General features: G+C 64.9%; 53 protein-coding genes (2 of these 53 only partly in view). 13 read left to right on the top strand and 40 right to left on the bottom strand.

Annotated elements, in window-relative coordinates:
• From QYS36_RS08635 to QYS36_RS08625, 3 genes are all read left to right on the top strand, one after another.
• Positions 1-434: the 3' end of a YeeE/YedE family protein gene (locus QYS36_RS08635; RefSeq protein WP_308839090.1), read on the top strand. Its footprint begins 781 nt before the window's first position; only the last 434 of its 1,215 coding nucleotides appear in the window; its start codon lies beyond the left edge, outside the window; the stop codon is at positions 432-434.
• Positions 428-1,276, top strand: coding sequence for an alpha/beta hydrolase (locus QYS36_RS08630; RefSeq protein ID WP_308839089.1), 849 nt, complete (start codon positions 428-430; stop codon positions 1,274-1,276). The genes QYS36_RS08635 and QYS36_RS08630 overlap by 7 nt, the downstream gene beginning before the upstream one ends.
• 277 nt (positions 1,277-1,553) lie before the next feature.
• Complete coding sequence (locus QYS36_RS08625; protein WP_308839088.1) at positions 1,554-2,927, top strand: sodium:alanine symporter family protein; 1,374 nt, start codon at positions 1,554-1,556, stop codon at positions 2,925-2,927.
• A gap of 217 nt (positions 2,928-3,144) precedes the next feature.
• On the opposite strand, the gene QYS36_RS08620 is transcribed toward QYS36_RS08625, so the two are convergent.
• The 8 genes from QYS36_RS08620 to QYS36_RS08585 all read right to left on the bottom strand — a co-directional run bounded on the left by QYS36_RS08620 (position 3,145) and on the right by QYS36_RS08585 (position 10,963).
• Positions 3,145-4,728 (bottom strand): gamma-glutamyltransferase, encoded by a 1,584-nt coding sequence (locus tag QYS36_RS08620; protein ID WP_308839087.1) that lies wholly within the window; start codon positions 4,726-4,728, stop codon positions 3,145-3,147.
• A 61-nt stretch (positions 4,729-4,789) separates the two neighbouring features.
• Complete coding sequence (locus QYS36_RS08615; protein WP_308839086.1) at positions 4,790-6,115, bottom strand: TRAP transporter large permease subunit; 1,326 nt, start codon at positions 6,113-6,115, stop codon at positions 4,790-4,792.
• A complete protein-coding gene (locus QYS36_RS08610; RefSeq protein ID WP_308839085.1) occupies positions 6,112-6,630 on the bottom strand; it encodes a TRAP transporter small permease subunit in 519 nt (172 codons plus the stop codon). The genes QYS36_RS08615 and QYS36_RS08610 overlap by 4 nt, the downstream gene beginning before the upstream one ends.
• Complete coding sequence (locus QYS36_RS08605; protein WP_308839084.1) at positions 6,627-7,736, bottom strand: TRAP transporter substrate-binding protein DctP; 1,110 nt, start codon at positions 7,734-7,736, stop codon at positions 6,627-6,629. Before QYS36_RS08605 ends, QYS36_RS08610 begins: the two co-directional genes overlap by 4 nt.
• A 507-nt stretch (positions 7,737-8,243) precedes the next feature.
• Positions 8,244-8,690: an Lrp/AsnC family transcriptional regulator gene (locus tag QYS36_RS08600; protein WP_308839083.1), complete on the bottom strand. Its 447-nt coding sequence runs from the start codon at positions 8,688-8,690 to the stop codon at positions 8,244-8,246.
• Positions 8,691-8,770: 80 nt separating this feature from the next.
• Positions 8,771-9,226, bottom strand: a complete 456-nt coding sequence (locus QYS36_RS08595) for a GNAT family N-acetyltransferase (protein ID WP_308839082.1) — start codon at positions 9,224-9,226, stop codon at positions 8,771-8,773.
• A gap of 82 nt (positions 9,227-9,308) precedes the next feature.
• Positions 9,309-10,145, bottom strand: coding sequence for an amino acid ABC transporter permease (locus QYS36_RS08590; protein ID WP_308839081.1), 837 nt, complete (start codon positions 10,143-10,145; stop codon positions 9,309-9,311).
• Complete coding sequence (locus QYS36_RS08585; protein ID WP_308839080.1) at positions 10,142-10,963, bottom strand: ABC transporter substrate-binding protein; 822 nt, start codon at positions 10,961-10,963, stop codon at positions 10,142-10,144. The genes QYS36_RS08590 and QYS36_RS08585 overlap by 4 nt, the downstream gene beginning before the upstream one ends.
• Before the next feature lie 111 nt (positions 10,964-11,074).
• Between QYS36_RS08585 and QYS36_RS08580 the strand changes: the two genes are divergently transcribed.
• Both QYS36_RS08580 and glsB read left to right on the top strand, forming a co-directional pair.
• Positions 11,075-11,971, top strand: coding sequence for a homocysteine S-methyltransferase family protein (locus QYS36_RS08580; protein WP_308839079.1), 897 nt, complete (start codon positions 11,075-11,077; stop codon positions 11,969-11,971).
• Between the two features lie 83 nt (positions 11,972-12,054).
• Complete coding sequence (gene glsB / locus QYS36_RS08575) at positions 12,055-12,963, top strand: glutaminase B (RefSeq protein ID WP_308839078.1); 909 nt, start codon at positions 12,055-12,057, stop codon at positions 12,961-12,963.
• 123 nt (positions 12,964-13,086) lie between these two features.
• On the opposite strand, the gene QYS36_RS08570 is transcribed toward glsB, so the two are convergent.
• The 5 genes from QYS36_RS08570 to QYS36_RS08550 all read right to left on the bottom strand — a co-directional run bounded on the left by QYS36_RS08570 (position 13,087) and on the right by QYS36_RS08550 (position 21,282).
• On the bottom strand, positions 13,087-13,485 hold the full coding sequence (locus tag QYS36_RS08570) for a hypothetical protein (protein WP_308839077.1): 399 nt from the start codon (positions 13,483-13,485) through the stop codon (positions 13,087-13,089).
• A 186-nt stretch (positions 13,486-13,671) separates the two neighbouring features.
• Positions 13,672-16,953, bottom strand: a complete 3,282-nt coding sequence (locus QYS36_RS08565) for an autotransporter domain-containing protein (RefSeq protein WP_308839076.1) — start codon at positions 16,951-16,953, stop codon at positions 13,672-13,674.
• Between the two features lie 71 nt (positions 16,954-17,024).
• Positions 17,025-18,014 carry an asparaginase gene (locus QYS36_RS08560; protein ID WP_308839075.1) on the bottom strand — a complete coding sequence of 330 codons (990 nt, stop codon included), beginning with the start codon at positions 18,012-18,014 and terminating at the stop codon, positions 17,025-17,027.
• Between the two features lie 122 nt (positions 18,015-18,136).
• A complete protein-coding gene (locus QYS36_RS08555; RefSeq protein WP_308839074.1) occupies positions 18,137-19,561 on the bottom strand; it encodes an alanine/glycine:cation symporter family protein in 1,425 nt (474 codons plus the stop codon).
• Positions 19,562-19,827: 266 nt separating this feature from the next.
• Positions 19,828-21,282 (bottom strand): alanine/glycine:cation symporter family protein, encoded by a 1,455-nt coding sequence (locus QYS36_RS08550; protein WP_308839073.1) that lies wholly within the window; start codon positions 21,280-21,282, stop codon positions 19,828-19,830.
• A gap of 166 nt (positions 21,283-21,448) precedes the next feature.
• Between QYS36_RS08550 and QYS36_RS08545 the strand changes: the two genes are divergently transcribed.
• On the top strand, positions 21,449-22,261 hold the full coding sequence (locus QYS36_RS08545) for a helix-turn-helix transcriptional regulator (protein ID WP_308839072.1): 813 nt from the start codon (positions 21,449-21,451) through the stop codon (positions 22,259-22,261).
• Positions 22,262-22,711: 450 nt separating this feature from the next.
• Here QYS36_RS08545 and QYS36_RS08540 read toward each other — a convergent pair whose 3' ends face one another.
• From QYS36_RS08540 to aspA, 4 genes are all read right to left on the bottom strand, one after another.
• Positions 22,712-23,479, bottom strand: coding sequence for an ABC transporter substrate-binding protein (locus QYS36_RS08540; RefSeq protein ID WP_308839071.1), 768 nt, complete (start codon positions 23,477-23,479; stop codon positions 22,712-22,714).
• Between the two features lie 147 nt (positions 23,480-23,626).
• Positions 23,627-24,394 (bottom strand): ABC transporter substrate-binding protein, encoded by a 768-nt coding sequence (locus tag QYS36_RS08535; protein WP_308839070.1) that lies wholly within the window; start codon positions 24,392-24,394, stop codon positions 23,627-23,629.
• Between the two features lie 206 nt (positions 24,395-24,600).
• Complete coding sequence (locus tag QYS36_RS08530; protein ID WP_308839069.1) at positions 24,601-25,854, bottom strand: dicarboxylate/amino acid:cation symporter; 1,254 nt, start codon at positions 25,852-25,854, stop codon at positions 24,601-24,603.
• 122 nt (positions 25,855-25,976) lie between these two features.
• Entirely contained in the window at positions 25,977-27,401 is a 1,425-nt protein-coding gene (aspA, locus tag QYS36_RS08525) for an aspartate ammonia-lyase (protein WP_308839068.1), read from the bottom strand.
• Between the two features lie 190 nt (positions 27,402-27,591).
• On the opposite strand from aspA, the gene QYS36_RS08520 reads away from it, so the two are divergent.
• The gene (locus QYS36_RS08520; protein WP_308839067.1) at positions 27,592-28,503 is read left to right on the top strand and encodes a LysR substrate-binding domain-containing protein; all 912 of its coding nucleotides are present in this window, start codon (positions 27,592-27,594) and stop codon (positions 28,501-28,503) included.
• 199 nt (positions 28,504-28,702) lie between these two features.
• Here the strand turns inward: QYS36_RS08520 and QYS36_RS08515 are convergent, their stop codons facing one another.
• The 9 genes from QYS36_RS08515 to adhP form a co-directional block, all read right to left on the bottom strand.
• Positions 28,703-30,025, bottom strand: coding sequence for a sigma-54 dependent transcriptional regulator (locus tag QYS36_RS08515; protein ID WP_308839066.1), 1,323 nt, complete (start codon positions 30,023-30,025; stop codon positions 28,703-28,705).
• On the bottom strand, positions 30,018-31,919 hold the full coding sequence (locus QYS36_RS08510) for an ATP-binding protein (protein ID WP_308839065.1): 1,902 nt from the start codon (positions 31,917-31,919) through the stop codon (positions 30,018-30,020). The genes QYS36_RS08515 and QYS36_RS08510 overlap by 8 nt, the downstream gene beginning before the upstream one ends.
• A 99-nt stretch (positions 31,920-32,018) precedes the next feature.
• Positions 32,019-33,692: a gamma-glutamyltransferase gene (ggt, locus tag QYS36_RS08505; protein ID WP_308839064.1), complete on the bottom strand. Its 1,674-nt coding sequence runs from the start codon at positions 33,690-33,692 to the stop codon at positions 32,019-32,021.
• A 74-nt stretch (positions 33,693-33,766) separates the two neighbouring features.
• Positions 33,767-34,501, bottom strand: coding sequence for an amino acid ABC transporter ATP-binding protein (locus tag QYS36_RS08500; RefSeq protein WP_308839063.1), 735 nt, complete (start codon positions 34,499-34,501; stop codon positions 33,767-33,769).
• The gene (locus QYS36_RS08495; RefSeq protein WP_208605740.1) at positions 34,498-35,166 is read right to left on the bottom strand and encodes an amino acid ABC transporter permease; all 669 of its coding nucleotides are present in this window, start codon (positions 35,164-35,166) and stop codon (positions 34,498-34,500) included. Before QYS36_RS08495 ends, QYS36_RS08500 begins: the two co-directional genes overlap by 4 nt.
• Complete coding sequence (locus tag QYS36_RS08490) at positions 35,163-35,909, bottom strand: amino acid ABC transporter permease (protein ID WP_308839062.1); 747 nt, start codon at positions 35,907-35,909, stop codon at positions 35,163-35,165. Before QYS36_RS08490 ends, QYS36_RS08495 begins: the two co-directional genes overlap by 4 nt.
• 169 nt (positions 35,910-36,078) lie before the next feature.
• The gene (locus tag QYS36_RS08485; RefSeq protein WP_308839061.1) at positions 36,079-36,987 is read right to left on the bottom strand and encodes a glutamate/aspartate ABC transporter substrate-binding protein; all 909 of its coding nucleotides are present in this window, start codon (positions 36,985-36,987) and stop codon (positions 36,079-36,081) included.
• A 280-nt stretch (positions 36,988-37,267) separates the two neighbouring features.
• On the bottom strand, positions 37,268-38,065 hold the full coding sequence (locus QYS36_RS08480) for a hypothetical protein (protein ID WP_308839060.1): 798 nt from the start codon (positions 38,063-38,065) through the stop codon (positions 37,268-37,270).
• A 91-nt stretch (positions 38,066-38,156) separates the two neighbouring features.
• Entirely contained in the window at positions 38,157-39,179 is a 1,023-nt protein-coding gene (adhP, locus tag QYS36_RS08475; RefSeq protein ID WP_308839059.1) for an alcohol dehydrogenase AdhP, read from the bottom strand.
• A 250-nt stretch (positions 39,180-39,429) separates the two neighbouring features.
• Between adhP and purE the strand changes: the two genes are divergently transcribed.
• From purE to QYS36_RS08455, 4 genes are all read left to right on the top strand, one after another.
• On the top strand, positions 39,430-39,921 hold the full coding sequence (gene purE, locus QYS36_RS08470; RefSeq protein WP_308839058.1) for a 5-(carboxyamino)imidazole ribonucleotide mutase: 492 nt from the start codon (positions 39,430-39,432) through the stop codon (positions 39,919-39,921).
• Positions 39,921-41,006 (top strand): 5-(carboxyamino)imidazole ribonucleotide synthase, encoded by a 1,086-nt coding sequence (locus tag QYS36_RS08465; RefSeq protein ID WP_308839057.1) that lies wholly within the window; start codon positions 39,921-39,923, stop codon positions 41,004-41,006. Before purE ends, QYS36_RS08465 begins: the two co-directional genes overlap by 1 nt.
• A gap of 99 nt (positions 41,007-41,105) precedes the next feature.
• Positions 41,106-41,354, top strand: coding sequence for a GlsB/YeaQ/YmgE family stress response membrane protein (locus QYS36_RS08460; protein ID WP_070884944.1), 249 nt, complete (start codon positions 41,106-41,108; stop codon positions 41,352-41,354).
• 66 nt (positions 41,355-41,420) lie between these two features.
• Positions 41,421-41,954 (top strand): DUF3299 domain-containing protein, encoded by a 534-nt coding sequence (locus tag QYS36_RS08455; protein ID WP_308839056.1) that lies wholly within the window; start codon positions 41,421-41,423, stop codon positions 41,952-41,954.
• A 36-nt stretch (positions 41,955-41,990) separates the two neighbouring features.
• Here the strand turns inward: QYS36_RS08455 and QYS36_RS08450 are convergent, their stop codons facing one another.
• The 10 genes from QYS36_RS08450 to QYS36_RS08405 form a co-directional block, all read right to left on the bottom strand.
• Positions 41,991-43,073 carry a lipase family protein gene (locus QYS36_RS08450; RefSeq protein ID WP_308839055.1) on the bottom strand — a complete coding sequence of 361 codons (1,083 nt, stop codon included), beginning with the start codon at positions 43,071-43,073 and terminating at the stop codon, positions 41,991-41,993.
• Positions 43,074-43,173: 100 nt separating this feature from the next.
• Complete coding sequence (locus QYS36_RS08445; RefSeq protein ID WP_111462856.1) at positions 43,174-43,644, bottom strand: DUF6795 domain-containing protein; 471 nt, start codon at positions 43,642-43,644, stop codon at positions 43,174-43,176.
• Positions 43,641-43,841: a hypothetical protein gene (locus QYS36_RS08440; protein ID WP_308839054.1), complete on the bottom strand. Its 201-nt coding sequence runs from the start codon at positions 43,839-43,841 to the stop codon at positions 43,641-43,643. The genes QYS36_RS08445 and QYS36_RS08440 overlap by 4 nt, the downstream gene beginning before the upstream one ends.
• A 35-nt stretch (positions 43,842-43,876) precedes the next feature.
• Complete coding sequence (locus QYS36_RS08435; RefSeq protein ID WP_308839053.1) at positions 43,877-45,112, bottom strand: TIGR02270 family protein; 1,236 nt, start codon at positions 45,110-45,112, stop codon at positions 43,877-43,879.
• Positions 45,112-46,011 carry a hypothetical protein gene (locus tag QYS36_RS08430; protein WP_308839052.1) on the bottom strand — a complete coding sequence of 300 codons (900 nt, stop codon included), beginning with the start codon at positions 46,009-46,011 and terminating at the stop codon, positions 45,112-45,114. Before QYS36_RS08430 ends, QYS36_RS08435 begins: the two co-directional genes overlap by 1 nt.
• A gap of 18 nt (positions 46,012-46,029) precedes the next feature.
• Complete coding sequence (locus tag QYS36_RS08425) at positions 46,030-47,217, bottom strand: PAAR-like domain-containing protein (protein WP_308839051.1); 1,188 nt, start codon at positions 47,215-47,217, stop codon at positions 46,030-46,032.
• Positions 47,217-48,254: a hypothetical protein gene (locus QYS36_RS08420; protein WP_308839050.1), complete on the bottom strand. Its 1,038-nt coding sequence runs from the start codon at positions 48,252-48,254 to the stop codon at positions 47,217-47,219. Before QYS36_RS08420 ends, QYS36_RS08425 begins: the two co-directional genes overlap by 1 nt.
• Positions 48,251-49,366 carry a DUF2169 domain-containing protein gene (locus QYS36_RS08415; protein ID WP_308839049.1) on the bottom strand — a complete coding sequence of 372 codons (1,116 nt, stop codon included), beginning with the start codon at positions 49,364-49,366 and terminating at the stop codon, positions 48,251-48,253. The genes QYS36_RS08420 and QYS36_RS08415 overlap by 4 nt, the downstream gene beginning before the upstream one ends.
• A 10-nt stretch (positions 49,367-49,376) precedes the next feature.
• Complete coding sequence (locus QYS36_RS08410) at positions 49,377-49,829, bottom strand: DUF6484 domain-containing protein (RefSeq protein ID WP_308839048.1); 453 nt, start codon at positions 49,827-49,829, stop codon at positions 49,377-49,379.
• Positions 49,830-49,855: 26 nt separating this feature from the next.
• Positions 49,856-52,081, bottom strand: a complete 2,226-nt coding sequence (locus QYS36_RS08405) for a type VI secretion system tip protein TssI/VgrG (RefSeq protein WP_308839047.1) — start codon at positions 52,079-52,081, stop codon at positions 49,856-49,858.
• 282 nt (positions 52,082-52,363) lie between these two features.
• On the opposite strand from QYS36_RS08405, the gene QYS36_RS08400 reads away from it, so the two are divergent.
• On the top strand, positions 52,364-53,023 hold the full coding sequence (locus QYS36_RS08400; RefSeq protein WP_308839262.1) for an HD domain-containing protein: 660 nt from the start codon (positions 52,364-52,366) through the stop codon (positions 53,021-53,023).
• A gap of 8 nt (positions 53,024-53,031) precedes the next feature.
• Positions 53,032-54,198: an N-methyl-L-tryptophan oxidase gene (solA, locus tag QYS36_RS08395; RefSeq protein WP_308839046.1), complete on the top strand. Its 1,167-nt coding sequence runs from the start codon at positions 53,032-53,034 to the stop codon at positions 54,196-54,198.
• A gap of 182 nt (positions 54,199-54,380) precedes the next feature.
• Here the strand turns inward: solA and QYS36_RS08390 are convergent, their stop codons facing one another.
• The 4 genes from QYS36_RS08390 to QYS36_RS08375 form a co-directional block, all read right to left on the bottom strand.
• Positions 54,381-54,878, bottom strand: a complete 498-nt coding sequence (locus QYS36_RS08390) for a GNAT family N-acetyltransferase (protein WP_308839045.1) — start codon at positions 54,876-54,878, stop codon at positions 54,381-54,383.
• 19 nt (positions 54,879-54,897) lie between these two features.
• Positions 54,898-55,359, bottom strand: a complete 462-nt coding sequence (locus tag QYS36_RS08385) for an RES family NAD+ phosphorylase (protein WP_308839044.1) — start codon at positions 55,357-55,359, stop codon at positions 54,898-54,900.
• Positions 55,359-55,829, bottom strand: a complete 471-nt coding sequence (locus QYS36_RS08380) for an antitoxin Xre/MbcA/ParS toxin-binding domain-containing protein (protein ID WP_308839043.1) — start codon at positions 55,827-55,829, stop codon at positions 55,359-55,361. Before QYS36_RS08380 ends, QYS36_RS08385 begins: the two co-directional genes overlap by 1 nt.
• Positions 55,830-55,933: 104 nt before the next feature.
• A protein-coding gene (locus tag QYS36_RS08375) for a hypothetical protein (protein WP_308839042.1) crosses the window boundary here: on the bottom strand, positions 55,934-56,057 show its 3' portion. It continues 308 nt past the right edge of the window; only the last 124 of its 432 coding nucleotides appear in the window; its start codon lies off the right edge, out of view — the gene reads right to left on this strand; its stop codon occupies positions 55,934-55,936.

Here is a 56,057-nt window from a genome sequence, read left to right as displayed (position 1 = left end):
CGGCATTCGCGCTGTGGGGCGCCAAGGTGCTGCAGGGCAGCGGCGTGGACGTTTCCGCCTGGGCGTTCTGGCAGCAGCCGGGCAATGCCCAGGCGCTGGCTGCGCCGCTGTGGGAAGACATCACCACGGTGATGGATATCGGCATCGTCATCGGTGCGCTGCTGGCCGCAGGCCTGGCCGGGCGCTTCGCGCCGAACCTGAACATCCCGCTGCGCTCGCTGATCGCCGCGGTGATCGGCGGCCTGCTGCTCGGCTACGGCTCGCGCCTGGCCTATGGCTGCAACATCGGCGCCTACTTCAGCGGCATTGCCTCCGGCAGCCTGCATGGCTGGTTGTGGCTGGTCGCTGCCTTCGTCGGTAACGGTGTGGGTGTGCGCCTGCGGCCGCTGTTCTTTCCCGGTGAACGCCGCGAGGCGAAGCTCACCGGATGCTGATCGCCCGCCTGGCAAGGCCGGCCGCGTTGCTTGTCGGCGCGCTGCTGGCCCTTGCCTTGGGCGGCTGCCAGTCATCGCAACAGCGGCTGGGTGAACTGGCTGGCCAGCATGACCAGCGATTACAGACCCTGGACAGCAAGCCCTTTCCCTTGCTGCTCGCTGCGCCGGCCCATGTACCGGCCGCAGCGCGTCTGCGGGTTTATCTGGAGGGCGACGGCCATGCCTGGGCGACGCCCTCGCAGCCCAGCCTGGATCCGACCCCGCGTGATCTGCTGGTGGCGCGCCTGGCGTTCAGCGACCCGACGCCGAGCCTGTACCTGGCGCGGCCCTGCCAGTTCGTCAGGGCTCCGGGCTGCACCACCCGGCTGTGGACCAATCAGCGTTTCGGCGCCGAGGTGCTGGGCAGCCTCGACCAGGGCCTGGACCTGATCAAGGCGCGCTACGGCAACCACGACTTCGAGCTGGTCGGCTATTCCGGCGGCGCCGCCCTGGCGCTGCTGCTGGCCGCCCGGCGTGATGATGTGGCCAGCGTACAGACCCTGGCCGGCAACCTGAGCCCCCGTTACTGGGTGCAGGTGAAACACTTGAGCCTCCTCGACGGCTCCCTCGAGCCCCTGGACGACCGCCAGCGCCTGGTGCAGATCCCGCAACGCCACCTGACGGGGGCCGCCGACACGCTGGTGCCGGCGGCTGTCATGCAGCATTACCTCGATGGCCTCGGCGCGGCGCGGTGCGTGGAAACTGCCAGCCTGCCTGGGGTAACCCACCATGCAGGCTGGGAAAGGGCCTGGGCGCAGTGGCGGCAATCGCCCCTGAAATGCGCCTTGAGCAGCCGGCCCTGATAGCCGGCAAACGAGCTTCGGGCATGGCTAATGCCTGTTTCCCCAGGGCCAGTTAGTGAATTCGCCTGTTTTTTTGCCGCCTCTTGGGGGCAAGTTGTTATAGCCTTGGCGCCTTGGCAACAATCGCTGTGCTTTGCAATTGATTGATCCGCCAGCCGTTTTCCAGAAATCGTGTTCATGACGATGGCCCGCTCGGCGGATACTTCGGCGTCACCGCGCCATGCCGATCCTGGCGGCCACAAGCCGACATGGACATAACAAAAAGGATAACTACCCCATGGATTCATTCCTCGCTTTACTGTCGAGCATCAACAGCTTCGTGTGGGGCCCGTTCCTGCTCATCCCGCTGCTGTTGCTGACGGGCCTGTACCTGACCATTCGCCTGCGCGGCCTGCAGTTTCGCGTGCTCGGCCATGCCTTCTGGCTGGCTTTCGTGAAACGCTCGGAAAAGGGCAACGTGCCGGGCGACGTGTCCCATTACCAGGCGCTGGCCACGGCGTTGGCGGCGACCGTCGGGGTGGGCAACATCGCCGGCGTGGCAACGGCCATCGGCATCGGCGGCCCGGGCGCGCTGTTCTGGATGTGGATGACCGGCCTGCTGGGCATGGCGACCAAGTATTCCGAGGCGCTGTTGGGCGTCAAATACCGGGTGACCGACGCCAAGGGCGAGCAGAGCGGCGGCCCGATGTACTACCTCACCAACGGCGTGGGTGGCTGGTTCGGCAAGACGCTGGGCATCGCCTTCGCGATCTTCGGCGTACTCGCCTCGTTCGGCATCGGCAACATGGTGCAGTCCAACACCGCGGCCCATCAGCTGTATGACACCTGGGGCGTATCGCCGGTGGTCAGCGGCCTGTGCCTGGCGCTGGTCACCGCGGTGGTGATCATCGGTGGCATCAAGAGCATCGGCCGCTTCGCCGCGGCGGTGGTGCCGCTGATGATCGTGCTGTACATCGCCTGCATCATCGTCGTGCTGGTGGCTTTCGCCGACCGTTTGCCGGCTGCCATCGCGCTGATCTTCACCGATGCCTTCAGCGGTTCGGCGGCGGCCGGCGGCTTCCTGGGGTCCAGCATCATCCTTGCCGTGCAGATGGGCGTGGCCCGTGGCATCTTCTCCAACGAATCGGGGCTGGGTACCGGTGCCATCGCAGCGGCAGCGGCGAAGACCGACAAGCCGGTGCGCCAGGCCATGGTCTCGATGACCCAGACCTTCCTCGACACCCTGGTGGTGGTGACCTTCACCGCCCTGGCGATCATCGTCACCGGCGCCTGGATGCAGGAAGGCCTCAAGGGCGCCCCGATGACCGCCTGGGCCCTGGAGCAGGGCATGGGGGGCGGCTGGGGCCTGTACACCGTGGCCATCAGCGTGATGGTCTATGCCTTCACCACCATCCTCGGCTGGTCGTATTACGGCGAGCGTTGCATGGAGCGCCTGGTGGGCCGGGTGGCGGTGATGCCGTACCGGCTGGTGTTCTCGGTGATGGTGTTCGTTGGCGCGGTGACCTCCCTGGAAGTGGTGTGGACCTTCTCCGACATCGCCAACGGCCTGATGGCCCTGCCCAACCTGATAGGCCTGCTGCTGCTCTCCGGCATCGTGGTCAAGGAAACCCGCGACTACATGAGCCGCAAGAACTGGAAGAGCGAGGACTGATTAATCGGCGCTCCCACAGCATGTAGGGTGGATCACGCTGCATCGATCCACCGTGTCGGTGGACGTGAAAAGCGACGTCCAACCTACATGCCGATTGGCGGGCACCAGCCAGCGATTGCGGCAGCTCTCGCTCAGAGCGTGAGCAACGGTCAGCCTGCAAGCTCAGCAACGAAATGGCCCCGCATGAGCGGGGCCATTTCGTTCTGTAGCCTGGGCGCTACAACCCGCAGACGCTGCCATCGCTGCGCGGGTCGGCGGCGCCTTCGAGCACGCCGTTGGGGTGGCGCAGCAGGGCGCCGGCATGGCCCATGGTGTCGCTGAAGGCCTCGTCCAGCTGCTCGACGATATGCCCCGCCTGGCGCAACTGCCCGACCAGTTCGGCGGGGAAGCGGCTTTCCAGCTTCAGGGTGGTGCTGATATCGCCCCAGGTGCGCCCGAGCAGCCAGCGCGGCGCGCTGACCGCCGCCTGCAGGTCGCTGCCCAGGCGATAACGGCTGAGAATCGCCGCCTGGGTCTGCGGCTGGCCTTCGCCGCCCATGGTGCCGTAGCTGAGGGTGCGGCCATCGTCGAACAGCGCCAGGGCCGGGTTGAGGGTATGGAAGGGTTTGCGCCCCGGCTCCAGGGTCTGCAGCGCCGTGGGATCGAGGGAGAAGCTGATGCCACGGTTCTGCCAGGCGACGCCGGTGGCCGGCAGCACCAGCCCCGAACCGAACTCCCAGTACACGCTCTGGATGAAGCTCACGGCGCGCCCCTGCGCGTCGATGCAGCCCATCCAGATGGTATCGCCGGGCTGCGCCGGCTGTGGCCAGGGCAATGCCTGGTGTGGATCGATGGCGGCAGCCAGGTGCTGCAGGTTGGCAGCGGCCAGCAGGCGCTGCGGGTCTTCCGGCACGCGCCCCGGATCGCTGACCACGCGGTCGCGAATCAGAAAGGCCTGCTTGGTCGCCTCCACCAGGCCGTGCACGTGGGCAAAGCCTTCGGCCTGGGTGACGCCGAGCTTGTCGAAGATGCCGAGGATCAACAGCGAGGCCAGGCCCTGGGTGGGTGGCGGCATGTTGTACAGGGTGGCATCGTTGAGGCGCACGCTCAGCGGTTCGACCACGCGAGCCCGATAGCCCTGCAGGTCGCTCAGGCGCAGCGGGCTGCCCAGGCGTTCGAGGTCGGCGGCCATGCGCACGGCCAGCTCACCCCGGTAGAAGTCGTCCAGGCCGGCATCGGCCAGGCGCTGCAGGGTGTCGGCCAGGGCGGGCTGGCGCAGCAGGTCGCCTTCGCGTGGCGGTTGCCCGTCATGCAGGTAGACCTCGGCGAAACCTGGCACATCGCGCAGCTCGGCCAGTTTGCTGCGAGTGAGCTGCGCCTGGCTGCGGCTGACCACCACGCCGCGCCGCCCATGGCCGATGGCGTCGGCCAGCAGCGCGGGTAACGCCAGCTGTGGCTGCCAGTGGCTGGTCCGGGCCAGGGCTTCGGCCCAGCCGCCGACGGTACCGGCCACGGTCAGCGCGGCCAGCGGCCCACGGCTGGGTATCTGCGCATGACCGGCATAGAAATCGCGGTCGGCCAGCGCCGCGGCGCCGCCGCAGGCATCGATGGCGATGGGCGGCTTGCCCGGTTCGTGGATCAGCCAGAAACCGTCGCCACCGATGGCGTTCATGTGCGGGTAGACCACGGCAATGGTGGCCGCTGCGGCGACCATCGCTTCCACGGCGCTGCCGCCGGCCTTGAGCACGTCGCGCCCGGCCTGGGCAGCCAGGTGGTGAGGCGCCACGAACAGGCCGCCGGTGGCATGGGTCGTCTTGAGCATGCTGGATCCTTTCTTGTTGGTTGGCCGGGCCGATCATCGCCGGCCCGGCTTGATTGCGCCATCACCAGCCAATGGCGGTGGGCAGCCAGGTCGCCAGTTGCGGGAAGCAGAACACCACGGCCACCGCCAACGCCTGCAGCGCCACGTAGGGCAAGGCGCCGAGGTAGATGTCACGGGTGCTGACGCCGGGCGGCGCCACGCCCTTGAGGAAGAACAGCGCCCAGCCGAACGGCGGGGTGAGGAACGACATCTGCAGGTTCAGCGCCACCAGGATGCCCAGCCACACCAGGTTGGTGTCGTAGGCGACGAACACCGGCAGGAACATCGGCAGGGCGATGTAGGAGATCTCGATCCACTCGAGGAAGAAGCCGAGCACGAACAGCACCGCCATCAGGAACAGGATCGCTCCCAGTTCGCCGCCGGGCAGCAGGTCGAACATCTCGTGCACCAGGGCTTCGCCACCGAGGCCGCGAAAGGCCAGGGAGAAGGGCTGCGAGCAGAGCAGGATCAGAAAGATCATCGCGCTGATGGTCAGGGTGCCGTGCAGGGTGGCCTTGAGGGTTTGCCAATCCAGGCGCCGTGCGCAGGCGGCGATGATCAACGCGCCCAGGGCACCCATGGAGGCCGCCTCGGTGGGCGCGGCGACGCCGCCGATGATCGAGCCGAGCACGGCCATCACCAGCAGCATCGGCGGCAGTACGCTGCGCGCCATGTCCTTGAGCAGTTGCTTGCGGCTGGTCAGGGCGCGCTCCTCGGCCGGGATCGCCGGCACCCAGTGCGGGCGCAGCCAGCCGAGCAGCAGCATGTAGGCCACGTAGATGAGCGCCAGCACCAGGCTGGGGATAAAGGCGGCGGCGAAGATCGAGCCCACCGACTGGCCGAGGATGTCGGCCAGCAGGATCAGCACCAGGCTCGGCGGGATCACCTGGCCCAGGGTGCCGGAGGCGCAGATGGTGCCGCAGGCCACGCTCTTGTTGTAGCCGCGACGCAGCAGGGTCGGCAGGGTCAGCAGGCCGATGGTCACCACGGTGGCGCCGACGATGCCGGTGGAGGCGCCGAGCAGCACGCCGACCAGGATGATCGCCAGGCCCATGCCGCCGTTCAGGCCGCCCATGGCGCGGCCGATGGTGTCGAGCATGTCCTCGGCGACCCGGGATTTCTCCAGCATCACGCCCATGAAGGTGAACAGCGGTATCGCCAACAGGGTGTAGTTGCTGACCACCCCGAACATGCGCGCCGGCAGCAGGGCGAAGAGCATCGGGCCGAAGCCGAGCATGCCGGCAACGAAGCCGGACACGGCCAGGGAAATGGCCACCGGCACGCCGACCATCATCATGGCGAAGAAGCCGATGACCATGGCGATGGCCAGCCATTCATTGGGGCTCATGCGCGTACCTCCCGAGCAGGGGCGGGCTGCAGCAGCAGGCAGAGCGCGCGCAGGCTATCGGCGACCCCCTGCAGGCCGAGCAGGCCGAAGCCCAGCGGCAGAAAGGCCTTGATCAGGAAGCGATAGGGCAGCCCGCCCGGGTCGGGCGAGCCCTCGCCAATGGCGTAGGACTGCAGCGTGTACTTGAACGCCAGGTGGGCGATGTAGAAGCCGATGGCCGCGGTGGCCAGGCCGCTGAACAGGTCGACCGCCGCCTTGGTCTTCAGCGCGAACTTCTCGTAGAGAAAATCCACCCGCACGTCCTGGCGGTGCTTGAGGGTATAGGCGATGCCGAGCAGGGCGATGGGCGAAATCAGATACCACTCCAGCTCCTGCAAGGCCACCGGGCTCAGGTCGAAGAGGTAGCGCATCAGCACGTCGAACGACACCAGCAGCACCAGCAGCAGCACGCAACCGCGGGCCAGTGCGCCGAGGGCCTCCACCAGCGCCTCGATGCGGCTGACGATGGCCATCATGACTCGCCCATCCCGATGTCCATGAACGCCTTCTCGCCCACCGAGGCCCAGGACAGATACTGCTTGCGGAAGGCGAAGAAGTGCTCGTAGATCTTCTTGGTCGGCGCATCGCCCGCTGCCATGCTCGACAGGGTGTCGCGGGTGACCTCATGCAGGCGCTTGATGATGTCGGCCGGCAGTGGCCGGGCGATCACGCCCTGGTTGTTCACCAGGTCCTGCATGGCCTCGGCGTTGACCGCATCGCACCACGACCAGCTGTCGACATTGCAGCCCTGGGCGCAGAACCGCACGATGGCCTGCAGGTCGGCCGGCAGGCTGTCCCAGGCCTGTTTGTTGATGATCAGCTCGGTGACGTTGGTCGGCTCGTGCCAGCCGGTGGTGTAGTAGTTCTTGGCCGCCTTGTGCAGGCCCATGCGCCGATCCTGATAGGGGCCGACGAATTCGGCGGCGTCGATCACCCCACGCTCCAGCGCCGGGAAGATCTCGCCACCGGGCAACAGGCGCACGGCCACGCCCAGCTCGCTGTAGACCCTGCCGGCCAGCCCGGCGATGCGCATCTTCAAGCCCTTGAGGCTGTCGACGTTTTCCAGCGGCTGGCGGAACCAGCCGGTCATCTGCGTGCCGGTATTGCCCATGGGCATCGGCACCAGGCCGTGGGGTTGGTAGAGTTCTTCCCAGAGTTGCAGGCCGCCGCCGTTGTACAGCCAGGCGTTCATGCCCTGGGTGTTCATGCCGAAGGGTACGGCGGTGAAGAATTGCGCGGCGGGGATCTTGCCGGCCCAGAAGAAGGCATTGGCGGCGTTCATCTCGACCATGCCGCTGGCCACCGCATCGAAGCCCTCCAGCGCCGGGATCAGCTCGCCGGCGGCGAAGTGCTGGATCTTCAGGCGCCCGCCGGACATCGCCTCGACGCGCTTGCAGAAGTCGGTCGGGCTGCCGGGGCCCTGCACGTAGAAAGGTGAGCCGGGCGCATAGGCGTTGGTCATCTTCCAGTTGAAGGTCTTGCTGCTGACCGCAGCGCTGGCCACGCCGCTGGCACCCAGCGCCAACCCCGCGCCAGCGGCTAGGGCGCCGGCACCGATAAAGTTGCGTCGATTGAGGCTCATGGAAGATCTCCTGTCAGTTGGCCACCGGCGTGCGGACGTGCCGGATGTAAAGTCGCTGCTGATTGCCATCAGCAACTGCCATGCCAGCAGAAGATTTTTATAAATTGTTGATTATTATCGGTTTTATTTTTCGCTCGAATGTTCGGCGAGGGTTCGCAGCGCACAAAAACCAAGCGCGATGGCAGCCCCAGCGCTGACGAAACGACAAGCAAAGCGGTGATTACTGAACATGTGGCAGGTCGCGGCGGTTACTCGGGTTCATACCGTCAAGCAGGGGCACGGTGAGCAGCCAAATGTCAGTTGTGCACCAAAACGCACCGCCGGCACGCTTTTAACGCAGCCTTGGCGGTGCGGCGGACGGCTGACAATGGTGACCGCCGATGCGGCGAAGGGCCCGGGGCCGTCTCTGCGCCGCTCTGCCGGGAGCGCGCCATGGGCGCGAAATCGCGGGCCTGAATCAGGCGCCCCGGCTGCTCCCCAGGGCCGCGCTGAACCGAGGCCGCCGGCTTACAGCCGCGCACCGCCGCGCCGGTGCTTGACCCGGGTCAGCAGCGCCTTGCAGTCCACGGTGAGAATTTCCGGGTGGTTGAAGATGTGCTGGCGCACGAAGGCATCGAAGGTTTCGTAGCTGTCGGTCAGGGTGTGGATATGCAGGCTTTTCAGGTCGCTCATGATGTACAGGCTGACCACTTCCATGGTCGCTGACAGCCGCTCGGCGACGGCCTCGATGGCGTGCGGCGCGACGGTCAGGTCGACGAAGGTGGAGATGCCCTTGCCGAGCTTTTCCGGGTTGACCACTGCGGTGAATTTCTCGATCACGCCATTCTCCACCAGCGCCTGCACCCGGGTGCGGGCGTGGGCACGGGAGATGTTCAACTGGCGGGCGATCTCGGCGAAGGAGGTGCGTGAATCCTTGATCAGGATATTCAGCAACGCATTGTCCAGTTTGTTCATGGTTCGCTCGGTCGGTAGATGAACCGACTGCGATGCGGGTTGCGTGCCAGGCCGGCTGCGACGTCGCCGTGTCGATGTCTCTAGAGCAGCTTGCGGTACTGCTCGAACCCCGCGCGCTCACCGATGCGCTCGTAGAGCAGCTTGGCCTTGGCGTTGCTCTCGTGGGTCAGCCAGTGCACGCGCGAGCAGCCGGCCTGCCGGGCCTGGGCGTAGACGTGTTCGATCAGCTGGCGGCCGATGCCGTTGCCGCGCACGTCCTTGCCGATGAACAGGTCCTGCAGGTAGCAGTAGTCACCCGTGGTCCAGCAGGAGCGGTGAAAGACCCAGTGCACCAGGCCGACGGGATTGCCGTCGTGCCAGGCCAGGGCGGCGAACATCGGCTCGGCGGGGTCGAGGAAGCGCTGCCAGGTCAGCTCGCTGGTCGCCGTGTCGATCTCGGTCATGTAGAAGCGCTGGTAGCCCTGCCACAGGGGCAGCCAGACAGCATGGTCGGCGGCGCTGACGGCGCGGATTTCCACGGGAATGCGAACGCTCATGGGCAGCTCTCCTGAAAGTCGGTCGAGGGTCATCCTGCGTCGCCGGGACCAGCATCGCAAGCATCCGTGCAGGTGAAGCGTCCTAGCGCCCGTTCAGGTAGGCCTTGCCGTAATGCCGCTCCAGGCGCGCCTGGATCAGCTCGAGGCCGATCGACAGCAACCAGTAGATCACCGCCGCAGTGGTCAGCATCTCGATGTAGCGGTACGACGAGCGGCCGTAGGACTGGGCCAGGAACATCACCTCCCAGACGCCCATCACTGAGATCAGCGACGAGTCCTTGAGCATCGAGATGAACTGGCTGGTGGTCGGCGGGATGATGGTGCGCATGGCCTGGGGCAGGGTCACCCGCCAGAAGATCACCGTCGGCTTGAGGCCCAGGGCCAGGGACGCTTCGCGCTGGCCGGGCGGCACGCCAAGCAGGCCGGCGCGGAAGATCTCGCTGAGATACGCACCGTAGTTCAGCGACAGGGCGATGATCCCGGCGGTGATTGCGCCCGGCACCAGGCCCAGTTGCGGCAGGCCCAGGTAGATCAGCAGGATCTGGATCAGCAGCGGCGTGCCGCGAAAGAACGAGGCGTAGAAGCTGGCGATGCCGAACGCCACGGCGCTGTTCGACAGGCGCGCCAGGGCGGTGACGAAGCCCAGCGCCAGGGATGCCCAGATCGAGCAGAAGCACAGGAACAGGGTCAGCGCCGCGCCCTGCAGAAAGCCGTTCGGCGCCAGGCTGGCGCCGAGCAGGTTGGGCAGCTTGTCGAGGATGATCGAGAACTTCAGGTCGAAGCTCAGGAAGAACGCCACGCACAGGGCGAACAGGGTCGCCCAAGTGAGGTACAGGCGGCTGCGAAAACCGAACAGGCGCTGCAGCAACGACTCGCCCGCCTGGGGCGGCGGGCGAGGGGTTTCAGGTGGAGGCGTCATTGGCTGATATCTGAACCGATCCACTTCTTGGAGATGGCCGCCAGGGTACCGTCCTGGCGCAGCTCTGCGAAGACGCTCTCGACCTTGGCGCGCCACTCGGCGTCGTTCTTCTCGATGGCCACGGCATTCGGCTCGGCGTACAGCGCATCGCCGGCCAGCTTGAAGCGCTTGTCCTGGTCGATGCGCGGCTGCGCGGTCACCAGGTTGGTGAGGATCGCATCCAGGCGCACGCCGGCACCCAGGGCCAGGTCGTGGAAGGCCACGGTGTCGTTGTCGTAGGGCGCGACCTGCACGGCCTCGAAGGGATACTCCAGCGGCTGGTCTTCGGCGCCCTCGATGACCAGGTCCTTGTTCAGGTAACTCTCGTAGGAGGCGGCGCTGGTGACGCCGACTTTCAGACCGGACAGGTCCTTGGCCGAGTGGATGCGATCATCCTTGGCGTTGACCACGATCACCGCTGGCGAGGCGTAGTAGGTCACCGGGAAGTCGAACACCTGGGCGCGGGCCTGGCTAGGCGTCATCGAGCAGATGCAGATGTCGTAGCGGCCGTTCCAGCGACCGGCGGCGATCACGTCCCAGGAGGGCGTTTCCAGGCGCAGCTTGACGCCCAGTTTGTCGGCCACCGCCTTGGCCACGTCGACGTCGAAGCCATCGAGCTGGTTCTGCTCGTTGAGGAAAGAGAACGGCGGATAGTTTTCCATCAGCACGTTGACCAGCTCGCCGTTCTTCTCGATGCGTTCGAGGGTGGCGCCGGCCAGGGCCAGGTTGCAGAGGGAGGCGAGAGTCAGGCCGAGGGCGGCGAGCAGAGTGGTTTTCACAGAGATCCTTGGGCGCGAAAAAGGTTGTGAGCAGCAATTTGTGTGTATTAAATAGTTATAAACAAGTGCATCCAAATGAATTGAATGCATATAGATATGACTGGAGCTTATATGCGCGAGCGATCTCTGACTTTGCTGGATGGTGGCATGGGCCGCGAGCTGCAGCGCCGTGGTGCGCCATTTCGCCAGCCGGAATGGTCGGCGCTGGCGCTGAGCGAGGCGCCCGAGCAGGTGGAGGCGGTGCACGCCTCCTATATCGCCAGCGGCAGCCAGGTGATCACCAGCAACAGCTACGCCGTGGTGCCCTTTCATATCGGTGAAGAGCGTTTCGCCGCCGAAGGCCGCGCCCTGGCCGAGCGTGCCGGCCAGTTGGCCCGCCGCGCGGCGGACAAGGCCGATGCAGCGGTGCGCGTCGCCGGCTCGCTGCCGCCGCTGTTCGGCTCCTACCGCCCGGACCTGTTCGAGCCCGCGCGTGTCAGCGAGGTGCTGACCCCGCTGCTCGATGGCCTGGCGCCCTATGTTGACCTGTGGCTGGCGGAAACCCAGAGCGCGATTGCCGAAGCGCGCGCCATTCACGGCCATCTGCCAAAGGACGGCAAGCCATTCTGGCTGTCGTTCACCCTGCGCGACGAAGACACCGACGAGGTGCCCCGCCTGCGCTCTGGCGAGCCGGTGGCCGATGCGGCTCGCGCGGCGGCGGAGCTGGGCGTCGAGGTATTGCTGTTCAACTGCAGCCAACCGGAAGTGATCGGCGACGCCATCGACGTAGCGCGTGACACCTTCGCCAGCCTCGGTGTGGATGTGGCCATTGGCGCCTACGCCAACGCCTTCCCGCCGCAGCCCGAAGAAGCCACCGCCAACGACGGCCTCGACCCGCTGCGCGAAGACCTCGACCCACCCGGCTACCTGCGCTGGGTCGCTGACTGGCGGGCGCGCGGCGCCAGCCACCTGGGCGGTTGCTGCGGCATCGGCCCGGAGCACATCGCGGTTTTGGCACAGCGCCTCTGAACGTCGCTGTGCTTTGCGGGTCAGTCGTGGCGTCTATGGCTGATTGAGCCCGGCAGCCGCCGGGCCGGATTGCGAGCGTGTGCATGCAAGCGTTGTTGAATGAAATCCTCGACCAGGTTCGCCCACTGATCGCTCAGGGCAAGGTCGCCACCTATATTCCCGCCCTGGCCGATGTGCCGGTCGACCAGCTGGGTATCGCCGTGTACGGCAACGACGGCGCACTGTTCACCGCTGGCGATGCGCACACGCCGTTCTCGATCCAGAGCATCTCCAAGGTGTTCAGCCTGGTGCAGGCCATCCAGCATTCCGGCGAGAGCATCTGGGAGCGCCTGGGCCACGAGCCGTCGGGCCAGCCGTTCAATTCCCTGGTGCAGCTGGAGCTGGAAAACGGCCGCCCGCGCAACCCGTTCATCAACGCCGGTGCGCTGGTGATCAGCGACATCAACCAGTCGCGCTTCGCCGCCCCGGCGCTGTCGATGCGCGACTTCGTGCGGCGCCTGTCGGGCAACCCCCACGTGGTGATCGACCGGCACATCGCCGACTCCGAATACCAGCACCGCGCCCGCAACGCGGCCATGGCCTACCTGATGCAGTCGTTCGGCAACTTCCACAACGATGTCGAGATGGTGCTGCGCAACTACTTCAGCTACTGCGCCCTGAGCATGAGCTGCGTGGACCTGGTCAAGGCCTTCTGCTTCCTGGCCCGCGACGGGTTCTGCAAGCACAGCGGCGAGCAGGTGCTCAGCGCCCGGCAGACCCAGCAGGTCAACTCGATCATGGCCACCAGCGGGCTGTACGACGAGGCGGGCAACTTCGCCTATCGCGTCGGCCTGCCGGGCAAGAGCGGCGTCGGTGGCGGGATCGTCGCCATCGTGCCGGGGCAGTACACGATTTGCGTGTGGTCACCCGGGCTCAACAAGGCGGGCAACTCCCTGGCGGGTATGGCCGCGCTGGAAGTGCTCAGTGAGCGGATCGGCTGGTCGGTGTTCTAGCGATCTGCTGCGCGTCGGCCCGGCGGCGTCGAAAGCAGGCGCTAGATGAGAGCGTTGTCTTTGTGGAATGACCGGCCTATAGCCGGTCATTTGAGCTGGGCTGCCTGAGCGGCAGCCGCGAGGTCATTGGGCGTCGCGGTAAGCCTTGCGTAGCATCTGCAGGTCCTGGTCGGTGCAGGTGCCGGCCACCGGGGCGGTCAGGTCATAGCACGGGTGACGGAAGCCCATCGGCCAGTAGATGATGCTGTACGGCGGCCAGAAGATCGATACCACGCGAAAACGCGTGCTCAGTCTGCCTGCCGAGATCGGCTGGCCAGTGGTGGTGCTGGTCAGCTTGTACGGCACGCCACCGGCGCGGTTCCAGAAGAACGGACGAATCTTGACCAGGCCCTGAGGGTGCTGCTCGGCACGCTCGTTGATGGAAACGGTGCTGTTTTCCGGCAGTTTGAAGAAGGCTTTGGTCGAGCAGCCGGTAATGGCCAGGGCGAGCAGCAGGAATACGCTGGAGCGAAGCAAAGGCATGGGACGTCCTTGTGGAGTAGGGCATGAAAAACGGCCGGTCGTCGGCCGGGGCGCGACTATACCGACTGCGTGCCCTTTGTTCCATGACGTGGGCCACACACACCAGGTGATTTGCCATTCCCGCCCAAGGCACGCGGGTCGGCCTGGAATGCGCCAGCGAGGCCTATTGGACCCGCTGCATGGCAATCAGAAGCGCAACTGCCATTGCGCGACCAGTGCGTGATTCTGGGTGCGGCTGCCGTACTCGCCGTTGTAACCCAGCCCCAGGCTCTGCGCGCTGCTGATACCCAGATCCAGGCCTGCATCGGCCAGCAGGGTATCGCGATCCAGCGTGGTGCCTTCGACACTGAAGGCGTTGCCGCCGCTGAGGAAGGACTGCCGCGCCTGGCTGCCGAGCTCGCCGTAGGTATGGCGCCAGCCAAGGCTGGCCCGCGGGGTCAGGCTCATGCCGTTGCCCAGCGTGCCGAGATGGGCAACACGCAGCCCCAGGGTGGTGTTGAGATTGTCCTGCTCGTGGCTGTCGACATGCAGGGCGGCGGCGCCGCCTTTCTCGTCATAGGATTGGTGGCTGTAACGTTGATAGCCGATGGCCGCGAAGGGCTCGGCGAGCAGGCGGCCGCTGGCGAGCTGATAACCCAGCTCGGCAAAGGCCTGCTGGCTGTTGGCGTGGTAGTCACCCCGCAGGCGATCGCTGAACCCGGCAAAGTCGACCTGGCGTTTGCTGCTGTTGTCGTGGCGACTGTAGGCCGCCCCGAGCCGCAAGGCGAGGGCGCCGCTCTGACGCAGGGCGTAGACACCCAGGTGCAGGCTGTTGATATCGCTGGAGGCGCCACGCCCGGCATCGACATCGGTGCCCGCGTAGCCACCGAGTACGCCAACGCGCCAGGCCGAATCCACCGCCCAGTCGGCACCGAGTACCGCACCACGGGTGTCCTGGGTGAGGTCGTCAGCGCCGTTGCTGCCGTCGAGTTTGCCGTGGCTGCCGATACCCTGTAGCCACAGACGACCTTCGGCGCCCGGGCTGTTGAGGTTGCGAGCCTGACGGGGAACGCCGCTGGAGGCCAGCAGCGGCGCATCGTCACGCAGCAGTGAGGCCTGCAAGTTGGCGCTGCCGCTGGTCTGTTGCATGGCACCGAGCATGCTGTTGCCCACCTGGGCGCTGCCGGCCAGGCTGGCAGTCATCAAGCTGGCATTGCTGCTGGCACTCAACTGGTCGAAGGCACTGGCAGCCTGGTCGCTGCTGCTGCTCAGCACGGCGTTGTACAGCGTGCCGCCGCCCTGGGATTGCAGGGCGCCGGCCGCGCCTCTGCCGTTGGCGTTGCGGGCCAGGTCGGCGAAGCGGCGGTCGTTGCGTGTCAGGTTCACATCGACGCTGTGGTCGGTGTAGTGCAAGGTCGGCGTGAGGAAGGCCAGGCTGCTGCTGAAGTCGGCGAAGGTACCGGTGATCCTGCCGTCGGCCTGGAGCACCTGATAGCGGCTCTGCAGCGGGTAATCGCCGGCAAGTGTATCGATGCGCAGGTGGGCACCGTTCAACGCTACAGTGCCGCCGACCTGCAGCGTATTACTGGTTCCGCCAGGGCTCACCGCCAGTGCCAGGATCGAGCCGCTGGCCAGGCCGAGATTGCCGCCGACGCGGCCACCGCCGAAGGTGGCGCCGCTGTCGACCCGTACATCACCCTGCAGGGTGCCCAGGTTGAGCAGGCTGGCGCCGCTGTAGATGCGCGTGCTGGCGCTGAAGTCGTCGCTGTCCAGGCGCCAGGCGCCGCTGCGCACGTCCAGGTTCTCGAAGTTGCGACTGTTGGCGAAGCTGCCGCCAGCAGCATCGTCGAGCGTCACGCTGTCGGTTCCTGCACCGCCGTCGACCATACCGATGAAGCGCGCCGTGGAGCGCAGGGTCAGGTTGTCGTCGCCGTCACCCAGGTCTACGGCGAGGCCGTTGCGGCCCTCGATCAGGCCGGCGTTGACCAGCGTGTCGTTGCCGGCGCCCATTTGCACGGCCGCCGCTGCGGTCGCGCTGTTCAGCTCGTCGACCCGGACGGTTTGCAGGCCGCCGCGGATGACGCCGCTGGCCTCGTTGATCAGCACGTCATCGTAGCGGCCGACCAGGCCGACACCGACCTTGTCGGCGCCGGTGATGTCGCCCGCGTTGACGATGTAGGCCACGCCACCGTCGGCCGCCTTGTCACCCAGGGTGCCTCGGCCGCTCGGGTGTTCGCTGCCATTGGCGCCGTCGTCGATGAGGATGCCGGCGCTCTGCCCGAAGATCGACGCACCAGCCAGGTTGCGGATGGTGCCGCCGCCTGCGGCAATGCCATCGCCGCCATTGGGCCGGCCGCCGGAATCCAGGCCGCCAGCGCCCAGGCCCTCGATACGGCCGTGGTTTTCGATGTAGGCGATGCCGTCGATGTCCACACCATCGCCGTCGCCATTGGCGATGGTCACGCCCAGGCCTTCGTGGTCGTAGATATTGCCCGCGCCCGCGTAGCGTCCGCTGACAAGGCCGTAGTTGAACACCACGCCGTGGCCATCCAGGCCGATCCCCGAGCCGTTCCTGCCGATCACCGTGCCGTCAGCCTGGTTGATGATCACCGGGTTGGCGATCTGCACGTTCTCGGTGGTGACGCCGTTGGCGATCCTGTCGAAGGTCACCCCGGCACCCGTGGCCGAGCGGATCACCAGGCGCTGCAGGCCCAACAGGTTGGCGTCTGCCTCGGCACTCAGCGGCGCGCCCCCGTCGATGCCATGGCGCGGACCCTCGATGCTGCCATGGTTGATGATGGCGACATTGGCGCGCTGGTTTTCGATGGCCACGCCGTCGGCAGCAGAATAGTCATTGCTGCACTGGCTGCTGATGTAGCCAGGACAGCTGGTGTTGACCGTGCCTGTGGAAAAGATGCGGCCGTAGTTGGTCAGGGTGAAATTGTTGCCCAGGCGCAGGGCGTCGTTGCCTACCGAGCTGATCACGGCATCGCGGTTGTTCTGCGCGCCATTGATGATCTGGTTGCCGGTGCTGGTGTATTCGCCGTCGGCCTTGATCGCGCGCTCGCCGCCGATGGTCTGGCCGCTTTGCGAGATGGTGCCCTGGTTGTCGACAAGGTACTGACCGCCGGTACGATTGAGGCGGATGGCAACGTTGCCCACGGCATCGATGGTGGCACCCGCCCTGTTGTGCAGGGTGAACAGTGGATTGCCGTTGTTGGCGTCGATGGCGCGCGCGCTGCCGGTCTGGCGGATTTCGCCGGCATTGACCAGTGTCGAAGTACCACCGCGAACCGTCACCGCGACCGTATTGTCGGCCACGCTCAGCGTCCCACCACTGGCGATGCTGCCGCTTTCACCGGCGTTGAGGGTTTGGCCCTCGGTGCTGCTGGTGTCGATGCTGAAGCTTGCCGCGAATGCCGGGCTGGCGATGGCGGCCTGCAGGGCGAGAACGAGAGAGAGCGGGCTTGGCCTGCAGATTGGCAGCATCACGAGGGTACCGGTCGTTGGGATTGTAAGGCCCGCGACTATGCCCGCGTGATGTTACGAAGATTTGACGGTCAGCCTTCGGCGCGCTCGCCACACAGGTCGAGGCTGAACAGGCGCTCCACTTCGTCCTGCGCCAGGCCCGCACCGAGCAGGGCGAACAACTTGCCCAGGGCCGCTTCGCGGGTCATGCCGCCGGCCGAGATCAGCCCGGCCGAGGCCAGTTGGCTGCCCGCCGCGTACACGCCGAACTCCACGTGCCCGTGGGCGCATTGGCTGATTGCCGCCAGCACCACGCCGCGGGCATGGGCCGCGCGCAGCACGTCGAGCAGCTCGGCGTCGTCCGACGGCCCGGTACCGCTGCCGTAGCACTCCAGCACCAGGCCCTGCACGCCGCTGTCCAGCAGGGCACGCAGGTGGCTGGCGCGCAGGCCGGGCACCAGCGGCAGGCTGAGCAGGTTGACCGGCTGGCGCGGCTGGCGGAAGTCGATGGCCACCGGCAGCTCGGCCAGGCGCGTGCCCTGGCGCCGACGTGGCGCCACCTGGAAGGCGTCGAAGGCCTCGCTACTGAGCTTGCTGACGCGGGCGCCGTGCATCAGCGCGCCGTCGAAATACAGGTGCACGCCCGGCGCCACGCCGTCGTGCAGCACCTGCATGGCGCCAAACAGGTTGGGCCAGGCGTCGCTGTGCTCGGCACCGGCCGGCAGCATCGAGCCGGTCAGCACCACCGGCACCGGCAGGCCCAGCAGCAGGAAGCTCAGGGCAGCGGCGCTGTAGGCCAGGGTGTCGGTGCCGTGCAGCACCAGCACGCCGTCGCAGCCATCCTGCTCGATGCCCTGGCGGATCGCCGCAACCATTGCCAGCCAGTTGGCTTGGCTCATGTTGGCGCTGTCGATGGGCGGCAGCAGTTCGCGGAAGCTCCAGTTCGGCAGGCGCTCGGCTTGCCGGCTTTGCTGGGCACGCACGCGGGTCTCGAAGCCGGAGGCAGGGGCCAGGCCGCTGGCGCTGGCCTGCATGCCGATGGTGCCACCGGTATAGAGCACGAGAATATGGGATGAAGTCATGGATCACCTGAGGGGTGGTCTTGGCGCGGGGCCGTCATCGAGGTACTGCGCTGCTGCACAGCTGATGCGGCCCGCTGATCAGGGGCAGAGCCATGGCGGGCATGGCTCTGCTTCGCGAGGGCTCAGCGCTGCTGAGTGTCCTGGGCGGCTGGCTGCGACGGCAGGGCCGGCCAGGAGGTCTTGTCCAGCTTCAGGTCGGCGAACTTGGCCGGGTCGAAGACCGGAATCTTCACGCCAGCCTTGATCTGCGCATCGTAGTCGTTCATCAGGCGCAGGCCGGTCTTGAACAGCAGGGCCATGGCGATCAGGTTGACGATGGCCAGCAGGCCCATGGTCAGGTCGGCGAAGCCGAACACGGTGCCCAGGTCCTGGGTCGAACCCCACATCACCAGCACGATCACCAGCACGCGGTAACCCTGCACCATCGCACGGCTCTTGCTGAAGAAGCCCAGGGCGTTTTCACCCAGGTAGTAGTTGTAGATCAGGGTGGTGAACACGAACAGGCTCAGTGCCACGCTGATGAACACGCGGCCCCACTCGCCGACGATGGCGGCCAGGGCGCTCTGGGTGAGGATCACGCCGCCGACTTCGCTACCCGGTGCGTAGGTGCCCGACAGCAGGATGATCATCGCGGTGCAGGTGCAGATGATCAGGGTGTCGATGAACACGCTCAGCGACTGCACCACGCCCTGTGCGGCCGGGTGCGGCACTTCGGCCACGGCGGCCACGTTCGGCGCGCTGCCCAGGCCGGCTTCGTTGGAGAACAGGCCACGCTTGACACCCATGATGATCGCCGCACCGATGCCGCCGGCGAAGGCGGGCTCGAGGCCGAAGGCGCTGCGCACGATGAGCATGAAGGTTTCCGGAACCTGGCTGATGTTGCTGCCGATCACGAACAGGGCGATGGCGATGTAGGAGCCGGCCATGACCGGTACCAGCACGTCGGCGAACTTGGCGATGCGCTTGATGCCGCCGAAGATGATCAGGCCGATGATGCACACCAGCACGATACCGCTGACCCACTCCGGGATGCCGAAGGTGTCATGCATGGAGCTGGCGACGGTGAACGACTGCAGGGCGTTGAAGCCGAAGCCGAAGGTGACCAGCAGCAGGATCGAGAAGACGATGGCCATCCAGCGCTGGCCCAGGCCATGCAGGATGTAGAAGGCCGGGCCGCCGCGGTAGGTGCCGTCGCCTTCGTTCTGTTTGTACAACTGGGCCAGGGAGCACTCGAAATAGCTGGTGGCCATGCCGACCAGCGCGACCAGCCACATCCAGAACACCGCGCCTGGGCCGCCCAGGGTGATGGCCACGGCCACACCGGCGATGTTACCGGCGCCAACCCGGCCGGCCACGCTGAGCATCAGGGCCTGGAACGAGCTGAGCTGACCTGGCTTGCGCTGCAGCGCCTGGCCGAAGATCTGGAACATGCTGGTGAAATAGCGGAACTGCACGAAGCGCGAACGGATGCTGAAGTAGAGGCCGAGGCCAACCAGCATGACGATCAGCACTTTGCTCCAGATAAGGTCGTTCAATAAATCGAGCATGACACTCTTCCTGTTGTTATTAGGGGTATAGGTTCAACCGCGCGTTCACCAGGCACCCGGCAGCGGCGCTATGCGAGCGATGTTCAGCGCATGGACGGTGCATGCGGGTTTACCGACCGCAATGGTTGGGCAAAGCCGCCGGAGCGGCAATTTCGCGGGTCGACCCTAGATGATGCGACTTGATGCTAGATTAGAGTCGGTCGCATCACCTGCAACGGCTTCTGCAGAGGCGGGTGACACAGGCTGGGTCACCCGTAGACGGGCCGTCAGCGCTGCGTCGGCAGCAGCTCTGGCGCGCCCTGGGCCTGGGCTGCGGTGGTGGCGGCTGGCTTGGCGGCCGGCCAGGCGGCGCGATCCAGATCCAGGTCGGCGAACCGGGAGCCGTCGAACACCGGCTGGGCGACACCGGCCTGGCGCTGTGCATCATAGTCTTTCAGCACGCGCAGGCCGACCTTGATCAGCAGGGCCAGGGCGGTCAGGTTGACGAATGCCAGGCAGGTCATGGTGATGTCGGCGAAGGCGAACACGGTGCCCAGGTTCTGCATCGAACCCCAGCAGATCAGCGCCAGTACCAGGCCGCGGTAGCCGAGCAGGGCGACCTTGCTGCGACCGACCAGGAACTGCAGGGCGTTTTCGCCCAGGTAGTAGTTGTAGAGGATGCAGGTGAACACGAACAGGCTCAGCGCGACGCTGATGAAGGTCCGGCCCCAGTCGCCGACCACCGCCGCCAGAGAGTTCTGGGTCAGTGCGATGCCGTCACCTTCGAAGCCCGGGGTATAGAAACCCGACAGCAGGATCAGCAGTGCGGTACAGGTGCAGATCACGAAGGTGTCGAGGAATACGCTGAACGCCTGCACCACGCCCTGGGCGGCCGGGTGCTTGACCGAAGCCACGGCGGCCACGTTCGGCGCGCTGCCCAGGCCGGCTTCGTTGGCGAACACGCCGCGTTTGACGCCCATCACGATGGCGCTGCCCAGCAAACCGGCGAAGGCCGGCTCCAGGCCGAAGGCGCTCTTGACGATGGTCGCCAGCATGTCCGGCACCAGGTCGATCTGGCTGATGATCACGTACAGGGTCACGGCCAGGTAGGCCAGGGTCTTGACCGGCACCAGCAGGTCGGAGACCGAGGCGATGCGCTTGATGCCGCCGATGAACACCAGGCCGAGCAGCACGGCCAGGGCGAGGCCGCTGTACTGCACCGGAATGTCGAAGGCGTTCTGCAGCGAGTGGGTCACGGTGAACGACTGCAGGCCGTTGAAGGCGAAGCCGTAGGTGACCAGCAGCAGCACGGCGAAGGTCATCGCCATCCAGCGCAGCTTCAAGCCGTGCTGGATGTAGTAGGCCGGGCCGCCACGGTACAGGCCGTCACCGTCGCTCTGCTTGTAGAGCTGGGCCAGGGTGCATTCGAAGAAGCTGCTGGACATGCCGACCAGCGCGGTCACCCACATCCAGAACACGGCGCCCGGGCCGCCCAGGGTCACCGCGATGCCGACACCGGCGATGTTGCCGGCGCCAACGCGGCCGGCGAGGCTGAGCATCAACGCCTGGAAGGAGCTGAGCTGGCCACCGCTGCTGCGCAGCGACTCCTTGAACACGCTGAACATGTGGATGAAATGGCGGAACTGGACGAAGCGCGAGCGCAGGGTGAAGTAGCTACCCAGGCCAACGATAAGCACGATCAGTACTTTCCCGGAAAGAAAGTCGTTCAGTACTTCGAGCATGATCAGAATCCTCGACTCTTATTGTGATTGTTCGCAGGCCAGCGCTGGCGCGCGGGGGCATTGACCAATCTTTGAGCAAGGAGGCCTCGGGAACAATTTCGCTGATCGACCCCAAGTGACGCGACCTGATGCTATAATCACGCCATTCGCATCATCTGAGCCGATCATGTCCAGTCATCTCGGTGAGAATCTCCGGCTGCTCTGCAGCCACTATCGCTCCATTGCCGAGGTGTGCCGCAAGATCGGCATCAACCGCGGCCAGTTCAACAAGTACCTGGCCGGAGAGAGCCAGCCTACGGCCTACAACCTCAAGAGAATCGGCGATTTCTTCGGTGTCGAGGGGTACGAACTGGGCTTGCCGGGCGATCAGTTCGCGCGCCTGATCGGCGCCCGCGGCACGCAGATCGGCGCGCCGGCCGAGCGCGATCCGTTACACTCCCTGTTACAACCACTGCGGGAAAGCTCAGGTGATCTTTCGCGCTATTGCGGCTACTACTTCGAGTACGCCAACTGCATGTCGGTGCCGGGCACCATCCTGCTGTCGCTGGTTCACATGCGCGAGGAGGGTGGCAACTTCCTGTTCGAGCGTCAGGAGCGCCAGGTGCTCGCCACCGGCGGGTTGGCCGAAGATTCGGCGCGCTGTCGCTACCTGGGCGCCGCCTTCCAACTGCAGGATCGGCTGTTTCTCATCGACTACGAGTCGCTGACCGTCAACGAGATGAGCCAGACCATCCTGATTCCCAGCTTCAAGAGCCGCATCACCCGCCTCAATGGCCTGAAGACCGGGGTATCCAGCGGCGACCGGCGCACGCCGGCCTGCACCCGGGTGGTGTGGGAATTCCTGGGCACCGAGATCAACCGCATCAGCACCTACCGCCAGGTGATGCTCTACCAGCCCGACGACCCCCGTATCGACGAGGACATCCGCCAGCGCCTGGCCCAAGCGCCGGTACGTGATGGCTTGTTCGAGGTGGAGTGAGCGGGGTGTGGTGACGTACCGAGCGGCTGTTTCTAGCGGAAGCGGCCATTGGTGCAGTACCTGTGGGAGCGGGCCATGCCCGCGATTTTTCGCGCGCATGGCGCGCTCCCACAGTGGATCAGATTCGTAGGGTGGGTGAAGGCGCTTGTTACGTTCTGAGCATGATTGAGGTTTTTGGCGCGGCGTAACCCACCATCGGCGCAATGCAATACATCGCCCGGTGGGTTACGCGGCGCGCCGAGATTGTGGCCATCGGCAATCGATGGTGTGGCGCCGCTCACCCACCCTACGGTTCTGGGTACTTATGTGGGAGCGCGCGGGGACGCCTAGTCCATGCGCGCGAAATCACGGGCATGGACTAGGCGTCCCCGCCCGTTCCCACAGGAGTTGCGCTGAACTCGAATGCACTTCGCCTAATCGCTTTGCGAAAGCCAGAACGCAATACCGCTATCAGCACAGCTCCGGGTGCTTGCTGCAGGTGCCGTAGCCTTCGCTCTTCATCTGCTCCAGCGCCTGCTGCAGGCGGGTGACCACTTCGTCCGGGGTTTCCAGGTTCAGGGCCAGGTACATGTCCGAGCGGTCGATGATCAGCACGGTGCGCAGGCCGGTTACCCCGGCCTGGTTGGCGTGGTAGCGCCACACCGGATCGGTGGTGGCCCACAGGTCGATCTTGCCGCTGGTGAGCTTGGCGATGTTTTCCTGGTCGCGCAGGGCATTGCTCGGTTGCAGGCCGGCGCGCTCCAGGGCCTGGCTGACCGCGCCGTCCTTGTAGCTGCCGATGCGGTACTGGGCGGCTTCTTCGAGGCGGCTGAGATTTTCGATCTTGGAGCCCGGTGCGGCGAGCAGCACGCCCTCGACCTTGGCGATCGGGCCGACCCATTTGAACAGCGGCCGGCGCGCCTCGCTCATCGCGGTGGAGAACAGGCCGTAGTTGGCGCGGGCCAGGGTGTCGTCGTACACCCGGCTCCACGGGAAGCGCAGGGTCAGGGTGTAGTCGATGCCGGCGCGTTTGAACATCTCGCGCACGATGGTGGTGCTGACGCCCTGGATATTGGCGTCGCGGGCGAAGTTCTTCTCGCCGTCGGCCATGTTGAAGGGCGGAAAGTTTTCGGTCTGCAGTACCACCTTGTAGTCAGGCGGCAGGGCCGCCTGGGCGGGCAGGGCGAACAGACTGGAAACGGCAAGCAGACCGGCAAACCATGCGGCGTTGACACTCATCGGAACGACTCCTTGTTAGGCCGCCGCCCTTTTAGCGCGCCGCCGCGCAAACGGCAATGAGTGGTGACGAGAAGAACCGCAGACTGTGAACCGGTCGGAGGCTTTTGATCAATGCCGGGCGCCGGCCGATGCGGCGGCGCGTCGTCATCAGCACAGCTCGGGGTGCTTGTTGCAGGTGCCGTAGCCTTCGGTCTTCATCTGATCGAGCGCCTGTTGCAGGCGCGAGACGACTTCGTCCGGTGTGTCGAGGTTGAGCGCCAGGTAGAGGTCGGCGCGGTCGAAGGTCAGCACGTTGCGCAATCCGCTGACCCCCGCCTGGCGGGCCTGGTAGCGCCATACCGGGTCAGTGGTGCCCCACAGGTCGATCTTGCCGGCTGTCAGTTTGCCGATGTTCTCCTGGTCACGCAGGGCGTTGTTGGGCTGCAGCCCGGCCTTTTCCAGGGCCTGGGCGGCGGCGCTGTCCTTGTAGCTGCCAATCCGATATTGGCGCGCCTGCTCGAGGCTGGTCAGGTTGGGGATGCTGGAGCCGGGAGCGGCGAGCAGCACACGCTCGACCTTGGCGATCGGGCCGACCCACTTGAACAGCGGACGACGCGCCTCGTTCATCGAGGTGGAGAACAGGCCGTGGTTGGCATTGGCCAGGGTGGCGTCGTAGACCCGGCTCCAGGGGAAGCGCAGGGTCAGGCTGTAGTCGATGCCGGCGCGCTTGAACATTTCCCGCACGATGGTGGTGCTGACACCCTGGATATTGGCGTCACGGGCGAAGTTCTTGTCGTTGTCGGCCATGTTGAAGGGCGGAAAGTTTTCCGTTTGCAACACGACCTGATAGCCGGGCGGCAGCTCTGCCTGGGCAGGCACTGCAGCTACACCGGAAAGGGCCAGCAGACACAACAGCCATGCGGATTTGACGCTCATGGGCGGACTTCTCTTGTTAGGGCTGCTGCCCTTTTAGCGCGCTGGCGCGCAAAGGGCAATCAGTCCCGAGCAAGGGTGATGACAAGTGCCGCAAGTCGCGGTGGGCCCGCCGGTATGGCCGTGCAACTGCAGTGCCGCCGGGGGCGGCAAATGCACAGCAAAAGAGCGCCTATGAATGGCGCCCTGTTGAGCGCCCCAGGCGGGCGTTACCGCGCGTTGTCGCCATTGTAGATCGAGCGATCCAGCTCGTTCTCGCTGCTGCCGACCAGGGTCGTGGTCATCAGGTCACCGGCCACGTTGACCATGGTGCGGGCCATATCGAGGATACGGTCGATACCGGCAATCAGGGCCACGCCTTCGAGCGGCAGCCCGACCGAGGTCAGTACCAGGCCGAGCATGATCAGGCCGGCCCCGGGTACGCCGGCAGTGCCGATCGAGGCCAGGGTGGCGGTGAGGATGATCATCAGGTATTGGCCGGCGTTCAGGTCGATGCCGAACGCCTGGGCAATGAACAGCGCGAGTACGCCCTGGTAGATCGCGGTACCGTCCATGTTGATGGTCGCACCCACCGGCAGTACGAAGCCGGCTACGCCTTCGGACACACCCAGGTTCTTGCGCGCGCACTCTATCGATACCGGCAGGGTACCGGAGCTGCTGGAGGTGCTGAACGCCACCGCCAGTGCCGGGGCGATACCCTGGAAAAAGCGCAGGGGGCTCAGGCGCGCGAACATGGCGAGCATGCCGCCGTACACCAGCAGCAGGTGGGCGATGCTGGCCAGGTAGATGACGCCTATCACGCCCGCCAGCGGCAGCAGCACTTCGATACCGTGGTTGGCGACCACGCCGGCGATCAGCGCGAACACGCCAATCGGCGCGAAACGCATCACCAGGTCGGTGAGCTTGTAGAACACCTCGGCCAGGCTATTGAACAGCTTGACCGCAGGCGCTGCCTTTTCGCCGATCAGGTTCATGCTCACGCCCAGGGCAATGGCGAACACGATGATCTGCAGAATGTTGCCTTCGGCGAACGCGGCCACCGGGTTGCTGGGCACCAGGCCGACGAGGATCTCCACCAGGGACGGCGCCTGCTTGGCTTCGACGGCCGCGCTGGCGGTCATGTTCATGTCGGCGCCCGGGGTGAACAGCGCGCCGAACAGCAGGCCGATGCTGACCGCAAATGCCGTGGTGACCAGGTAGATGGCAATGGTCTTGACGCTGATCCGGCCCAGTTTGGCGGTGTCCTGCATGCAGGTGATGCCGGCCACCAGGGAAACGAACACCAGCGGCACGATGAGCATCTTGATCGCGTTGAGGAACAGCGCGCCCAGCGGCGCGAGCAGCCTGGCACCGTCCTTGAAGAGCAGGCCGACGACCACGCCGAGTACCAGGCCGATGAGGATCTGCTGCCAGAGGGGCATGCCCCACGGAAAGCGACGGGAAGCGGTAGTGCTCTGACTCATTGATATCACCTAAATTGTCGTTTTTGTGATGACCGAGCTGCGGCCTGTAGGGTGGTGCCCGGCAAGGGAGGGCACAAATGACTGCGCCGCTTCAGGGAAGCGGCGCAGTGGTAGCGGAAGAATCAGGCCTGTAGCGGTACCAGGCGAGGCGCGATCATGTTTTCCGGGCGCAGGATGTCGGCCAGGGTGGCTTCGTCGAGCAGGCCCTCCTCGCGCACCAGCTCCAGTACGCCACGGCCGGTGTCCAGGGCGACCTTGGCGATGCGTGTGGCGTTCTCGTAGCCGATGTAGGGGTTCAGCGCGGTGATCAGGCCGATGGAGTTTTCCACCTGGGCGCGGCAATGGGCTTCATTGGCGGTGATGCCGTTGATGCAATGCTCGCGCAGCATGTCCATGGCGCGCTGCAGCAGGCGGATCGAGTCGAAGATCTTGTAGGCGATCAGCGGTTCCATGACGTTGAGCTGCAGCTGGCCGCCTTCGGCTGCCATGGTCAGTGCCAGGTCGTTGCCAATGATTTCGAAGGCCACCTGGTTGACCGCTTCCGGGATCACCGGGTTGACCTTGCCGGGCATGATCGAGCTGCCCGGCTGGCGCGCCGGCAGGTTGATCTCGTTGATGCCGGTGCGCGGGCCGCTGGACAGCAGGCGCAGGTCGTTGCAGATCTTCGACAGCTTGACCGCGGTGCGCTTGAGCATGCCGGAGAACAGCACGAAGGCGCCCATGTCGGAAGTCGCTTCGATCAGGTCGGCAGCCGGTACCAGCGGTTGGCCGCTGATCAGCGCCAGGCGCTGTACGGCCAGGTGCTGGTAGCCGGGGTCGGCGTTGATGCCGGTACCGATGGCGGTGCCGCCCAGGTTCACTTCGGTCAGCAGCTCCGGTGCCAGGCTGCGCAGGCGCGCCAGGTCTTCACCGAGGGTGGTGGCGAAAGCACGGAATTCCTGGCCGAGGGTCATCGGCACGGCGTCCTGCAGCTGGGTGCGGCCCATCTTCAGCACGTGGCTGAATTCCTGGCCTTTCGCGGCGAAGGACTGGATCAGGCTGTCCAGGCTGGCCAGCAGGGTGTCGTGGCCGAGCAGCAGGCCCAGGCGAATGGCGGTCGGGTAGGCGTCGTTGGTCGACTGCGCCATGTTCACGTCGTTGTTGGGGTGCAGGTGCTTGTATTCACCCTTGGCGTGGCCCATGGCTTCCAGGGCGATGTTGGCGATCACCTCGTTGGCGTTCATGTTGGTCGAGGTGCCGGCGCCGCCCTGAATCATGTCGACCACGAACTGGTCGTGGAACTCGCCGCGGATGATCCGCGCACAGGCTTCGCTGATCGCTGCGTGCTTGGCGGTGGGCAGGTGGCCCAGCTCACGATTCGCGTCCGCTGCAGCCTGCTTGACCATGGCCAGGGCGACCACCAGCTTCGGGTAGTGAGCCAGTGGCACGCCCGACAGGCGGAAGTTGTTCAGTGCGCGCAGGGTCTGGATGCCGTAATAGGCTTCGGCGGGGACTTCGAGGGTACCGAGGAGGTCTTTCTCGACGCGAAACAATGCAGCAGCGGACATGATGTCTCGATTCTCATAGAGCCGCGGAAGATACCGCGATGGCGCATAGAATAAGGATCTTGTCCTTGGGTCGGCCAATGCTGTTGCTTGCTGCCCTATGCACAATCGGCATAATGCAAGTGTGACTTGCGCCAGCGCACTTAAAGTGTGCGGCGCTCGGCCACTCGGTCCGCATGCAGGGGGATGCACCTTGAACCTGGAAACCAAATGGCTGGAAGACTTCGTGACCCTGGCCTCGACACGCAGTTTTTCAGCCGCGGCGCAAAAGCGCTTCGTCACCCAGCCAGCCTTCAGCCGACGCATTCGCAGCCTCGAGGCGGCCCTGGGGCTGACTTTGGTGAACCGCTCGCGCACGCCCATCGAGCTGACCGAGTCGGGCCAGCTGTTCCTGCTCACGGCGCGCAGCATGGTCGAGCAACTCGGCGAGGTGGTGCGCCACCTGCATCACCTCGAAGGGCAGCAGGGCGAGGCGCTGCAGATCGCCGCCGCCCACTCGCTGGTGTTTGGCTTCTTCCCGGAATGGATTGCCCGCCTGCGCCGTGACGGCCTGCCACTGACCACACGCCTGGTGGCGACCAACGTCGGCGAAGCGGTGCACTCGCTGCGCGAAGGCACCTGTGATCTGATCCTTGCCTACCATGACCAGGACGCCGCCGTGCAACTGGTGCCTGATCTGTTTCCGTCGCTGTACCTGGGCCGTAGTGAAATGCTGCCGGTGTGCGCGGCGGATGAGCACGGCGCGCCGCTGTACGACCTCGACTCCGGCCTGAGTGTGCCACTGCTGGCCTACAGTGCCGGGACCTTCCTGGGGCGCTCGGTGAACCTGCTGCTGCGCCAGCGTGCGCTGCGTTCCAGCATCGTGCATGAGACCGCCATGGCCGACAGCCTCAAGGCCATGGCCCTGCAGGGCCTGGGGGTGGCCTGGGTGCCGCGCCTGTCGATGCATGCCGAGCTGGCCCGCGGCGAGCTGGTGGTGTGCGGCAAGGAGCACTGGCATATCCCGCTGGAAATCCGCCTGTACCGCTGGAGCATGTCACGCAAGGCCGCCGTGCGCCTGCTGTGGCGCAAGCTGGAGGGGGGCGTGGGGCGGGAGCAAGGTTAGGTCTGCCCTGGTGGTCGCCGTGATGGATATTCATCTGTGGGAGCGGGCGGGGACGCCCAGTTCATGCCCGCGAAAAAGCACCCAAAGCCCTGCAAGCCTATAGCGCAGCAATAAGCAGATCGGCGACAGGCAGGAGTCCCAGTTTGTACCCGAGAACTCTCGCGGGCATTGCCGCTCCCACAGTCTGTGGATAACCGTCTCACCCCAACCCGTACTTCTTGACCTTGTCGAACAGTGTGGTCTTGGCCATGCCCAGGGCCTGGGCGGCCTGGCTGAGGTTGCCGGCGTGTTGTTCGAGGGCATCGACCAGCAGGTTGCGTTCGAAGGCTTCCACGGCTTCGGCGAAGGTGGCGGCGTTGCCTTCGTTGCCGCCGCTCTTCTTGAAGGCCGGCAGGCCCAGGGCGAAGCGTTCGGCGACGTTGCGCAACTCGCGCACGTTGCCGGGCCAGTCATGGGCCAGCAGGGCGGCCAGGGTGTGGCGGTCCAGTTCGGGGGCGGCGCGGTCGAAGCGCAGGGCCGAGAGCTGCAGAAAGTGCTCGAACAGCAGGGCGATGTCTTCGCGGCGCTCGCGCAGCGGCGGCAATTCCAGGGTCACCACGTTGAGGCGGTAGTAGAGGTCACTGCGGAAAAGCCCGGCCTTGCCGGCCTCGTCGAGGTCGGCCTTGGTGGCGGCGATCACCCGGCAATCGACGGCGATCGGCTGGTTCGAGCCGAGGCGCTCGAGGCTGTGCTCCTGCAGCACGCGCAGCAGTTTGATCTGCAGGTTGAGCGGCATGCTTTCGATCTCGTCGAGAAACAGGCTGCCGCCATTGGCGTGCTCGATCTTGCCGATACGCCGCTTGCCGGCGCCGGTGAAGGCGTGGGCCTCGTGGCCGAAAATCTCGCTCTCGAACAGGTTCTCCGGCAGACCGCCGCAGTTCAGGGCCACGAAGGCCTTGTTCTGCCGCCGGCTGAAATCATGCAGGCAGCGGGCGACCAGCTCCTTGCCGGTACCGGTCTCGCCTTCGATCAGCACGTTGGCCGAGGTATCGGCGACGTTGGCGATCAGCTCGCGCAGTTGCTGCATGGCCGGCGAGCGACCGATCAGGCGATGCTCCAGGGCCTGCTTGCCGGCCAGCTGGCGGCGCAGCGCCGACACTTCACGGGCCAGGCTGCGTTGTTCCAGGGCACGGCGGGCGACGTCCACCAGGCGCTCCGGCGAAAACGGCTTTTCCATGAAGTCGTAGGCGCCGTCGCGCATGGCGCCGACCGCCATGCCGATGTCGCCGTGGCCGGTGATCAGCACCACCGGCAGGCTGGGGTCGCGGCGTTTGAGTTCATCGAGCAGTTGCAGGCCGTCCATGCCGGGCAGGCGGATATCGCTGATGACGATGCCGGCGAAGTCCGCGTCGATACGCTGCAGGGCATCTTCGGCGCTGCCCACGCCCTCGCAGGGGATGTCCTCCAGCGCCAGGGCCTGCTGGCAGCCAAGCAGCACGTGGGGGTCGTCCTCGACGATCAGCACGGTGAGGTCATCATTCATCGGGTGTCTCCATGACAGCGGCCACCTGGGGCAGGTTGAGTTCGAAGGCGGTGCCGCCCTCGGGCGGATGGTCGGCGCTCAGGCTGCCGCCGGCGGCAGCGGCGAGGCTGGCCGAAAGCGTGAGGCCGAGCCCCAGGCCCTGCTCGCCGGGCTTGGTGGTGAAGAAGGGTTCGAACAGGTGGGTACGGTCTTCGGGGGCAATGCCGGGGCCGTTGTCGAGCACGCGCAGGCGATAGCGCTCGCCCTCGGCGCTGCCCTGCAGCCACAGCTGGCGGTCGGCCTGGGCGCTCATCGCGTCGGCGGCGTTGGCGATCAGGTTGACCAGGATCTGCTCCAGGCGGGTCTGGTTGATGGCCAGCCGGGCGTCTTCGAACTGGTGATGGATGTTCAGCGGCGTGCGTTCCAGGCGCGGCTGTACCACCTGCAGTGCGGCGTCCACGGCCTTGGCCAGGCTGGCTTCGCCGCCGTCGTTGGAGCGGCGGGCGAAGGCGCGCAGGCTGCCGGTGATCTTGCCCATGCGGTCGACCAGCTCGTTGATGGTCTGCAGGTTGGTGGTGGCCACGTCGTAGGCACCACGTGACAGGAAGCGCACGGTGTTGCCGGACAGCGTACGCAGCGCCGCCAGCGGCTGGTTGAGCTCGTGGGCGATGCTGGTGGACATCTGCCCGATGACCGCCAGCTTGCCGGCCTGCACCAGTTCGTCCTGGATCTTGCGCAGGTCGCTCTCGGTCTGGCGGCGTTCGCGGATTTCGGCCTTGAGCCGATCATTGCTGGCGCGCAGGTCCGCGGTGCGGTCGGCGATCCGGCGTTCCAGTTGGTTGTTGGCAGTCTGCAACGCTTCGCGCGCGGCCAGGCGGGTGGCGATGACCTTGCGCCGCTCGTTCCAGGCAATCAGCAGGAAGGCCAGCAGGGCGAAGGCGGCGGCCGCCAGCATGCCGTGGCTGATCGCCTCGCGGCGCAGGTCCTGCAGGGGGCTGAGCAGGGTCAGGTGCCAGGGTGTGTCGTCCAGCGGGCGGGTTTGCGCCAGGTAGTTGACCGATTTGTCGTGGCTACCGGGGGCATCGGCGGCAAAGGTGACGTGTTCGGCGCCGTTGCCCAGGGCGGTGCGGGCCAGGGGGATCAGCTCGTCGAGTGACGACCAGTGGTACTGCAGGCTGCGCGCCAGGCGTTCCTTGATCTCGGCATTCAGCGGGCGTACGGCCTTGAGCCGGCGCTCCGGATTGCTGGAGAGGATGATGATGCCGTTCTCGTCACTGACATAGGCTTCCAGGCGGGCGCGCTGCCAGCGTTGCTCCAGCGCTTCGAGGCGGATCTTGACCACTGCCACGCCGATGATCCGGCCATTGGCCTTGAGCCCGTGCGAGAGGTAGTAGCCGGCCTCGCCGACCGTGCTGCCGATGCCGTAGAAGCGCCCGGATTCACCGAGGATGGCGTCCTGGAAATAGGCGCGAAAGGACAGATCCTCCCCCAGGTAGCTGTCCGCCTGGCGCCAGTTGCTGGTCGCCACCACCCGGCCGTCGGTGTCCATGACGTAGATGGCCAGGCTGCCGCTGCGCCGATTGAGGCCCTCGAGGTAGTCGTTGACGCGCTGGCGACGGTAGTTGTCGGGCGTCAGCAGCAGGCGGCTGACATTGGACTCCAGCTCCAGCAAGCTCGGCAGGTAGGTGTATTTGGTGATCTCGCTTTCCACGGCGCGGGCGTTGAGCTCCAGCTGCCGCTCACCGCTTTCGGTCAGCGCGCGGATGCCGGCCTTCTCGCTCATGCGGTAACCGGCATAGCCGCAGCCAAACACCAGGGCCATTGTCAGCAGGGTCAACAACAGGTGACGGAGGTAACGAGGCTTGGCGGACAAGGCAGGCGGTGCCCCACGGAGGCTGGCAAGAGCGCATTGCATCACAGTCACCCGAGCCGAGCCAGCCCGCCCGGAGGCGCATGCGAGGGTTCACCGCCACAGGCGCAGCGGTGCCGCGCGATGCACGTCATGGCTTGGCACTCAAGGTTGCACCACCCGGCCGACGCCGCGCCCGCGTGGATCGGAGGCGGTTTCCAGGCGGCGCCCGTCGACGCGGATGGCCTGGATGTCGCCCATGTTCCAGCCCTGATCCTCGAGCACGTAGCCCATGGCCTTGAGCTCGTCGGCGACCTTGCCGGTGAGCGGTGCGTAGGCGTCGTAGTAGATCGTGTCCTTGGGCAGTAGCTGGTGATGGACGCGCTGGGCGGCCACGGCCTTTTCCAGCGGCAGCTTGAAGTCGTAGACGTTGTTGAGCACCTGGAAGATCGAGGTGAAGATCCGCGAGCCACCAGGCGTGCCCAGCACCAGGCTGACCTTGCCGTCGCGGGTGACGATGCTCGGGCTCATCGACGAGAGCATGCGCTTGCCCGGTTCGATGGCGTTGGCATCGCTGCCCACCACCCCGAAGGCGTTGGCCACGCCAGGCTTGGCACTGAAGTCGTCCATTTCGTCATTGAGCAGGAAGCCGGCGCCTTCTACCACCACGCCGCTGCCGAAATCCCAGTTCAGGGTGTAGGTGTTGCTGACCGCGTTGCCGTCGGCATCGACGATCGAGAAGTGCGTGGTCTGGTGTGGCTCCAGGCCAGGGCGCACCTGCTCGGTCGGCGAGATGGCGGCCGGGTTGACCTCGGCGGCGCGGCGTTTGAGGTACTCGGCGTCGATCAGCTGGGCGACCGGCACCGTGGAAAAGTCCGGGTCGCCCAGGTAGTCGGCGCGGTCGGCGAATACGCGCTTCTCGATCTCGGCCAGCAGGTGGATGTAGTGTGCCGAGTTCAGCTCGACGCCCTTGAAGTCGGCGGCGCGCTGCTCCTTGATGCCGATCAGCTGGGCCAGGGCGATGCCGCCGGAGCTGGGCAGCGGCGCGGTGTACAGGCTGTTGCCCTGCCAGTCGACGCGCATCGGCTCACGCCATTTGACGCGGTAGTCGGCCAGATCCTGTTTGCTGATCAGCCCGCCGTCGCGCTGCATCTGGGCGACCAGCAGGTCGGCAGTCTGGCCCTTGTAGAACTCGTCCGGGCCGTTGGCGGCGATGCGCTCCAGGGTCTTGGCCATCAGCGGCTGCTTGAACACCTCGCCCGGGCGCATGCTGCCGAAGTGCGCGGTGAAGTTGGTCTGGCCGTTGAACAGGCCGATGGCGTCCTCGCGGTACTGGAACTGTTGATCGGCAACCTTGAAACCCGTGTTGGCGTAGCCGATGGCGGGGGTCAGCAGCTCGCTCCACGGCAGCCTGCCGAAGCGCTTGTGCGCCTCCCACAGGCCCAGCACCGTGCCGGGCACGCCGGCGGCCTTGGCGCCGACCAGGCTGAGGTTCTCGATCACCTCGCCCTTGTCGTCCAGGTACATGGTCTTGCTGGCGGCCCTGGGCGCGGTTTCCCGGTAGTCGAGGAAGTAGGGCTTGCCGTCCATGAACAGGGTCATGAAGCCGCCGCCGCCGATGTTGCCGGCTTCGGGGTAGGTGATGGCCAGGGTGAAGGCCGTGGCGACGGCGGCATCTACCGCGTTGCCGCCACGCTTGAGCACCTGGGCGGCCACCTCTGCCGCATACCGATCCGGTGCGGCGACCGCGCCCCCCTCCAGGCTGGCCGCCAGTACGGCATTGCTGCTGGCGGCGATCGCCACGCTGAGGGTCAGGGTCTTGAGGTGCAGAAGGCGCATGATGAATCCTCGATTGTGGTGATCCTCGTCGAGTGTAGAAGGCCCGCCAGCCGTGCGACAGCGGGCCTCGGGCTTCAATGCTGGAGGATCTTGGCGAGGAACTGCTGGGCGCGCTCGGAGCGGGCGCTGATGTCGCCGAAGAATTCTTCCTTGGGGCAGTCTTCGACGATCTTGCCGGCGTCCATGAAGATCACCCGGTCGGCGACCTTGCGGGCGAAGCCCATCTCGTGGGTCACGCACATCATGGTCATGCCTTCGTGGGCCAGTTGCACCATCACGTCGAGCACTTCGTTGACCATTTCCGGGTCCAGCGCCGAGGTCGGTTCGTCGAACAGCATGACGATCGGGTCCATCGCCAGGGCGCGGGCGATCGCCACCCGTTGCTGCTGGCCACCGGACAGCTGGCCCGGATGCTTGTGGGCGTGCTCCTTGAGGCCTACCCGGTCGAGCAACTGCAGGCCTTTCCTGGTGGCCTCTTCCTTGCTGCGGCCGAGCACCTTGATCTGCGCGATGGTCAGGTTCTCGGTGATGGTCAGGTGCGGGAAGAGTTCGAAGTGCTGGAACACCATGCCGACCCGCGAGCGCAGTTTCGGCAGGTTGGTTTTCTTGTCGGCGATGGAGGTGCCGTCAACCACGATGTCACCCTTCTGGAAGGGCTCCAGGGCGTTGACGCACTTGATCAGGGTCGACTTGCCCGAGCCGGACGGCCCGCAGACCACCACTACTTCGCCCTTCTTGACCTCGGTGGTGCAGTCGGTCAGCACCTGGAAGTCCCCGTACCACTTGTTGACGTTCTTGATGGAAATCATACGGCTAACCTTTTTTGCAGGAGCTTGACCAGCTGCGAGGCCGCGAAGCTGATGGTGAAGTAGACCAGGCCGGCGAAGATCAGGAATTCATGGGGCTGACCCAGAATGTCGCCACGCGAGCGGGCGGCATTGAGGAAGTCCATCAGGCCGACGGTGTAGACCAGCGAGGTGTCCTGGAACAGGATGATGCTCTGCTGCAGCAGCAGCGGGGTCATCTTGCGAAACGCCTGGGGCAGGATGATCAGGCGCATGGTCTGGCCGTAGCTCATGCCCAGTGCCTGGGCAGCGCCCATCTGGCCCTTGGGAATGGCCTGGATGCCGGCACGCACGATTTCGCAGAAGTACGCCGCCTCGAACATGATGAAGGCCACCAGGCAGGACGCGAACGCGCCGACGGGGGTGTCCTCACCGGTGATCCAGCGCAGGATGAACGGCACCGCGAAGTAGAACCAGGTGATCACCAGCAGCAGCGGGATCGAGCGGAAGTAGTTGACGTAGGTGGCCGCCAGCTTGGACAGCAGCACGTTGCTCGACAGGCGCATCAGCGCCAGCAGGGTGCCGAGAATCACGCCGCCGATGACGCCCATGACCATCAGCTGCAGGGTCATGGCCATGCCTTCCCAGAGGCCTGGCAGCGCGGGAATGATCTGACTGAAGTCCATCATTTGCCTCCCACGGAAATCAGGCCCGGTACCGCGACCTTACGTTCGACCACGCGCATGATCATCATCAGGCTCATGTTCAGGGTGAAGTAGATCAGCGTCGCCAGGGTGAAGGCCTCGAACAGGTTGGCGCTGAATTCGGCGGTCTGCTTGGTCTGTGCGAGCAGCTCCATGAGGCCGATCAGTGAGGCCACCGAGGAGTTCTTGAAGATGTTCAGAAACTCGCTGGTTAATGGCGGAATGATGATCCGGTAGGCCTGGGGCAGCAGCACGTTGCGGTAGATCTGCGGCAAGCGAAAGCCCATGGCATAGGCCGCGGCGGTCTGCCCGGCGGGCAGCGCCTGGATGCCGGTGCGCACTTGCTCACACACCCGTGCGGCAGTGAACAGGCCCAGGCACACCACAACCGACAGATAGGCGGAGGTAGCCGGATTGAGGTCCTGCTTGAACCACAGCTCCAGGGGTTCGGGCAGCAGATCCGGCACCAGGAAGTACCAGAGGAACAGCTGCACCAGCAGCGGCACGTTACGGAAGATCTCCACGTAGGCGGTGGCGATCCCGGAGATCAGGCGGTTCGGCACGGTGCGCATCACCCCGAGCAGCGAGCCGAGCGACAGGGCGATCAGCCAGCCGACCAGGGCGATGGCGATGGTCCAGCCCAGGCCGGTGAGGAACCAGTCCAGGTAGATCTCGCTGCCAATGCCGGTGGACTTGAAGAAGATGCCCCAGTCCCAGTTGTAGTTCATCGGGTTTCCCCTCAGGTGAGTGGACGCGGCGAAGCCGGCGGCGGGCAACAGTTACCCGTATCCGCAGGAGCGGACGGTTTGGCTTCGTCAGGAAATGGGTGGAGAGGCCGCTGGCCCCTCCGGCTCCCGGCCGCGCCCCCTCTCGTGAAGGGGGCGTGGCATCACGCCGTCAGATCTGCTCGGCAGACTTGTCGGTGGGATTGGCGAGCAGCTTCTTCAGCTCTTCGCTCATCGGGAAATCGAGGTTCAGGCCTTTTGGCGGCACAGGCTGCTGGAACCACTTGTTGTAGATGTCGTTGATTTCGCCGGAAGCGAAGGTGTCGGTGATGGCCTTGTCGACCACCTTCTTGAAGCCTTCGTCGCCCTTGCGAACCATGCAGCCGTAGATTTCGAACGACTGCGGGGTGCCGACCACGTGCCAGTCGTCCGGCTTCTTGGCCTTGGCCATTTCGCCAGCGAGCAGCGCGTCGTCCATCATGAAGGCGACGGCGCGGTTGGATTCGAGCATCAGGAAGGACTCGCCGTGATCCTTGGCAGAAATCACGTTCATGCCCATCTTCTTCTCGGCGTTCATGGACTTGAGCAGGCGCTCGGAGGTGGTGCCGGCGGTGGTCACCACGTTCTTGCCCTTGAGGTCGTCGAAATCGTTGACGCCGCTGCTGGTCTTGGTCAGCAGGCGGGTGCCGACTTCGAAGATGCCGACGGAGAAGTCGACCTGGCGCTGACGCTCCACGTTGTTGGTGGTGGAGCCGCACTCCAGGTCCACGGTGCCGTTCTGCACCAGCGGGATACGGGTCTGGGAGGTCACCAGGTTGTAGCGCACCTTCAGGTCGGGCAGCTCCAGTTCCTTCTTCAGCGCCTCGACGACCTTGAGTTGCAGGTCATGGGAGTAGCCAACCGGCTGCTTGGAGGTGTCGCCATAGTAGGAGAAGGGGATGGACGAGTCGCGGTGGCCCAGGGTGATGGTGCCCGAATCCTTGATCTTCTTCAGGGTGCCGGTCAGTTCCGCGGCGAATACCGGGCTGGACATCAGGGCGGCGGTAACGGCTACAGCCAGTACGCGTGGGACGAGACGCATGGGGAATCCTCGGTGTTGTTGTTATTGAGGACGTACATCGAGGTACGTGCCTGCTGGTGGAAGGACGATCGCATTCCTGTAGGTAAGGGGAGCAGGATGTGTGCCAGGCTTTTTGTATCGCTTTTTTTCGATTCAAGTCTATGAAATTAAAGGATATTTATTTATTGCTCAATCGGCGGACGAGGGCGTGATGGTCGGATGTTCGGTTTTTCGACCGCCTGGCGTTCGGATTTCCGAATGAGAGTGGGCGGCCTGGACGACCGCCCGGCAGGGGCGCTGCTTAGCGATTACGCAGGAAGGCGTTGATGAATTCGCCCTGGTTGGCGGCGTCACGCTCGGTGGTGAACAGGATGCGATTGCCCTGTTCGCGGATCTTCATTTCCTTGCCGAAGCTGCACTCGACGGTATTCAGCTTGGCGGCCTGCTCCTTGAACTCGGGGGAGCTGCTGCACAGGTTGTTCATCTGGTTGACCACTTCGCCGCAGTAGCCGGACACGCTCAGCTCCTTGAGCAGTTGCTCGTCCATGGCCTGCCAGTCGACGTCGGTCTTGAGGGTGGTGCCGCAGCTGGTCGAGGCCTCGGCATCCATCTGTTGCAGGCGCTCGACGTGGTACTGCTGGCGCTTCTCGCGATCGAAGCGGGCCAGCTTCTCCTGCACGCCGTCCTTGTGCTGCTTCTCATAGAGCGCCAGCAGCTCGGCCGGCTTGACCGCCTTGCTGGCCTTCTCGTCGAAACTCAGGTACAGCGGCTCGCGGTTGCCCGGCAGGTACAGCTGGTAGGACTCGCCACCCCACTCCTGGCGCTGGCCGACCAGCACGTAGGCGCTGCCATCGAGGGTGGTGGCGTAATCGCTTTCGTCCTGGCTGCGCGGCTTGACGTCGGTCAGCAGCACCACTTCGTCGAGCGGGTGGTTGATGCCGCTGATCTGCACCAGGGCCTGCTTCTCGTCGCTGCTGGGCGCGACGACGACGCTGACGCCCTTGTCGGCGGCGAAGGCCTTGGGATATTTCGCCAGCTCCAGGGCGCTGGCATTGAAGGTCAGAAGGGTTGAGGCAATAAGCAGCGACAGCCGTGTCATGGCGTGATCCTTTGGTGGGGTAATGAGGGCAATTCTAACGGCCTCTGACAGCGCGTGATGTGAGCCCGTTCCGCGCTGTCAGACGCCACGATCAGAACTGCATTACCACCCGGCCTTCGATCTGCCCGGCGCGCATCTGCTCGAGCACGCCGTTGACGTTGTCCAGCCGGTCACGGTGGATGGTCGCCTTGACCAGCCCTTCGCCTGCGAAGTCCAGGGCTTCCTGCAGGTCGGCGCGGGTGCCGACGATGGAGCCGGTGATGCTGATGGCCTTGAGCACCACATCGAAAATCGGCGTCGGGAAGTCGCCCGGTGGCAGGCCTACCAGAGCCACGGTGCCGCCGCGGCGGGCCATGCCGATGGCCTGGCCAAAGGCGCTGTTCGACACCGCGGTGACCAGTACGCCGTGGGCGCCGCCGATATCGCGCTGAATGACCTCGGCCGGGTTTTCATGGCGGGCATTGATGGTCAGGCTGGCGCCGAGTTTTCTGGCCAGCGCCAGTTTGCCGTCGTCCACGTCGATGGCGGCCACGTGCAGGCCCATGGCGCGGGCGTATTGCACGGCCACGTGACCCAGGCCGCCGATACCGGAAATCGCCACCCACTGGCCGGGGCGGGCGCCGGTCACCTTCAGGCCCTTATAGACGGTGACGCCCGCGCAGAGGATCGGCGCGATCTCGGCGAATTCGACGTTTTTCGGCAGGATGCCCACATAGTTGGGGTCGGCCAGCACGTACTCGGCGTAGCTGCCATTCACCGAGTAGCCGGTGTTCTGCTGCTCGGCGCAGAGGGTTTCCCAGCCGGTCAGGCAGTGCTCGCAGCAGCCGCAGGCGGTGTACAGCCAGGGCACGCCGACCCGGTCGCCTTCGCGCACGCGGGTTACCCCGGCGCCTACCGCGGCGACGTAACCAACCCCTTCATGGCCGGGAATGAACGGCAGGCTGGGCTTTACCGGCCAGTCGCCGTCGGCGGCGTGCAGGTCGGTGTGGCAGACGCCCGCCGCTTCGATCTTTACCAGTATCTGCCCGGGGCCGGGCAGGGGTACCTTCACTTCCTCGAGCCGCAAGGGCTCGCCAAAGGCATGGACGACGGCTGCTTTCATGGTCTGCTGCATGGCGCAATCCTCCTCGATGAGAACCCTCAGTATGCAAAGACCTGCGGGCCGAACATTGCTCCAGGACAAAGAAAGTGGCCACCGCACCATGGGCCGACAGGCGGTCGATTATCGATTTATGCACGACTGCAGTATAATTGCCGGTTTCCGCAAACCACGCCTACCGCGTGGTTTGTTGTTTCTGCCGCGGCGCCAAGCGCCCGATCAATCGACATGGCGCGCTGCGCCCGAGACTTAGAGAGGCACGACGATGAGCGCACTGGTTGGCGTGATCATGGGTTCCAAATCCGACTGGAGCACCTTGAGCCATACCGTCGAGATGCTCGACAAGCTGGGCATCCCCAACGAGGTGAAGGTGGTTTCCGCCCACCGCACCCCGGATCTGCTGTTCCAGTACGCCGAACAAGCCGAGGGCCGCGGTATCCAGGTGATCATTGCCGGTGCTGGCGGTGCTGCTCACCTGCCAGGCATGTGCGCGGCGAAAACCCATTTGCCGGTACTTGGCGTGCCGGTACAGTCGTCGATGCTCTCGGGCGTCGACTCGCTGCTGTCCATCGTGCAGATGCCGGCCGGTATTCCGGTGGCTACCCTGGCCATCGGCAAGGCTGGTGCCATCAACGCCGCGCTGCTGGCGGCGAGCATCCTCGGTCACCAGCACCCGCAGTTCCACGCGGCGCTCAAGCAGTTCCGCGACGAACAGACCAATACCGTGCTGGAAAACCCGGACCCGAGGGCGCAGTAATGAAGATCGGCGTAATCGGTGGCGGCCAGCTTGGCCGCATGCTGGCCCTGGCAGGCACTCCGCTGGGGATGAATTTCGCGTTTCTCGACCCGGCACCGGATGCCTGCGCCCAAGCGCTGGGCGAGCACATCCGCGCGGATTACGGCGATCAGGATCACCTGCGCCAGCTGGCCGACGAGGTCGACCTGGTGACCTTCGAATTCGAGAGCGTGCCGGCGGAGACCGTGGCCTTCCTGTCCCAGTTCGTGCCGGTCTACCCGAGCGCCGAGTCGCTGCGCATCGCCCGTGATCGCTGGTTCGAGAAGTCGATGTTCAAGGACCTTGGCATCCCGACGCCCGAGTTCGCCGACATCCAGTCCCAGGCCGATCTCGACGCAGCAGTGGCCAGCATCGGCCTGCCGGCGGTGATGAAGACCCGCACCCTGGGTTATGACGGCAAGGGCCAGAAGGTGCTGCGCAAGCCGGAAGACGTCAGCGGTGCCTTCGCCGAGCTGGGCAGCGTGCCGTGCATCCTCGAAGGTTTCGTGCCGTTCAGCGGCGAAGTGTCGCTGGTCGCCGTACGCGGCCGTGATGGCGAAACCCGTTTCTACCCGCTGGTGCATAACACCCACGACAGCGGCATCCTCAGCCTGTCGATCGCCAGCACCGCACACCCGCTGCAGGCACTGGCCGAAGATTATGTCGGCCGTGTGCTGGAGCAGCTCGACTACGTCGGCGTGCTGGCCTTCGAGTTCTTCGAAGTCGATGGCGGCCTCAAGGCCAACGAGATCGCCCCGCGGGTGCACAACTCCGGGCATTGGACCATCGAGGGCGCCGAGTGCAGCCAGTTCGAGAACCACCTGCGCGCCGTTGCCGGCCTGCCGCTGGGCTCGACCGCCAAGGTCGGCGAGAGCGCCATGCTCAACTTCATCGGCAGCGTACCGGCTGTGGATAAGGTGGCGGCCATCGACGATTGCCACCTGCATCACTACGGCAAGGCCTTCAAGGCCGGTCGCAAGGTCGGCCACGCCACCCTGCGTTGTGCGGATCGGGCGACCCTCGACAGCCGTATCGCCGAGGTACAGGCGCTGATCGCCGCCAGCTAGATAGGTGCGGGCGAGGCAGGTTGAACCTCTGCGTCGCCACTCTCGTCAGATGAAAGGCGCCGCAGCAGTGCGGCGCCTTTTTTAATTCTGGAGGGCGTCATGGGTATTATCGGCACTATTTTAATCGGCCTGATCGTGGGTTTGATTGCCCGTTTCCTCAAGCCTGGCGATGACAGCATGGGCTGGATCATGACCATCCTGCTGGGTATCGGTGGTTCCATCGCTGCCACCTACGGTGGCCAGGCCCTGGGCATCTACCAGGCAGGTGAAGGCGCTGGTTTCATCGGTGCAGTGGTCGGTGCGATCATCCTGCTGGTGATCTACGGCATGATCACCAAGAAGCGCTAAACCGGTAGCCTGACGCATCGACGCCTGGCTACTCTTTGTTGGTCATTACCACCGTGAGTCCCGTCGATGCGTTACCTGCTGTTGATCCTGCTGTTGCTGAGCGGCTTCGCCCGCGCCGAACTCCCTGAAACCGACTGGCTGGAGCTGATGCCGGAAGAGGATCAGCGCGCCCTGGAGCAGATGCCCGAAATCGTCCACAACGGCCCGGAAGGTGCCGGCTCCTTCGACAGCAAGGGCGGTTTGAAGCAACAGGACAAAGGCCTGCCCGACGTCATGTATTCGGCCAAGACAGTGCCAAGCATGAACGGCAAGAAAATCCGCCTCGGCGGCTACCCCGTACCGCTGGAAACCGACAACGCCGGGCGCAGCACGCTGTTCTTCCTGGTGCCCTACCCAGGCGCGTGCATCCACGTGCCACCACCGCCGCCCAACCAGCTGGTGCTGGTGCGCTACCCCAAGGGCATCGCCCTGACCGACATCTACGAGCCGCTGTGGGTCAACGGCACGCTGAAGGTCGAAGCGGTCAGCAATGATCTGGCCGATGCGGCCTATGCGTTGGACGCCAGTAGTGCGCGGCTGGTCGAGGAAGGGGATCTGTGAGATGAAGAACGGCGCCTGAAGGCGCCGTTTTCGTTGTCAGGAACGCACCACCAGTTGCATGGCCTGGCGCGCCATGTCGACTACTGCCCTGGCGAGCAGATCCAGTACCCAGCGCAGGAAGAAGGTGGTCACGTCGATCGTTGCAGGTACGGCGCGACCCAGGAAGTTGAAGATCTTCACGATCAGGGCGCGAATCGAATCGCTGATGTCCTTGCAAAGCTGAGCGCCTTGCACCAGAACGCCGGCAATCTGATCCAGTACGGTCATGCTCACGGTAATCGCACTGCCGATGACGATATTGGCGGCCTTCTTGAGCAGGTACTGCATGGCTCTGGAAATCATCCACAGGGTTGTTGCGGAATAGAGAGTCGGCCCGTAACTGGCGCTCTCCAGCCAAAGGTCGATATCCCGGTCCAGCGGTGGCTCCGGGTTGCGATACAGCCCGGTCCAGGTGGCATCGCCGATGGAGGGCAGGTACTGGGTCATGCGGTGCGCATTGGCACTGATCTGCGCGCCCTTCCAGGGGATCATGCAGACATTGCCGCTGACCGGCACATGGCTGAACGGGAAGATCGGCACCATGCTCACCGGGTCGGCGCTGTGATAGACACGATGAATGTTGTTGGTGCCCAGTTTGCCGCTCAGGTGGCGAGCGAAACCGCCGACACCGGTGCGTGGCGAGCCGAAGGTATACAGCTTGATGCCGGCCACGCCCAGCTCACTGAGGTGATCTGCCGCCAGGGTCGCCAGCGCACCGCCCAGGCTGTGGCCCACGCAGTGCACGGTGCTGGGGTTGCGGCCGCGCATGAATGAATCGAGGTCGTTGCGTAGCGACTTGAACGTTTCATTGAAGCCTGCGTGCACAGGCCAGGTGCTCGGGCCGCGTTGCAGGCCGGCGTTGGCGTCGGTCATCGCATCCGCAAAGGTGTCGGTACCGCGAAATGCCAACAGCATCTCTCCCTGCCGCCCCCCTACGCCGTGTACGGCATAGGCGAAGCCTGTCCGTGTACGGAAAACGGCACCGCTGGTTCCGCTGGCCATTTGCAGATTGGAGAAGTCGAACGAGTTGCTCAGCCCGAGGCGGGCGGCTTCATCCTCCACACCACCCTTGGATGACATGACGGCATCCTTGACGGTGTACACATGCGTTGCGATCTGCGCGGATTGTTTGGGGCTCAAGGGGTTCACAGCCGAATCCTTCTGGTCTGGTGATGGGGCGTTACTGGAGAACGCAGATGCCGAATGTTTCAGTTTCCGGGTGAGCGACGGGTTCGCTGTTGAGCTCACAGATGAACTTCAGCGGGCGGCCCTTCACCTCACCCAGATTGTCATAATTGTGCTTGGTGAATACCCAGCCTTTATGCTCCTTGCCCTGATAGCGCAAGGTGATGCGTTGGCCGGTCACCGGCTCGTGGGGCATGAAGCCTGCCGTCATTGATTTAGCCGTCACGGCCGGCAGTTTGAAGCGTCCTTGAGCATCGGATTGGGTGGTGTTGGTGCGGTGCTCGTTTTTCCAATGCCAGTGATATTCCTGTTCTATCTCCACACCCTGAACAGGTTTGCCGTCGAGCAACACGGTGCCCTCTACCTCGGAGAACAGATAAAGCGTCTTGGAAAAAGCCATGGCGTAACCCTGTGTGAGTAGTCCGATAAGCAGCAATGCGCAGCAGGAAAGTGTTTTGCGGTTCAAGGTCGTTCCCTCGCCGAATGGCTGAGCGTTTCGGGACGTGCCGCACGTTGATTGTTGCGGCGAGGCGAAATCATCAGCGCTATGCGCAGACTGATGAAGTAGTCATGCCTGTGAGCAGGCGGTTTCTTCGAGCGGGATTTCTGCCCATGGCTGGCGCTGCAGTATAGCGACCGGGCCGGCTGGGATTTCTTGAGCATGTTCGCACTCTCCTTGTGTCGTTGATCGCCTGGGCTCAGCAGCCCAGCAATCGCTTTTGCCGGCGTGCCGGCGCATCCGTTGCGAACAGAACGCTGGTCGGCTGGTAGCGCGCCAGCAAACTGGCCGCTGCACGTCTCTGCCGCTGTGTACCGCTGCGCAGCACGGCCATGCACTGTCTTTCGCTGAACGGCTGGCCGAGCAGATACCCGGTGCCTGGCTGCAAGCTGTGCTGCTGGCCTTGCCACCATTGCTCGACTTGCTGCGGATCGGGCCAGGGCAGGTCGATGTCCGGGTCCATGGCGACGTTGGCGTCGGACGGATCATCGGTAGGGCCTTCGTCGTAGTCGGGATAGACGCTCAATTCCAGGTCGAGTTCCGCGAGGTCGGCGCCAGTGATCAGGCTGAATGCTTCGCCCGCAGCGCGGGCCGTGGGCAGTTCGTGCATCTGGCGGATCAGCCAGGCAATGGTCTGCGGATCACCGAGCAGGCCGATGGCCTGGATCGCCATATGGCGGTGCGCCTCGCTCTGCATCAGGCCGCGCAGCCAGGCAATGCTGGCTTCCCGTGGTTGCCAGGCGAGCAGTATTTCCAGTGCTGGTTGGCGCAGGTCGCCGGGTCGCTCGGCGAACAGGCGCAGATTGCCAAGCGCTTCCTGATCACCCAGCTGAGCGCTGGCCCAGTTGCTCCAGAAACGCACTTCATCGTCGCCGTGCAGGCGTTGCTGACGCAGCGGCTGCAGCAGGTCGCGGCGCCGCAGGGTGCCAGCCAGCCGTGCCGCGGCCGCCAGTACGCGGGCATCACCGTGGCCCAGGGCCGATAGCAATGCCGGGCCTGGGTCCTTGCCATGCAGGGCATGGGCAACCAGGGCGATCCGGCGGCGCTGGGCGTCCGTGGAACTCAGGTCGCGTTCAATCAGCGCGGAGACCTCGTGCCACTCCAGCCAGCCCAGTGCGGCGACAAGATACGCCTCGCCCTCGGGGTTGGCATGCAGGTGCTGATACAGGGTTTCCAGTGCGCTATCGTTATTCAGCCGCAGCGCCAGCGCGGCAATAGCGAACACCTCGCCCTGGGCATGTGGATTCAGCTGTGCAAGCAACAGGTGAAGCCCCTTGAGCCCGGCGATCTGCAGGGCGTCGAGATGGGCCTCGATCCGCTCGTCCAGATCGCCGAGATGCGCCAGATCATAATGCGGCGCGCCTACGGCGTAGCTGCGCAGGCCGGCTAGGAAGGCGGCTTCTTCGGCGTGTTGGTCGAGAAGGGTGGCGATCATCAGTCGATGCGAGTCCAGGTATTGCCATCGAAGGCCATGATGTCCTTGGCGCCGAATGACCACATTACGCCATCGGCCACGCTCAGGTGGTAACAGGTCGCCGGTGTGTCATCCCCGAAATCCACCTCGACCAGGCTGCCACCCTGAAGCGTATACAAGCCGCGCATCGTTGAAAGGTAGAGGTTGCCGTCATACCAGGCCAGATCCCATATGTCGCTGGTGACGTCCTCCTGCTCGATTGGCTGCCAGGCATCACCGCGACCTACGATCAGAAGCCCGCGCCGGCCCGAGGCATAGACCTGACCATCTCCGGCGCAGAGCACACGGGTCAGCAGGAGGTTGGTCGGGCTTTCCTTCTGGCTCCACAGCTGGCCGTCGTGGTGCCAGATCTCGCCATCCCAGCCGACCGCATACAGGTCGCTTTCGTGGAAACCATCAATGGACTCGAAGCCCTTTGTCTCGCCGATGGCAGGACGGATCGCTTGATCCATGCATGTCCACTGGTCAGCATCGTCACGTCGATAGACTTGGCGGCCCATGCCGACTGCGAAGGTTCGCTGGCCAACGGTGCGTACGTGGCGCAGGTGACCGCGGTCGATGGGATTGCCTTCAGGAGCGCTGATTTTTTCCTCGCTCTCTTGGCCACTGCCCAATAGACGAACATCGCCATAGGGCGAAATGGCTAACATTTGGTGAAGTGGGTACAGGCTGACGGTCATGCTTGCGGTTGGCCAATGGTTGCCTCCTGCATAACCCCAGACGCCTTGATCCCATGTGTAGAAATGCGAATGTTCTATCCGAGGTTCGATGCTGTCATCCAGGGTCGAGACATAGGCCAGATCTTTGAAACGCACAGCCCCGGTCACATAGGTATCTGTTTGACTCAGTTTCTTGGTCATGAGTGGTTTTCCAGGTCCTTACCTTGTTGACGGTGCTGGCGAAGAGGCGACTTTGATCTTTATTGAGCGAGCAACTACCGCGTTATCGGCAGCCTTCTGGGCCGCGTCTCCTTTGTAGCCGGTCGCAATCATTCGGCAATCCGTCTGATCATCGATGCCGCACTGGTTGTGATAGGCGTCCAGTTGCGCTTTGGTGCACTCGGGGTCGCAACCCGACTCGGGAAAGGTCTTGCCTACTGCGTCCACGCCGAAGCCTTTGGCTTGGCCATAGGTAACGCTGACCAAGCGAGCCGAACTGTCGTCTTCGAAGGTGATTCGCTTTGACTGAGCGCCGCTATTGAGTGCTGCGTTGCTCTGATAGGTATGCATCAGTCCGTGTGTGCCGTGGTACTGGTTGCAGCCTTCCACACAGATGCAGGGAGCCTTATCGCCGTTGTAAGGGCTCGTTCCCTTGATGGCCTTGGATTCCTTGCCACCGCGGCCTTTGTTGAAGAAAGAACCTGCTTCAACCAGGTGGTGGCCTGTTTGCCCAGGGCAGCAGCCGGCTTGTCCTGCGGTTGGTTTGTAGGGGGTGAGCTGGCACCGCCTGGCGCTTAGGCATTTGTCTGCGCCAACTTTGTCAGCGTAAGCGTCTGCCGCCGTACTGGTCTCTGGTTTGCCATCGGGAGGGCAGGGGCTAGGTCCATCTGGCTTGTGAGGTGAAAAGTCCTTGCAGGCATCTTTCTCTTTCTTGATGTCTTCCTTGCACGGCCCTTCGCCCTTGCTTACTGCCATCTGATCCAGATACGGCCAGGTCGGCGTATTGCCCGGAAACGACCCATGGTTATGGGTCGTCAGGTCCATATGCCGCACCACGTTCTTGCCTTCGAACTTGACGTCCATCGACCAGGAGGTGAAGTACACCTTGCCCTTGATCTTGCCCGTGATAATGCCTTTCTTCGGGGCGCGGCCGGGTTCGTCGCCGTAGCTGGTCTTGTAGTAGCTCTTGTTCTTGAGCATCACTTCCTTGCGGGTGATGCGGATGGTGCGCGTGCCCTTGGTGGTGTCCTTGGACAGCCCGGTGTTGGGGTACGGGATCGGAATGCCCAGGGGCATTGGCGGCGTCTGCGGCGGGGTGAAGCAGACGTCGGGAAAGGCCGCGATGGATTTTCCACTGGCCGACTTGCAGGAAATTTCCCGGTTGTTGGCATACACCTCGTTGGCCATCAGGCGGCTCCTACCCGTTGGTAACGCAGCAACGCCACGGCGCGCTCGCCAGCGTCGTTGCCCAGTTGATAGACGATGTTCGCGCCCAGGCTGTAACCCTTTCGCGATGCGGCCAATGCCACTGCCAGCATGGCCGGGCCGATGGCCGCTCCGCATTCGCCGATGCAGTCGGCGGGGTGCCAGATGTCGAACTCTTCCTTGACCACGCGCAGCGTGCGGCTCAGCGCCAGGGCCGCTTCCTTGAAGTAGTACTGCTCGCCGGAGTTGTCGGTCAGCCGGTAGTCCATCTGCTCCATACGGCAGTTGCCGTCCTTGAGCGCCGCCTGGGTGGCCTGCACCAGGCCGTCGGCGCGCAGCGGGATGTCGTCGGCTTCCACGCTGGCTTTCTCGATGCCAAAGCCCAGCCCGAAGCAGATCAGCTGTTCGGCCTCCTGGCGCACGGGCGCGCCGACCACCACCGCTGCCGCGCCTTCGCCGGGAATGAAACCATTGGAATGGCGGCTGGTGAGCAGCCGCTGGCGTTGCTCGAAGGCGGACAGGGTGGCGGCGTTGAGAAACGAGTCGACCCCGGCGATCAGCACGTGGCGGTGGCCGCCTTCGTGGATCAGCCGGCGTGCATTGAGCAGGGCCACGCCGGCGCTGACCCGGCCCCGCGGGATCAACGTGGAGGCGCCATGAAACTGCACGCCCAGCTCACGCTCGATATCGCGCAGCAGGCCGTTGTCCAGGCCGTCGCTACGGCCCGGGCGATCCAGTTCGGCGACGCCGAGCAGCAGTGGCGTGGCGGCGCAATCGATCCCCGGCACGCCGGCCAGGCTTTCGGCGATGGCCCGGGCGGCCATTTTCACCAGCTTGGTGCGGCCGCGCCACGGCTCTTCCAGCGGTACGCTGGCGGCGACCTGCCACTCGCCGCCAGCGTCGATGAAACGGGTTTCCTGGAAATTGTCGAGGGCGCAGCGGATCGCCGCGCAACTGGCCGGCGCGCTCAGACCCACAGCACTGACCATGCCGCTGGAGAGGATGCTGAGGGCGCTCATGACAGGTCATCCTCGGTCGAACGGCTGCGGCTCAGCGCGGCCAGCGACGGGTAGTAATCCTTGCCCAGCTCGCGGGCGCGCCACCAGCCCCGGGATTTCTCGCCCACCAGCACCTGGGCGATCTCGAACAGGCTGCGCTTGAGTGGCCGGCGCGTGCGCCAGGTGATTTCCACCCGGTTGGCGTCGGTGTCGACCAGCAGGGTGTCGATGACCGCCTGCGCCGTTTCATGGCCACCGCTGCTTAGGAAATAGGTTACCGGCATGCGCACGCTGGGCACCCGAAAGCCCGCGCGCTCGGTGGGCAACAGGCCGAGCAGGAAGACCTCTTCGCCACCCTTGAGGTAGTCGGTCTGCTGGTCGGCCGGGGCTGCCTGGAAGTAGCGCTCGTCGAAGTCCCGGGGCAGGAAGGGAAACTGTTCGTCCTGCCAGGCCTGGTCGTAGGTGCCGGCGAAGCCGACGCGCGCCTGCCAGTGCTTGCCCAGCGGGCCCAGGGCCATGGGTTCGAAATCGCCATGGGTCGCATCCACCGGCTGGCCAAGTTTTTCGGTGTTGGGCATCGGCATGCCGACCACGCTGGCGCCGCTCAGGCTGCGTGGGTACCAGCCCTGGCCGGCCGGGTTGCGCAGGTTGCACTGCAACTGCTCGGGGTTGCCTGGCGCCGGGTGGCTGCCGCCGAAGGCGCTGGCGTAGGAAATGTCCTGACGCACGAAGGGCTGTGGCGCGCCGGCGCTGGTGCCCAGGGCGCCGGGCTGCCAGTGCCGCGGGCCGTACACGCTGAATGCCTTGCTGACCCGGCCGACGCGGATGCCCACGGTCAGCTGGCTGACCGGGCGGCCGCCTGGCGCATGGGCGCTGCCGCTGACCAGCACGTCGCAGTAAGGCTTGAACGGCGCGAAGTCGAACTCGCGCAGTGGCGCCGAGAGTGCCGGATCGCCGGCGAAGGTGTCGCTCATCAGCAGCGGCTGCTGCTGCTCGTCGAGCAGGCGCGCCACGCTGCCGTCCACCGGCAGGTCGAAGGTGCCCTTGACGATGACCACCAGGTATTCACGGCCATCGGCGTCCAGGCCCTGGTTGTAGGCGGCGACCATACGCGTGGCGTTGAGCAGTTCCATGGGCGGCTTCTTAGTTGATCTGCACCGAACCGCCCTTGATGCGGTTCACGCCGCTGGAGCGGCTGGACAGGTAGGCGCCCTTGATCAGCACCTTGCCCTCGCGGGTCAGGGTGATGCTGGCCTTGCCGCAGCGCAGCACGATCTCACGCTCGGCGCTGAATTCCAGGCGTTCGCCGTCGATATGTGCCACGGCCGCTGGAGCAGTAACCGGCGCCTGTGGCAGGCGCTGGATGCGGCCGATCACCAGGGGCTGGCTCGGCTCGCCGCCGACGAACATCAATGCCACCTGGGCACCGATGTCCTCGCGGCTGAGGGCCGTGGTGGTGGTCGCGGCGATACCCGTCTCGGACGGGCAGCCGGGGAAGGCTACCACCGGGCTTGCGGCCTGCGGCACATCGAGCAGTACGCCGATGACCACGCCGTCCAGGCGAGTGGCGGCGGGAGTGTGGTGCTGGACAGTCATGGGGAGCTCCTGGCGGTGATCGCTGCCTAGTTCTGCAGGATTTTCTGGCCTTTCATCACGATGTTCTTGGCGGCCTTGACGTTGATCGCCCCGGAGCCGTCAATGCTGATGTTCTTGCCACGAATGACGATGGTGCCGTCCTTTTTCATGACGATGCTGGCGGCGCCGGTCTGCAGGGTGATCGAGTCGCCGGCCTTGAGCACGAAGTTCTTGCCGACATGCAGGTTGTCATCCTTGAGCACACGGCTGTTGCGCTCGCCGCGCACGTAGTGCGATTCGTTGCCGCCGGCCATGGTCGCCAGGTCCGCACCGATCAGCACGTACTCGTTGGCGGTGATCAGCGCGGTGCGGTCGGCACCGATGGTGGTGCGCTCGCTGCTGCCGACGCTTTCGGTGCGGTTGGCACCGATGCTGATGGTTTCGTTGCTGCCCACGCTCTCGGTACGGTTGGCGCCGATGCTGATGGTTTCATTGCTGCCCACGCTCTCGGTGCGGTTGGCGCCAATGCTGATGGTTTCGTTGCTGCCGACCTGCTCGGTGCGGTTCACGCCGATGGTGATGGTTTCGTTGTTGCCGACCTTTTCGCTGCGGTCGACACCGATGGTGATGGTCTCGTTGTTGTCCACGGTCTCGGTGCGGTCGTGTTTGACGTGCACCGTCTCGTCGTTGTCGATGGTCTTGCTGCGGTCGTGGCCGACCCAGTGGGTCTCGTCGTTCTCGACCTCGATGTCCTGGTTCTTCTCGGCGTGAATGAACAACTGCTCTTCGCCCTTCTTGTCCTCCATGCGGATTTCATTGAAGTTGGCCGGCGTGCCACCCTTGCTCGAACGGCTCTTGGTGCCACTCTGGGTGGCATTGGCGGGCAGGTCGTAGGGCACCGTCTGCTCGGCGTTGTAGACGCGACCGGTGATGATCGGTCGGTCGGGGTCGCCTTCCAGGAAGCTGACGATGACTTCCTGACCGATACGGGGAATCTGGATCGAGCCCCAGTTCTTGCCGGCCCAGTTCTGCGACACGCGAATCCAGCAGGAGCTGTTTTCGTTGGACTGGTCGTGGCGGTCCCAGTAGAAGTGCACCTTCACCCGGCCGTACTGGTCGGTCCAGATTTCCTCACCCTTGGGGCCGACCACCATGGCGGTCTGCGGGCCCTGCACGATCGGCTGCACGGTCAGCGGCAGGGGGCGGAACACCTGGCTGGCGTCGATGCAGGTCAGGCTGCTGTCGAACTGGAAGCTCTCGCTGCCGCGGCCGCTTTCGTAGAGATCCTGGGTGATGGTGTATTCGCTGTCGACGATCAGGTATTCGCGGTTCTGGTCGTCGCGTGGGTAATCGGTGAGGCTGAACAGGTGGCCACTGCCCAGCCCGCGGGCGTTGCCCTTGAGGCGGATCTGCTCGTACTGCGCCTGGATCGCCTCGATGCGATTGCGCGCGTACTGCTCGCCGTCCTTGCTCTGCACGTATTCGCCCGGGTAGTCGTACAGCGGATAGTCGGCGTTGCTGTGCTCGCGGGCGATGCTGGAGCGCACTTCCAGGCGCGCGCTGGGGCGCTGGAAGTCGTAGTCGTTGAGCGCCAGGGAGCCGGGTTGCACTTCGTGGGCCAGGTGCCAGTCGTGGATGTGGTCGCGCTCGCGCATCTGGTCGTCGAGCGGGTAGAAGGGCACCCGCGCATAGCCGGGCGCCGTGCTGTGCGCGCCATAGGCATCGCAGAGCACCAGCACGTGGCGCTCCTGCTCGTGGCGGAAGTAGTAGTAGATGCCTTCCTGCTCCATCAGCCGGCTGACGAAGTCGAAGCTGGTTTCGCGGTACTGCACGCAGTAGTCCCACTCACGGTAGGAGCGGGTGAGGGCGTCCTCGAAGTCGGAAAAACCCAGGTCGCGGAACACCTGCTTGACGATGTCCGGCACCGTCTTGCTCTGGAAGATGCGGCAGTCGGAGGTACGTGACAACAGCCATAGCCAGGGCTTGAGGGTGACCTGATAACTGGCGAACTGGCCTCGATGGGCCGTCTGGCTGCAGCGCGCGACGATGCCATGGAAGTAGCGGTCGCTGCCGTCGGCCAGTTGTACGGCCAGGCCCATGGGTTTACCGAGCAGCGCATTGAGCTTCAGCGAGGCGTTTTCCGAGGCCAGGCTCAGCTCATAGTGGAACAGGCGGCCCAGGGACTCGCTGCCGGCCATGCGCTCCATCACCAGCGCATTTTCGCCGAGTGGGCTGCTGACCTTGGCCATGCGCGACTGTTGTGTGATTGCCATGTGCCTATCCCTGCGATGCCATCCTGTGCCAAAGATAACCGGGAACGCGGTTACCTGCTGAGACGCCGTTCGGAATGTGCGCTCAAGAGGCTGGTCTGTCGAAGATCCGTCATGTGCCGAGGCGGTCGTGGCGTGCCGCCAGGCTGCTCGGCGCGGCTGCCAAAGGTGGCGCAAGCGGCATGCCGTTGTCCAGTAATGGCACGGCGCCACATTTCGCCCTGTGGCTTGCGGGCGCTGGCGCCTGATCCTAAGGTGCTGGTTTTCGCACATGGCGCCCTGTCGATGAACCTGGATTGCTTTGCCCCCCATGCCGAGCTTGCCGGTCGGCTGCTCTCGCGTTGCGCGCCATCGAGCGACGATGGCGCCCATGATCTGTCGCACCTGCAGCGGGTCTGGGCCAACGTTCGGCAACTGCAGCGCGAAGAGGGCGGCGACCTGCAGTTGCTGCTGGCGGCCGTGCTGCTGCATGACTGCGTGGCGGTGGAGAAGGATTCGCCATTGCGCTCCAGCGCTTCGCGGTTATCCGCCGCACAGGCCGGCGAATTGCTCGCTGGCATTGGCTGGCCGAGCGAGCGCATCGCCGCCGTGTGCCATGCCATCGAGGCGCACAGTTTTTCTGCCGCTATCATGCCCACCAGCCTGGAGGCGCGCATCCTGCAGGACGCCGACCGCCTGGATGCCATCGGCCTGATCGGCGTGGCGCGGTGCTTTCATGTCTCCGGGCGCCTGGGCAGCGCGCTGTATGACGCCGACGATATCGATGCCCGGCAGCGCCCGCTGGATGATCAGCGCTTTGCCCTGGATCATTTTCACACCAAGCTGCTGGGCCTGGCCTCCGGCTTTCAGACAACGGCTGGTGCGCGTTTGGCGCAGCAACGGCACGCGCGGATGGTCGCCTTTCTCGACGCCTTTCGCGACGAAATCCAGCCCTTCGAGCAGTAGAGAACCCCATGCACTACGACGTAATCGTGATCGGCCTGGGCGCCATGGGCGCCGCCACCCTGTATCAGTTGGCCAAGCGCGGTGTACGCGTGGCCGGCGTGGATCGTTACGCGCCGCCCCATGATCAGGGCTCCAGCCATGGCGATACGCGCATTACCCGCCAGGCGGTGGGCGAGGGCGCGGCTTATGTGCCGCTGGCGTTGAACTCCCAGCGCATCTGGCGTGAGCTGGAGGTGCAGAGCGGCGAGGCGCTGTTCGAAGCCTGCGGCATGTTGATGCTCAGCAGCAGTCATCAGCCGACCCGCGGCCACGGCACGGCGGACTTCGGCGGCGAAACGGCGGCGCTGGCCAAACGCTTCGGTATCGAGCACAGCCTGCTGGATGCCGCGGGCATTCGCGCACGCTTCCCGCAGTTCGGCGGCTTTGGCAACGGGGCTACCGGCTATTACGAGCCGGGCGCCGGTTATGTGCGCCCCGAGCGGGCCATCGAGGTACAGCTGAGGCTGGCCGAGACGCTGGGCGCGGTGTTGCACGGCAACACGCTTGTCGAGGCCATCGAGTCAGAGGCCGGAGGCATTCGTGTGCGCACCAGCAGCGGCACGCTGACCGCGGACAAGGCCATCGTCTGTGCCGGCATGTGGACGGGCAAGCTGCTCGGTGCCTCGGTCGAGGGCTTGCTCAAGGTCTGTCGCCAGCAACTGGTGTGGTTCGAGCTGGACGAGCCCGAGCGCTTTGCCGCCGGCTCGCCGGTGTACATCCTGCTGCACGGCGCGGCCGATACCGACAGCTGCTACGGCTTCCCGCCGTTGCCGGGCGAGAACGCCATCAAGATCGCCACCGAGCAATACCTCGATGGCTGCGACCCGGATGCCGTGGACCGTAGCGTCAGCCAGGCGGATATCGACGCCCTGTACGACGCCCATGTGGCTGGCCGGCTGCTGGGGGTGTCCCGGCGGGTGCTGAAGTCCAAGGTCTGTACCTACACCCTCACACCGGATTTCAACTTCATCATCGATGCCCATCCGCAGATGGCCAACGTGATCCTGGTGTCGGCCTGCTCGGGGCATGGTTTCAAGCATTCCGCCGGCATCGGCGAGGCGCTGGCCATGCAGCATTGCAACGAGCCTGGCGCGGCAGACCTGTCGGCATTCTCGCTGGCGCGTTTCAGGTCGTAGCCTGCAATCAAGGTCTCAGGTGCTACCGACGAATAGACGGCAGCAAGGCGGAAGCGGCCGTAGGGTGGATGACGCTCTTTTCATCCACCATTGCAATCGCAGAGCGGTGGACGGATGAGGCGTCGTCCACCCTACGACCGGCTGCTATCGCCACGTTGCGGCCATCGCAGGCAATTTGAAGGCTAAAGATCATTGTCATTCAGCCAGCGGTACATCACATGGCAGTCCACCAGGCCCAGGGTGCGGTGGCGGTAGGCTTTGGGCAGGGTGCCGACGATGGTGAAGCCGTGCTTTTGCCACAGCGCCACGGCGACGGTGTTGCTGGCCACCACGGAATTGAACTGCATGGCTTTAAAGCCCAGCTCGCGGGCGGTCTGTAGCGAGTGCTGGCACAGCGCGCCTGCCACGCCCTTGCCGCGGGCCGCCGGCGAGGTCATGTAGCCGCAGTTGCACACGTGGTCGCCCGGGCCGGCGGCGTTGGCCTTGATGTAGTAGGTGCCGAGGATCTGCCCGTCCTGTTCGGCCACGAAGGTGGCGCGGGGCAACTCGACCCAGGTCTTCCAGGCCGTCTCGCGGTCCATGGCGGGGTCGTAGGCGTAGGTTTCCTGGCCCTGGACGACATCATGGATGATCGGCCAGACCTGATCGAAGTCATTGGCGGTAATGGGGCGGATATTCACGTGGCTTCCTGTGGCTGGGTCACGCCTTGAACATGCGTGGGTCGTAGGTGAAATCGTAGGTATCGACGATGCGGATGCGGCTCACCGCGGGGTGCAGCGGGTTGACCACCAGGTTGCGCTCCAGTGGCAGCACCGTGGATGGCACGATCAGGCCGAGGTGGCTGACGGCGCGCAGCCAGGTGCTGCCAAAATCCATGCTCGGGCGATCCACCGGCAGGGCGTTCCAGCCGTCTGGCAGTTCGCCGACGGCAGGCTCCCAGTAAAGATCCGGGTCGTCCGGCAACTCGAAACAGGTGATCTTCATCGGCATCGCCGGCGGGCCTTCGGCGTGGACGAAGGTTTCCAGGCAGCAGATGCCGGGGCTGAGGCCCATGTACACGGCGGCGATGTCCTGTTCGTTCCAGCGGCCACCTTCGATGGCGGCGCCACGCCCGGACAGATCGGTCGCTCGCTTGGCCTTGGCCACGCGCCAGGCACGCATCAGGCAGCGCCACCCCAGTCGAGGGCGTTGAGCACCCGGCGTACCTGCTTGGCGCCGATTTCCGTCTCGCAGAGCATGATCGGCGCCTGGCTGCCGAGCGAGCGATTGCTGCGCGACATCCACTCGGCAGCGGCCTGGCGGCTCTCGAATACCTCTTCAGCCAGCTGGCAGACCATGGCGATGCGATCCAGGCGCTCCGAGGCGACCGGGTCGAGCACCTTGCGCTCGCGGCGGCGGCGTTCGAGGGTCGAGATCGAGGCGTTGAGGAGGATTTCCAGGCTGCGCTCGGGCAGGCTGAAGGTCGCCTTGACGGCCTGCACCAGGTCGGCAGCGAAGCCGTCCCTGATCTGCTGCAGGCGCTCGGCTTCGCTGAGCTTTTCCCGCCCGGCGCTGAAATCCCAGAAGGCAGCGACCACGGGCGAGTGGTCGTCCTTGCCCTCTTTGGCCTGACGCATTGCGGTAATGCTCATGCTGCCTCCTTCATTTGAATAAAAATAAACGTCAAATGAAGGTTACGCCATTCCGCTCGCGTTTGCACGCCTGGCTGCTGGATGGCAAAAGCTGCGATGTTGGTTTACGCGGGCCAGTTACAGCTGTTGTAGGCATCCAGCACCGCCGGGTTCTCCTCGAAATGGAAGGTCTTGCCGGTGCGCAGGTTCCTGTACTGGAAATCGAATACCACGGCGCCCTGATGGTGA

It is taken from the genome of Pseudomonas sp. G34 (assembly GCF_031119625.1).
In the GTDB taxonomy this organism is placed as follows: domain Bacteria; phylum Pseudomonadota; class Gammaproteobacteria; order Pseudomonadales; family Pseudomonadaceae; genus Aquipseudomonas.
The sequence above is the reverse complement of the archived record's forward strand: the minus strand, read 5'-3'. Positions and strand labels throughout refer to the sequence as shown.

Coding starts and splice junctions, on each gene's coding strand:
- QYS36_RS08590 (WP_308839081.1), bottom strand. CDS start 10,145: ATGACGCCTCCACCTGAAACCCCTCGCCCGCCGCCCCAGGCGGGCGAG.
- QYS36_RS08490 (WP_308839062.1), bottom strand. CDS start 35,909: ATGAACTACAACTGGGACTGGGGCATCTTCTTCAAGTCCACCGGCATT.
- QYS36_RS08570 (WP_308839077.1), bottom strand. CDS start 13,485: ATGCCTTTGCTTCGCTCCAGCGTATTCCTGCTGCTCGCCCTGGCCATT.
- QYS36_RS08605 (WP_308839084.1), bottom strand. CDS start 7,736: ATGAGCCTCAATCGACGCAACTTTATCGGTGCCGGCGCCCTAGCCGCT.
- QYS36_RS08510 (WP_308839065.1), bottom strand. CDS start 31,919: ATGCAATGCGCTCTTGCCAGCCTCCGTGGGGCACCGCCTGCCTTGTCC.
- QYS36_RS08465 (WP_308839057.1), top strand. CDS start 39,921: ATGAAGATCGGCGTAATCGGTGGCGGCCAGCTTGGCCGCATGCTGGCC.
- purE (WP_308839058.1), top strand. CDS start 39,430: ATGAGCGCACTGGTTGGCGTGATCATGGGTTCCAAATCCGACTGGAGC.
- QYS36_RS08400 (WP_308839262.1), top strand. CDS start 52,364: ATGAACCTGGATTGCTTTGCCCCCCATGCCGAGCTTGCCGGTCGGCTG.
- ggt (WP_308839064.1), bottom strand. CDS start 33,692: ATGCGCCTTCTGCACCTCAAGACCCTGACCCTCAGCGTGGCGATCGCC.
- QYS36_RS08495 (WP_208605740.1), bottom strand. CDS start 35,166: ATGATGGACTTCAGTCAGATCATTCCCGCGCTGCCAGGCCTCTGGGAA.
- aspA (WP_308839068.1), bottom strand. CDS start 27,401: ATGTCCGCTGCTGCATTGTTTCGCGTCGAGAAAGACCTCCTCGGTACC.
- QYS36_RS08535 (WP_308839070.1), bottom strand. CDS start 24,394: ATGAGCGTCAAATCCGCATGGCTGTTGTGTCTGCTGGCCCTTTCCGGT.
- QYS36_RS08420 (WP_308839050.1), bottom strand. CDS start 48,254: ATGAGCGCCCTCAGCATCCTCTCCAGCGGCATGGTCAGTGCTGTGGGT.
- QYS36_RS08435 (WP_308839053.1), bottom strand. CDS start 45,112: ATGATCGCCACCCTTCTCGACCAACACGCCGAAGAAGCCGCCTTCCTA.
- adhP (WP_308839059.1), bottom strand. CDS start 39,179: ATGCAGCAGACCATGAAAGCAGCCGTCGTCCATGCCTTTGGCGAGCCC.
- QYS36_RS08430 (WP_308839052.1), bottom strand. CDS start 46,011: ATGACCAAGAAACTGAGTCAAACAGATACCTATGTGACCGGGGCTGTG.
- QYS36_RS08550 (WP_308839073.1), bottom strand. CDS start 21,282: ATGCTCGAAGTACTGAACGACTTTCTTTCCGGGAAAGTACTGATCGTG.
- QYS36_RS08630 (WP_308839089.1), top strand. CDS start 428: ATGCTGATCGCCCGCCTGGCAAGGCCGGCCGCGTTGCTTGTCGGCGCG.
- QYS36_RS08600 (WP_308839083.1), bottom strand. CDS start 8,690: ATGAACAAACTGGACAATGCGTTGCTGAATATCCTGATCAAGGATTCA.
- QYS36_RS08405 (WP_308839047.1), bottom strand. CDS start 52,081: ATGGCAATCACACAACAGTCGCGCATGGCCAAGGTCAGCAGCCCACTC.
- QYS36_RS08460 (WP_070884944.1), top strand. CDS start 41,106: ATGGGTATTATCGGCACTATTTTAATCGGCCTGATCGTGGGTTTGATT.
- QYS36_RS08415 (WP_308839049.1), bottom strand. CDS start 49,366: ATGGAACTGCTCAACGCCACGCGTATGGTCGCCGCCTACAACCAGGGC.
- QYS36_RS08450 (WP_308839055.1), bottom strand. CDS start 43,073: ATGTCATCCAAGGGTGGTGTGGAGGATGAAGCCGCCCGCCTCGGGCTG.
- QYS36_RS08595 (WP_308839082.1), bottom strand. CDS start 9,226: ATGAGCGTTCGCATTCCCGTGGAAATCCGCGCCGTCAGCGCCGCCGAC.
- QYS36_RS08500 (WP_308839063.1), bottom strand. CDS start 34,501: ATGATTTCCATCAAGAACGTCAACAAGTGGTACGGGGACTTCCAGGTG.
- QYS36_RS08560 (WP_308839075.1), bottom strand. CDS start 18,014: ATGACTTCATCCCATATTCTCGTGCTCTATACCGGTGGCACCATCGGC.
- QYS36_RS08565 (WP_308839076.1), bottom strand. CDS start 16,953: ATGCTGCCAATCTGCAGGCCAAGCCCGCTCTCTCTCGTTCTCGCCCTG.
- QYS36_RS08530 (WP_308839069.1), bottom strand. CDS start 25,854: ATGAGTCAGAGCACTACCGCTTCCCGTCGCTTTCCGTGGGGCATGCCC.
- QYS36_RS08410 (WP_308839048.1), bottom strand. CDS start 49,829: ATGACTGTCCAGCACCACACTCCCGCCGCCACTCGCCTGGACGGCGTG.
- QYS36_RS08580 (WP_308839079.1), top strand. CDS start 11,075: ATGCGCGAGCGATCTCTGACTTTGCTGGATGGTGGCATGGGCCGCGAG.
- solA (WP_308839046.1), top strand. CDS start 53,032: ATGCACTACGACGTAATCGTGATCGGCCTGGGCGCCATGGGCGCCGCC.
- QYS36_RS08485 (WP_308839061.1), bottom strand. CDS start 36,987: ATGCGTCTCGTCCCACGCGTACTGGCTGTAGCCGTTACCGCCGCCCTG.
- glsB (WP_308839078.1), top strand. CDS start 12,055: ATGCAAGCGTTGTTGAATGAAATCCTCGACCAGGTTCGCCCACTGATC.
- QYS36_RS08620 (WP_308839087.1), bottom strand. CDS start 4,728: ATGCTCAAGACGACCCATGCCACCGGCGGCCTGTTCGTGGCGCCTCAC.
- QYS36_RS08615 (WP_308839086.1), bottom strand. CDS start 6,115: ATGAGCCCCAATGAATGGCTGGCCATCGCCATGGTCATCGGCTTCTTC.
- QYS36_RS08540 (WP_308839071.1), bottom strand. CDS start 23,479: ATGAGTGTCAACGCCGCATGGTTTGCCGGTCTGCTTGCCGTTTCCAGT.
- QYS36_RS08610 (WP_308839085.1), bottom strand. CDS start 6,630: ATGATGGCCATCGTCAGCCGCATCGAGGCGCTGGTGGAGGCCCTCGGC.
- QYS36_RS08625 (WP_308839088.1), top strand. CDS start 1,554: ATGGATTCATTCCTCGCTTTACTGTCGAGCATCAACAGCTTCGTGTGG.
- QYS36_RS08440 (WP_308839054.1), bottom strand. CDS start 43,841: ATGCTCAAGAAATCCCAGCCGGCCCGGTCGCTATACTGCAGCGCCAGC.
- QYS36_RS08555 (WP_308839074.1), bottom strand. CDS start 19,561: ATGCTCGATTTATTGAACGACCTTATCTGGAGCAAAGTGCTGATCGTC.
- QYS36_RS08425 (WP_308839051.1), bottom strand. CDS start 47,217: ATGGCCAACGAGGTGTATGCCAACAACCGGGAAATTTCCTGCAAGTCG.
- QYS36_RS08545 (WP_308839072.1), top strand. CDS start 21,449: ATGTCCAGTCATCTCGGTGAGAATCTCCGGCTGCTCTGCAGCCACTAT.
- QYS36_RS08380 (WP_308839043.1), bottom strand. CDS start 55,829: ATGAGCATTACCGCAATGCGTCAGGCCAAAGAGGGCAAGGACGACCAC.
- QYS36_RS08455 (WP_308839056.1), top strand. CDS start 41,421: ATGCGTTACCTGCTGTTGATCCTGCTGTTGCTGAGCGGCTTCGCCCGC.
- QYS36_RS08385 (WP_308839044.1), bottom strand. CDS start 55,359: ATGCGTGCCTGGCGCGTGGCCAAGGCCAAGCGAGCGACCGATCTGTCC.
- QYS36_RS08515 (WP_308839066.1), bottom strand. CDS start 30,025: ATGAATGATGACCTCACCGTGCTGATCGTCGAGGACGACCCCCACGTG.
- QYS36_RS08480 (WP_308839060.1), bottom strand. CDS start 38,065: ATGACACGGCTGTCGCTGCTTATTGCCTCAACCCTTCTGACCTTCAAT.